The 57,671-nt window shown below is 47.2% G+C and carries 51 protein-coding genes and 1 riboswitch (2 of these 52 running past the window's edge); of the genes, 22 read left to right on the top strand and 29 right to left on the bottom strand.

The annotated features are described in order from the left end of the window. The 5 genes from BP97_RS0104955 to def form a co-directional block, all read left to right on the top strand. On the top strand, window positions 1–267 hold the final stretch of the coding sequence (locus BP97_RS0104955; protein ID WP_028548101.1) for a DeoR/GlpR family DNA-binding transcription regulator. Its footprint begins 513 nt before the window's first position; the window shows 267 of its 780 coding nt (coding positions 514–780); its start codon lies off the left edge, out of view; its stop codon occupies window positions 265–267. Then, window positions 264–1,082 carry a Cof-type HAD-IIB family hydrolase gene (locus BP97_RS35340; protein ID WP_051620369.1) on the top strand — a complete coding sequence of 273 codons (819 nt, stop codon included), beginning with the start codon at window positions 264–266 and terminating at the stop codon, window positions 1,080–1,082. Before BP97_RS0104955 ends, BP97_RS35340 begins: the two co-directional genes overlap by 4 nt. Next, window positions 1,079–2,287: an MFS transporter gene (locus tag BP97_RS35345; protein ID WP_051620370.1), complete on the top strand. Its 1,209-nt coding sequence runs from the start codon at window positions 1,079–1,081 to the stop codon at window positions 2,285–2,287. Before BP97_RS35340 ends, BP97_RS35345 begins: the two co-directional genes overlap by 4 nt. 168 nt (window positions 2,288–2,455) lie before the next feature. Then, window positions 2,456–2,704, top strand: a complete 249-nt coding sequence (locus BP97_RS0104970) for a helix-turn-helix domain-containing protein (RefSeq protein WP_028548102.1) — start codon at window positions 2,456–2,458, stop codon at window positions 2,702–2,704. 3 nt (window positions 2,705–2,707) lie between these two features. Further along, the gene (gene def, locus BP97_RS0104975) at window positions 2,708–3,226 is read left to right on the top strand and encodes a peptide deformylase (protein ID WP_028548103.1); all 519 of its coding nucleotides are present in this window, start codon (window positions 2,708–2,710) and stop codon (window positions 3,224–3,226) included. Between the two features lie 85 nt (window positions 3,227–3,311). Here def and BP97_RS0104980 read toward each other — a convergent pair whose 3' ends face one another. After that, on the bottom strand, window positions 3,312–4,607 hold the full coding sequence (locus BP97_RS0104980) for a beta propeller repeat protein (RefSeq protein ID WP_028548104.1): 1,296 nt from the start codon (window positions 4,605–4,607) through the stop codon (window positions 3,312–3,314). A gap of 462 nt (window positions 4,608–5,069) precedes the next feature. Here BP97_RS0104980 and BP97_RS0104985 point away from each other — a divergent pair, with 462 nt between their 5' ends. The 4 genes from BP97_RS0104985 (at window position 5,070) to BP97_RS35355 (ending at window position 10,459) form a co-directional block, all read left to right on the top strand. Further along, on the top strand, window positions 5,070–6,437 hold the full coding sequence (locus tag BP97_RS0104985) for a YheC/YheD family endospore coat-associated protein (RefSeq protein WP_028548105.1): 1,368 nt from the start codon (window positions 5,070–5,072) through the stop codon (window positions 6,435–6,437). Window positions 6,438–6,457: 20 nt separating this feature from the next. After that, on the top strand, window positions 6,458–7,732 hold the full coding sequence (locus BP97_RS35350; RefSeq protein ID WP_081823955.1) for a YheC/YheD family endospore coat-associated protein: 1,275 nt from the start codon (window positions 6,458–6,460) through the stop codon (window positions 7,730–7,732). A gap of 171 nt (window positions 7,733–7,903) precedes the next feature. Beyond that, window positions 7,904–9,268 carry a YheC/YheD family endospore coat-associated protein gene (locus BP97_RS0104995; RefSeq protein ID WP_028548106.1) on the top strand — a complete coding sequence of 455 codons (1,365 nt, stop codon included), beginning with the start codon at window positions 7,904–7,906 and terminating at the stop codon, window positions 9,266–9,268. Between the two features lie 6 nt (window positions 9,269–9,274). After that, entirely contained in the window at window positions 9,275–10,459 is a 1,185-nt protein-coding gene (locus tag BP97_RS35355; protein WP_064745666.1) for a YheC/YheD family endospore coat-associated protein, read from the top strand. A 186-nt stretch (window positions 10,460–10,645) separates the two neighbouring features. Here the strand turns inward: BP97_RS35355 and BP97_RS0105005 are convergent, their stop codons facing one another. The 8 genes from BP97_RS0105005 to BP97_RS0105040 all read right to left on the bottom strand — a co-directional run bounded on the left by BP97_RS0105005 (window position 10,646) and on the right by BP97_RS0105040 (window position 25,905). Continuing rightward, window positions 10,646–12,016: a YheC/YheD family endospore coat-associated protein gene (locus BP97_RS0105005; RefSeq protein WP_028548107.1), complete on the bottom strand. Its 1,371-nt coding sequence runs from the start codon at window positions 12,014–12,016 to the stop codon at window positions 10,646–10,648. 229 nt (window positions 12,017–12,245) lie between these two features. Then, on the bottom strand, window positions 12,246–14,435 hold the full coding sequence (locus tag BP97_RS0105010) for a glycoside hydrolase family 88/105 protein (RefSeq protein WP_028548108.1): 2,190 nt from the start codon (window positions 14,433–14,435) through the stop codon (window positions 12,246–12,248). A 117-nt stretch (window positions 14,436–14,552) separates the two neighbouring features. Next, window positions 14,553–16,109: an extracellular solute-binding protein gene (locus BP97_RS0105015; RefSeq protein ID WP_028548109.1), complete on the bottom strand. Its 1,557-nt coding sequence runs from the start codon at window positions 16,107–16,109 to the stop codon at window positions 14,553–14,555. Between the two features lie 172 nt (window positions 16,110–16,281). Continuing rightward, the gene (locus BP97_RS0105020; RefSeq protein WP_051620372.1) at window positions 16,282–18,642 is read right to left on the bottom strand and encodes a helix-turn-helix domain-containing protein; all 2,361 of its coding nucleotides are present in this window, start codon (window positions 18,640–18,642) and stop codon (window positions 16,282–16,284) included. Between the two features lie 73 nt (window positions 18,643–18,715). Beyond that, window positions 18,716–19,582 carry a carbohydrate ABC transporter permease gene (locus BP97_RS0105025; RefSeq protein WP_028548111.1) on the bottom strand — a complete coding sequence of 289 codons (867 nt, stop codon included), beginning with the start codon at window positions 19,580–19,582 and terminating at the stop codon, window positions 18,716–18,718. Window positions 19,583–19,676: 94 nt separating this feature from the next. Then, window positions 19,677–20,654, bottom strand: a complete 978-nt coding sequence (locus BP97_RS0105030) for an ABC transporter permease (protein WP_028548112.1) — start codon at window positions 20,652–20,654, stop codon at window positions 19,677–19,679. A gap of 401 nt (window positions 20,655–21,055) precedes the next feature. Next, window positions 21,056–22,588, bottom strand: coding sequence for a sulfatase family protein (locus BP97_RS0105035; protein ID WP_028548113.1), 1,533 nt, complete (start codon window positions 22,586–22,588; stop codon window positions 21,056–21,058). A gap of 23 nt (window positions 22,589–22,611) precedes the next feature. After that, on the bottom strand, window positions 22,612–25,905 hold the full coding sequence (locus BP97_RS0105040) for a glycosyl hydrolase (RefSeq protein WP_028548114.1): 3,294 nt from the start codon (window positions 25,903–25,905) through the stop codon (window positions 22,612–22,614). Between the two features lie 320 nt (window positions 25,906–26,225). Between BP97_RS0105040 and BP97_RS0105045 the strand changes: the two genes are divergently transcribed. Beyond that, window positions 26,226–27,275, top strand: coding sequence for a YheC/YheD family endospore coat-associated protein (locus BP97_RS0105045; protein WP_028548115.1), 1,050 nt, complete (start codon window positions 26,226–26,228; stop codon window positions 27,273–27,275). 388 nt (window positions 27,276–27,663) lie between these two features. Next, window positions 27,664–28,668, top strand: coding sequence for a C40 family peptidase (locus tag BP97_RS35360; RefSeq protein WP_064745660.1), 1,005 nt, complete (start codon window positions 27,664–27,666; stop codon window positions 28,666–28,668). Between the two features lie 87 nt (window positions 28,669–28,755). Here the strand turns inward: BP97_RS35360 and BP97_RS0105055 are convergent, their stop codons facing one another. Next, window positions 28,756–29,445, bottom strand: a complete 690-nt coding sequence (locus tag BP97_RS0105055) for a M14 family metallopeptidase (RefSeq protein WP_028548116.1) — start codon at window positions 29,443–29,445, stop codon at window positions 28,756–28,758. Between the two features lie 198 nt (window positions 29,446–29,643). Beyond that, a complete protein-coding gene (locus BP97_RS0105060; protein WP_028548117.1) occupies window positions 29,644–30,429 on the bottom strand; it encodes a YheC/YheD family protein in 786 nt (261 codons plus the stop codon). A 260-nt stretch (window positions 30,430–30,689) separates the two neighbouring features. Here BP97_RS0105060 and BP97_RS35365 point away from each other — a divergent pair, with 260 nt between their 5' ends. Continuing rightward, window positions 30,690–31,775 carry a CapA family protein gene (locus tag BP97_RS35365; protein WP_064745661.1) on the top strand — a complete coding sequence of 362 codons (1,086 nt, stop codon included), beginning with the start codon at window positions 30,690–30,692 and terminating at the stop codon, window positions 31,773–31,775. Between the two features lie 123 nt (window positions 31,776–31,898). Here the strand turns inward: BP97_RS35365 and BP97_RS35370 are convergent, their stop codons facing one another. Then, a complete protein-coding gene (locus BP97_RS35370; RefSeq protein WP_051620373.1) occupies window positions 31,899–32,447 on the bottom strand; it encodes a C40 family peptidase in 549 nt (182 codons plus the stop codon). Between the two features lie 5 nt (window positions 32,448–32,452). After that, window positions 32,453–32,586, bottom strand: a riboswitch (cyclic di-AMP (ydaO/yuaA leader). 282 nt (window positions 32,587–32,868) lie between these two features. After that, window positions 32,869–33,546, bottom strand: coding sequence for an HAD family hydrolase (locus BP97_RS0105075; protein ID WP_028548118.1), 678 nt, complete (start codon window positions 33,544–33,546; stop codon window positions 32,869–32,871). A 428-nt stretch (window positions 33,547–33,974) separates the two neighbouring features. Between BP97_RS0105075 and BP97_RS40590 the strand changes: the two genes are divergently transcribed. Next, a complete protein-coding gene (locus tag BP97_RS40590; protein WP_197035412.1) occupies window positions 33,975–34,142 on the top strand; it encodes a hypothetical protein in 168 nt (55 codons plus the stop codon). A gap of 132 nt (window positions 34,143–34,274) precedes the next feature. Here the strand turns inward: BP97_RS40590 and BP97_RS0105085 are convergent, their stop codons facing one another. Genes BP97_RS0105085 through BP97_RS39545 form a run of 3 tightly spaced genes read right to left on the bottom strand, consistent with a single transcriptional unit; the run spans window position 34,275 to window position 35,375 of the window. After that, window positions 34,275–34,844 carry a manganese catalase family protein gene (locus tag BP97_RS0105085; protein WP_028548119.1) on the bottom strand — a complete coding sequence of 190 codons (570 nt, stop codon included), beginning with the start codon at window positions 34,842–34,844 and terminating at the stop codon, window positions 34,275–34,277. Between the two features lie 39 nt (window positions 34,845–34,883). Further along, window positions 34,884–35,150: a spore coat protein CotJB gene (locus BP97_RS0105090; protein ID WP_028548120.1), complete on the bottom strand. Its 267-nt coding sequence runs from the start codon at window positions 35,148–35,150 to the stop codon at window positions 34,884–34,886. A gap of 21 nt (window positions 35,151–35,171) precedes the next feature. Then, entirely contained in the window at window positions 35,172–35,375 is a 204-nt protein-coding gene (locus BP97_RS39545) for a spore coat associated protein CotJA (RefSeq protein WP_081823945.1), read from the bottom strand. 131 nt (window positions 35,376–35,506) lie between these two features. Between BP97_RS39545 and BP97_RS0105095 the strand changes: the two genes are divergently transcribed. Further along, a complete protein-coding gene (locus tag BP97_RS0105095; RefSeq protein ID WP_028548121.1) occupies window positions 35,507–36,199 on the top strand; it encodes a C40 family peptidase in 693 nt (230 codons plus the stop codon). A gap of 112 nt (window positions 36,200–36,311) precedes the next feature. Here BP97_RS0105095 and ytvI read toward each other — a convergent pair whose 3' ends face one another. From ytvI to BP97_RS0105115, 4 genes are all read right to left on the bottom strand, one after another. After that, entirely contained in the window at window positions 36,312–37,358 is a 1,047-nt protein-coding gene (gene ytvI / locus BP97_RS0105100; protein ID WP_028548122.1) for a sporulation integral membrane protein YtvI, read from the bottom strand. Between the two features lie 30 nt (window positions 37,359–37,388). After that, window positions 37,389–38,726 carry a hemolysin family protein gene (locus BP97_RS0105105; protein ID WP_028548123.1) on the bottom strand — a complete coding sequence of 446 codons (1,338 nt, stop codon included), beginning with the start codon at window positions 38,724–38,726 and terminating at the stop codon, window positions 37,389–37,391. Window positions 38,727–38,797: 71 nt separating this feature from the next. After that, window positions 38,798–39,925 (bottom strand): radical SAM/CxCxxxxC motif protein YfkAB, encoded by a 1,128-nt coding sequence (yfkAB, locus tag BP97_RS0105110; protein WP_036745488.1) that lies wholly within the window; start codon window positions 39,923–39,925, stop codon window positions 38,798–38,800. Between the two features lie 188 nt (window positions 39,926–40,113). Then, complete coding sequence (locus BP97_RS0105115; RefSeq protein ID WP_028548125.1) at window positions 40,114–41,208, bottom strand: HD-GYP domain-containing protein; 1,095 nt, start codon at window positions 41,206–41,208, stop codon at window positions 40,114–40,116. Window positions 41,209–41,443: 235 nt separating this feature from the next. Here BP97_RS0105115 and BP97_RS0105120 point away from each other — a divergent pair, with 235 nt between their 5' ends. Further along, window positions 41,444–42,259, top strand: a complete 816-nt coding sequence (locus tag BP97_RS0105120) for an undecaprenyl-diphosphate phosphatase (protein ID WP_028548126.1) — start codon at window positions 41,444–41,446, stop codon at window positions 42,257–42,259. Window positions 42,260–42,325: 66 nt separating this feature from the next. Here BP97_RS0105120 and BP97_RS0105125 read toward each other — a convergent pair whose 3' ends face one another. Then, window positions 42,326–43,762: a bifunctional metallophosphatase/5'-nucleotidase gene (locus tag BP97_RS0105125; RefSeq protein WP_028548127.1), complete on the bottom strand. Its 1,437-nt coding sequence runs from the start codon at window positions 43,760–43,762 to the stop codon at window positions 42,326–42,328. Between the two features lie 34 nt (window positions 43,763–43,796). Next, the gene (locus tag BP97_RS0105130) at window positions 43,797–44,252 is read right to left on the bottom strand and encodes a molybdopterin-binding protein (protein WP_028548128.1); all 456 of its coding nucleotides are present in this window, start codon (window positions 44,250–44,252) and stop codon (window positions 43,797–43,799) included. 117 nt (window positions 44,253–44,369) lie between these two features. On the opposite strand from BP97_RS0105130, the gene BP97_RS41385 reads away from it, so the two are divergent. The 3 genes from BP97_RS41385 to BP97_RS0105145 all read left to right on the top strand — a co-directional run bounded on the left by BP97_RS41385 (window position 44,370) and on the right by BP97_RS0105145 (window position 47,341). Then, a complete protein-coding gene (locus BP97_RS41385; RefSeq protein WP_028548129.1) occupies window positions 44,370–45,059 on the top strand; it encodes a molybdenum cofactor biosynthesis protein MoaE in 690 nt (229 codons plus the stop codon). Between the two features lie 17 nt (window positions 45,060–45,076). Next, entirely contained in the window at window positions 45,077–46,147 is a 1,071-nt protein-coding gene (locus tag BP97_RS0105140) for a ThiF family adenylyltransferase (protein WP_051620374.1), read from the top strand. A 135-nt stretch (window positions 46,148–46,282) separates the two neighbouring features. Further along, window positions 46,283–47,341: an HD-GYP domain-containing protein gene (locus tag BP97_RS0105145; RefSeq protein WP_028548131.1), complete on the top strand. Its 1,059-nt coding sequence runs from the start codon at window positions 46,283–46,285 to the stop codon at window positions 47,339–47,341. A 57-nt stretch (window positions 47,342–47,398) separates the two neighbouring features. Here BP97_RS0105145 and sufB read toward each other — a convergent pair whose 3' ends face one another. From sufB to BP97_RS0105175, 6 genes are all read right to left on the bottom strand, one after another. Next, window positions 47,399–48,796: a Fe-S cluster assembly protein SufB gene (gene sufB / locus BP97_RS0105150; RefSeq protein WP_028548132.1), complete on the bottom strand. Its 1,398-nt coding sequence runs from the start codon at window positions 48,794–48,796 to the stop codon at window positions 47,399–47,401. A 42-nt stretch (window positions 48,797–48,838) separates the two neighbouring features. Continuing rightward, window positions 48,839–49,267 (bottom strand): Fe-S cluster assembly sulfur transfer protein SufU, encoded by a 429-nt coding sequence (gene sufU / locus BP97_RS0105155; protein ID WP_028548133.1) that lies wholly within the window; start codon window positions 49,265–49,267, stop codon window positions 48,839–48,841. Further along, window positions 49,254–50,480, bottom strand: coding sequence for a cysteine desulfurase (locus tag BP97_RS0105160; RefSeq protein ID WP_028548134.1), 1,227 nt, complete (start codon window positions 50,478–50,480; stop codon window positions 49,254–49,256). The genes sufU and BP97_RS0105160 overlap by 14 nt, the downstream gene beginning before the upstream one ends. Next, window positions 50,477–51,781, bottom strand: coding sequence for a Fe-S cluster assembly protein SufD (gene sufD / locus BP97_RS0105165; RefSeq protein WP_028548135.1), 1,305 nt, complete (start codon window positions 51,779–51,781; stop codon window positions 50,477–50,479). Before sufD ends, BP97_RS0105160 begins: the two co-directional genes overlap by 4 nt. A gap of 27 nt (window positions 51,782–51,808) precedes the next feature. Further along, window positions 51,809–52,639, bottom strand: coding sequence for a Fe-S cluster assembly ATPase SufC (gene sufC, locus BP97_RS0105170; RefSeq protein ID WP_028548136.1), 831 nt, complete (start codon window positions 52,637–52,639; stop codon window positions 51,809–51,811). Window positions 52,640–52,822: 183 nt separating this feature from the next. Next, entirely contained in the window at window positions 52,823–53,395 is a 573-nt protein-coding gene (locus BP97_RS0105175) for a DUF1802 family protein (RefSeq protein WP_028548137.1), read from the bottom strand. A gap of 190 nt (window positions 53,396–53,585) precedes the next feature. Here BP97_RS0105175 and BP97_RS0105180 point away from each other — a divergent pair, with 190 nt between their 5' ends. Next, window positions 53,586–53,756 (top strand): hypothetical protein, encoded by a 171-nt coding sequence (locus tag BP97_RS0105180; protein ID WP_028548138.1) that lies wholly within the window; start codon window positions 53,586–53,588, stop codon window positions 53,754–53,756. Between the two features lie 346 nt (window positions 53,757–54,102). Here the strand turns inward: BP97_RS0105180 and BP97_RS40110 are convergent, their stop codons facing one another. Next, the gene (locus BP97_RS40110; protein WP_156043144.1) at window positions 54,103–54,276 is read right to left on the bottom strand and encodes a hypothetical protein; all 174 of its coding nucleotides are present in this window, start codon (window positions 54,274–54,276) and stop codon (window positions 54,103–54,105) included. Window positions 54,277–54,520: 244 nt separating this feature from the next. Here BP97_RS40110 and mtnK point away from each other — a divergent pair, with 244 nt between their 5' ends. The 3 genes from mtnK to BP97_RS0105205 all read left to right on the top strand — a co-directional run. After that, window positions 54,521–55,726, top strand: coding sequence for an S-methyl-5-thioribose kinase (gene mtnK, locus BP97_RS0105195; protein ID WP_028548139.1), 1,206 nt, complete (start codon window positions 54,521–54,523; stop codon window positions 55,724–55,726). Window positions 55,727–55,768: 42 nt separating this feature from the next. Then, window positions 55,769–56,854, top strand: a complete 1,086-nt coding sequence (gene mtnA / locus BP97_RS0105200; protein WP_028548140.1) for an S-methyl-5-thioribose-1-phosphate isomerase — start codon at window positions 55,769–55,771, stop codon at window positions 56,852–56,854. A 206-nt stretch (window positions 56,855–57,060) separates the two neighbouring features. Continuing rightward, window positions 57,061–57,671 carry the 5' end (the start) of an efflux RND transporter periplasmic adaptor subunit gene (locus tag BP97_RS0105205; protein ID WP_028548141.1) on the top strand. Its footprint extends 1,057 nt past the window's final position, so the window shows 611 of its 1,668 coding nt (coding positions 1–611); the start codon lies at window positions 57,061–57,063; its stop codon lies beyond the right edge, outside the window.

Here is a 57,671-nt window from a genome sequence, read left to right on the forward strand (position 1 = left end):
CTAGGTACTTGTGCCATTACGCCGGACGGTTTGACCAATCCCTATGAGGAAGAGGGCTTTCTCGTAAGAGAAATGATGCGCCGGGCAGATCAAGTTATACTGCTTGCAGATCATACCAAGTTCGGCAAGCGGCAGTTTAACCGCATATCCGGACTCGACCCCATCGATATCATTATTACCGACGAAGAACCGACTGCGGAGATGAAAGAGGCTCTGCAGCAGCATGAGATCGATATTATAGTAGCAAAAGGAGACAACGAGCGATGATCAAACTCATTGTCAGCGATTTGGATGGAACGCTGCTTCAAAAAGGCCATCATATTCACGATAGAGATCGTCAAGCGATATACAATGCGCTTGAAAACGGAATCTCGGTATGCTTCGCCTCTGGAAGGATGTACCCAGAGATACGTCATGTAATGAACGAGCTCGAGCTTGAAGTTCCCGCCGTATCCCAGAATGGAGCCTACGTTCATACGGCAGAGCGCAAGCTTATCCGTCAAGACACGTTCGAAACCTCCTTGATCAAGGAATTGGCAGTCGTAGCTTTGGATATGCCTTTCGTAACCGTCATGTGTGCTCCCGATCATTATGTGCTTACAGAACTAAATGAACGCAACGCCCATATTCAAGCTAACCTGTTAGCTCCGGTTCATGTGATGCCTCATGCGGTTGAGGCACTGGGTAAAGAGTTAATCTGCGGCAAAATTACTTTTTTAGGGGATATTGAAAAGCTGCTTATTTTGCAAAAGCAGCTGCTATCGGCTTACGGCGGTCACATCGACGCCTATGTTGCCGATGTGGACTGCCTAGATGTGATGCCGCGCCATATATCCAAGGGTAACGGATTGAGAGCTCTACAGGAGCATCTCGGCATTTTGCCGGAAGAGACGCTCTGCATCGGAGATTCCTTCAATGACGTGTCCATGTTTGCCACTACTCCGCACAGCTTTGCCATGGCTAACAGCCATCCAGACTTAAGAGCAAAAGCTCGTTACACAGCAAACGGCGTAGCCGATGCGATCGAATGGGCGCTGAAGTCCGTCAGCGATAAGGTCATTGGGAAAGAAGGACGCTCATGAGTAAGCTGGTCTGGATCGGCTGCTGCTTTTATTTACTGATCGGATTTACTTCCGTCGTTGCCGCCGCCCTTTTACCCGAGCTTATGGCACACTATGGACGCGATTATGCAGATGGGGGCAACTTGATCTTCACCCAATTTTTCGGATTTTTGCTTGGCGTCGTTACTCAGCCGTGGTGGTCCAGGTGGTTAGGACGGATCCGCATGCTCTCTTTTACGTTATATTTCATCTGTATTGGTTATTTGATCATCGGCCTTCTCCCCCCTTGGCCTGTCGTATTACTCTGTTTGCCGTTGGTTGGCTTTGGCTCGGGAATGATTGAATCGACCGTCGGCGCATTGATTATCGACGCCATAGAAGACAAGAAAGCTGTCGCGATGAGCCGGCTCGAAGTGTTTTTTGGTTCAGGGGCACTGCTAATGCCAGTTGCCATCAGCTTGCTTATAGCTAACGGCCGCTGGGAGTTCACCTTCTTCGGAACCTCCCTCTTTGCGCTCCTGCTGGCCTTCATCTGGTGGCGCTATAGTGCGGCGAACGGCAGTTTCATTAACATAACCGACGGTGCTGAAACTGAAACTCCAGCAGCTGTACCCAGGTCTACCAGCTTAAAGTACGGCAGCAAGCTCTCCTCTACAATGCTCGTTTGCTGTATTATCGTGTTCTTCATTTATGTGGGACTGGAGATGAGCATTGTGAACTTCCTGCCATCCATCCTGCTGGAATCGATGGATGTTAACGCAGCAGTCGCCTCGCTCAGCGTGAGCTTCTTTTGGGGGACTATGGTGCTCGGCAGACTCGTCTGCGGCCTTCTCGCCGAGAAATATGGATATGTCCGTTATTTGCTTTGGTGTTCTACAGCTACAGTTCTCGTATTGATTGGTCTTGCATTAATGAAGCAGCTGGTTGGAGCCTTCATCATGATTTTATTAATCGGCTTGTTTATGTCCGGCTTGTTTTCTATTGCACTTATATTTAGCAATTCCTTGTTCCCTGGACGAACCGAGCAAACGACCAGCAAACTCATTGCCGCCAGCGGAATCGGCGGGGCCGCTTTTTCCTGGCTAACCGGACGATTCATGGAGCATGCGTCGGTATCTTTTACCCTGTGGTTTCTCGTTGTTCTCGGAATCTTGTTGGTAGCTATGCTGGCTGTAATCTCAAGAATGAAACCAACTCCCTCCGCAGAGTACACCTCTTGCGGATGAGTCTTAACTTCCTTCAAACGCTATGCTCCTATAATCGTATAGGCATAGCGTTTTTTAGCTTTACATTTTACCTGGCAACTAATAATATTAGGTAATACCTAATATTATTTAAAATGACAACTAATAATCTACTTATAACTTCAACAATAGACATTGGAGGTCATAGTTATGCTGGTTTGGATGTTAAGGCAGGTTATGGCTAGCAGAGGCATATGGAGCGGAGCGGCGTTAGCCCGTCTACTGAAGGAGAAAGCCGACTATTCCTTGTCCCCTCCTTCCATTAGTGCTCTGCTCGCAGGACAGCCGCGTCAGATGAAGGCCGAAACAATGGACGCACTATGCACGGCGTTGGAATGTACACCTAACGATTTATGGGTGTATACGCCAGCAAAACAAATTGCTCAAGGAGGTCAGTAAACGTTGGCTGAGAAAATAATCGTCCCTTTCGGCGACCCCATTTTGCGCAAGACGGCGAAACCTGTCACTGAGTTCAATGCAAAGCTGTACAAGCTGCTCGACGATATGACGGACACATTATATGCAGAGGATGGAAGAGCCGGACTGGCCGCCCCCCAGGTAGGCATCTTAAAAAGAGTCATTGTTATGGATTGCGGCGACGGTCTGATCGAGCTGATTAATCCTGAAATCATACGAATGAGCGGAGAGCAGAGTGGTCCGGAGGCATGTCTTTCTTTCCCCGAGCATACAGGCATCGTTAAGAGAGCCCAGTATGTTCAATTAACGACCATGAACCGGGCTGGTGAGACGATAACGCTTGAAGGCGATGGCTATCTCGCCCGCTGCATTCAACATGAAATTGACCATCTGAACGGCGTGCTCTTTATCGATCATATCAAGGGCAGCGAGCTGTACCACGACCGCACCAATAAAAAGGTTCCTCTATTGGATGTCCTCCGATTATCGAGACAAAGTATATAGGCATTGCAGAAAAAATCACTGTGCTCATGCAGCAGGAGGCAATCTCTCTCTGCATGAACACAGTGATTGTCATTTACAACTGGATTTAAGAACTTGGCTTGCCGAACGTCTGCACCTGAGTCCACTTCTTCCCGCTGTCAACGGTCTGGTAGAGCTTCGAGGGTTGATTATAAGAACCGACCATTATCCAACCATTCTTACCATCCAGGAACGATGCATTCGCATTCAATCCAGGGAGCTGCTGGCTTCCGTTCACCCACGAAATGCCGCCATCCTGCGTCGAACCCACCGTTACGGCTCCGTTATCCCCACACGGTGCGCACTCCCCTATCAAAAATGCCACATCAGAGCTTACTGCGTTTAACTGCCCAGGCTTGGTTCCCGGTCCTTTGGGTCCGGGCTGCTCGCCTATTTTATAGCCTGGAGCCGGGCCGCCTCCTGCGGTAGAATTGGCAACAACGGTCTTCCAATTCTTCCCTTCATCTTTGCTATGCAGCAGTGTGTAGGAGGTCTGATTCATGCCCGTTTCCCCGATCAGCAAAACCCACGCATCGCTCGTTTCCGTTGAACGGATAACGGCATTCGTCACTTGGCTTACCGTCGAATGCGTCCATACAGGCTTCCATGTTTTACCGCCGTCTTTTGTCAGCTGCACCTGATAATTCGGTTCTTTCATCGTCACGGCCCAGCCCTGACTTTTGGATATAAAGAACGGCTCTCCCTTTATATTTGCAGGAACCGAAAGTGCAGTCCAGGTTTTGCCGCCGTCCGATGTATATTGATTGCCGCTAAAGCCTTCTTGATCCGATATAAAACGGATGCTTTTGCTTATTGGAGCGGACTGTGAAACAACCGACCAAAGCGCTCCGCCATTGGTTGTCTGCAGCAGTCGCCCTTGCACTTTACTATTTGTACTGCCAGAATCCCCTGATGCGCCTCCCGTTCGGACAAAGGCCCATCCCTTACTGTTGTCTATGAAGGAAAACGCCTCAATCTGACCCGGTCCCTGATATTGCTTCTCCCATTGTACCCCTCCATCCTTTGTATGCAGTACGACGCCGTCTCCTCCTGCCCAGCCTTCTGTCGGACTAATAAATTTAATAGAGGTTACAGCTGTCTCTGTTGCATTGGATTCCGATGCCGAAGCAGCCTTGGAAGGCTCTGGTGTCGTGCTTGCCGGAGGGTTTGGCGTTGCGTCATTACTATTCGAAGCGGCCTCGGACCCCTGATCTCCCTCATTAACGGAAGGATCGGCAGTCGGTGCCGCAGCCGGTTTACCCGATGTACCCGCAGATGCCTGCTGATGCTCGCAGCCTACCGTTAGGGCTAACAGAATAACAGCCAGTATAGTCAACAACCATGAAATTTTTGTTCGGTTCATACTGTTCTCTCCTCTGCTTGAAAATGTACGAACAACGAAATCGTTCGTATAAGAAAATGCCTCTCCTCACTAGTATGGACGGAAAAAGCAAAAAAATGGTTACAGCTTCTATGATTTTTGTGTTCAATTTTGAAATAGCAGCGCTTACAAATCAATTCTTTTCAAAAAAACAGCCCCTACTTTCTGGGTTTCCAATTTGTTTACAATATCCATAAGTCTTAAGGCCTATTTTATTTATTTCTACATTATTCCCTTTGTTCCTCCTTTTTGTGCCATTTTTTTCACAAGAAATGTTGTCAGCCTCATGTATTCCTTTGTCCCTCTCCTGTTTCAAGAAAACAAGTTCTTATCGTTCCTTCGCCTAACGGTGCAGTTTCTTTTCACCAAGGGCAAAACGCCCTCATATGATGAAGTAGTTCACTTGAGATTACTGCAAGCTGGCGAAGGGAAGGAGCTGCCGGAGTGAGGAGAACGAAGGTCACTATTAAGATTTCTAATGCCAGCAGTTCTTTGGACGATAACACCCTCATATTGAGCGACATCGTACGGAAAAAATGGAAGATACCTGTGCAAACCCCGCTCACGCTGTGCTTCGGCTCGGCAAAACATGAGGTCAAAGTCGTTACAACTACACTGGCAGATGTCCTTCGCATTCACGCTTCCATTGCTGCACTATGGGGGCTGTCACACGGCGACTCGCTGTGCCTGCAATACAAAGCAAACGACCAGACCCTTCACATCGGGCCGTTAATCGGTGTATTGATCAGCCGTATCAATTCCGTGAACGTTGAAAAGCCTTTCGGTTCCACAACAGCCTTTTATCGGGAGTTAAACGATACCTGCAGGCTGTTCGGTGCCTCCATATGCTTTATTACCCCGGATGAGCTGAACGATCAAAGCCAAACGGTCAATGGGTGGCGTTATACGGGCAAATGGGAGCAAAGGACGTTCCCGATGCCTCATGTGATTTATAACCGTCTGACTTCCCGAAAGCTGGAAAACCGCGACAATGTCCAGCAGTTTTTTCGTCATGCCAAAACACAGCATCAAGCAATTCTGTTTAATGAAAAATATTTGAACAAGACAGAGGTGTTCGATGCGCTGAACAACGCAACCGAGCTCCACAAATATTTGCCGGAGTCTCATCTGCTGCGTAATTTTGAAATATTAAAATCGATGTGCGCCAAGTATCCCGTTATTTTCCTTAAGCCTGTTACAGGGAGTCTGGGAAAAGGGATTATTCGCGTCACAAGGCAAGCGGACCTTTCCTATGTAGGTCATTTCACCAATCTGAATGGCGCTCGCAAACAATCGTTTCCGTCGTTAAGCCGATTTTTCTCCGCTATATCCGGCAAAATCAAACAGCAGCGCTATCAAATTCAGCAGGGACTTGATCTGATATGTATTGAAGGGCAACCTCTGGATTTTCGCGCTTTGGTCCAGCGCAATGAGCTTGGCGAATGGGAGGTCACTTCCATTGTGGCCAGAATTGCCGGGAATCAACAATTCGTTTCCAATTTGGCTCGCGGAGGCCGTTTGTCAACCGTGAAGGACGCACTGGAACATTCCCATTCCACTGCTGCAGCAGGCTGCGCGCCTAAGCTAAGGCGTGCTGCTCTATTGATCGCCAATGGAATCGAAAAGCACATCAGCGCTCATTTCGCCGAGCTGGGCATCGATTTAGCGGTCGATACGCAGGGCAGAATATGGCTTCTTGAGGTCAATTCCAAGCCTTCTAAGGAAGACAATACCCCTTTATGGTCAGAGGGCAAGGTTCGTCCCTCCGTAAAGAGGATCGTACAGTACTCCCGATACGCAGCTAAATTTTGACGGATGTTGAGGTGATTACCATGATGACCCCGTCGCCCATACGCCTGTTCGGCATCATGACTACGCAATCAGAAGGGTACCCCCCTTTTTTGAGCCGTGATTTTTACCGTAAGCTTTGCTTGATCGGCAGCCGAGCCGGACTGACCGTGTTCGTGTTTACCCCTCAAGGCATCCGATGGTCCGAAGGCACTATCACCGGCTATGCTTTTGATGCAGCAGCCCGCAGGTGGAACTGCCAGGATTATGAGATGCCTCATGTCGTGTATGACCGTTGTTTCTTTACGAATCGCAAACAGTATGCGGTGTACCGCGAAGCCATTCAAGAACTAAGAAACCGTCAAACCCCGCTGTTTCTCGGGTATGGCCTGAAAGGAAAATGGGAGGTCCAGCAAATGCTGGAGCAGGACGGACGCTTTAGCAGCCACTTACCGAAAACGGAAGTAATGAAAAGCGTGCGCACGGCGGCAGAATGGCTTAGAGCCCGCTCCGAGGTGCTATTAAAGCCTCAGGCCGGCTCGCAGGGCTGCGGTGTGCTGCTTGTGCGGCGAGCTCCGGGCCGCACAGGCACGCAGGCGCGCAGGCACGCTGCCGGCTCCGCTGCGCAGGAGACCACGGCAAACGCTGCGGCGTTTACCGTGATCGGGCGCGACGCGCGCAATGGCAAGGTAGCGCGCAGCTTCGCCGACGCAGCGACGCTCATGCGCTGGCTGCGTCGCATCACGGAGCAGCGCAACTATTTGCTGCAGCAGTATTTGCCGCTCCAAGGACGCTCCGGCGAAGCGTACGATGTACGCTCGCTTGTGCAAAAGGATGGCTCCGGTCAATGGCAGGTGACCGGGATGGCCGTGCGCAAAGGTCAACAAGGCAGCCTGACCTCTAACCTGCATGGTGGAGGAACCGTGGAGCCCGCAAAAGCTTATCTCAACGCCCAGTTCGGATCGGTTCGATCCGAGGGCATTCTGAACGAGTTGAAGAGACTCTCCAAGGAGATTCCGGTAGCACTCGAGCAGTCTCACGGTCGACTTGCCGAGCTTGGCATCGATTTTGGAGTCGATATAACCGGTCACATCTGGCTTTTGGAAGTTAATTCCAAGCCAGGCCGGTCCATTTTTTCTTTCTTACAAGATAAGAAAGCTCGCTACAATGCATTGGCCAATCCGATTCGATATGCCCGCTATTTGCTGCGTCACCCTCGAACGGGAGAACCTGCGGCTGGAGCCCAGCACGCTGTAAAGTCAGCTCAATCCTCCCGCAGACGTTCGGACGACGCTTCGTCGCTTCCCGACCAAGCTTAAGGCCATTGCTTACGAAGATAGCTTTGTTTACGCATTGCTCAGCCACTGCTTACGAAGATAGCTTTGCTACGCAAAGCTCAGCCACTGCTTACGAAGATAGCTTTGCTACGCAAAGCTCAGCCACTGCTTACGAAGATAGCTTTGCTACGCAAAGCTCTTAGGAGGAAAACCATGAGTTTGACAACTTGCACGATTCATGTGACACAGAGACAGGAAAGAGTCATCTACTTGACTAGTGAATTGGCGAGAACCCTCAAGCTGGCGAAAACAAAATCCGTGTCCCTGCAACTAGGAAGTAAAAGCGCCTCCGCAGGTTTCAAGCTTTTGAAAAAAACGGGCAGCCATTTGTATGTGCCTATGTCCATCGTGTCTCAGCTGCGTATTCCTCAACTAGGCACCACTTTGGTTGAGTGCAGCAACGGCAAGGATATTCGCTTAGGCCCTTTAATAGGGATCTTGACTAGTGTCTCGCCAACCGGCGCGCCATTTGGGCAGCGTACGGAATTTATACGCCAATTCATGCGGGTCGGCTCGGACCGGTCGTATTATTTCGGCTTCTCCCCCCAGGACGTGAACTGGTCTCAGGAAACGGTCACCGGTACTTTCCCCCGCAAAGAAGGCGGCTGGTATCGTAAAACCGTCCCTCTACCGGACGTGGTCTACAATCGGCTTCCAAGCCGCAAGTCCGAGAAGCAGCCATCGATGAACGCGTTTAAGCAGCGTTTTGTTAAACGCGGCATTCCGTTGTTCAACTGGGCATTTTTTGAGAAATGGGACATTTACAATCTGCTTGAAGGAACCGATGCGTTCAAATACGTTCCTGAATCGCATATCAATCCATCTGCAAACCAGATCAAGGAAATGCTGGATAAGCACAAATTCATCTATTTGAAGCCTACTGCAGGCAGTCTCGGTATCGGTATTTACCGGCTCACCTACAATCCCAAGCGAGGATATTACGCCCGCTTCCGACGCGGTGACAAAAACGTTCTGCTGCGCTTCAGCAAGTTCGAATCGCTGATGTCGCTGTTGAACCGCAACAACGGCCGCCTGAATAATTACGTAGCACAGCAGGGTATACGGTTGATTGAGATCGACAGCTGTCCTATCGATTTTCGTTTCCACCTTACCAAAAACATTAACAACCAATGGGTAGTCCCAGGCATCGGAGCCAAAAAGGCGGGAAAAGGAAGCGTAACGACACATGTGCGGAACGGAGGTCAGTTATTTACTCCGGAACAGGTTCTGAAGCAGATTTTCGGCAGCCGTGCCGATCAAGTGTTAACCAGCGCTAAAGAAACGGCGATTAACCTCGCTGAAGCGATAGAGCAAAAAAGTCGACATACACTAGGCGAACTCGGTTTTGATATCGGTATAGACCAAAATGAACGAATCTGGATGTTCGAGGCCAATTCCAAGCCAGGCCGTTCTATCTTCAAGCATCCCGCCCTAAAAGGAGAAGGTAAGGCATCTCTGCAGTATATCTACGATTACTGCCTATACCTTAGCCGATTTCGACCAAGGAGGGATACCTGAGTGGATATCGAACTTCACGAGACCCCGCAAAAGCCGACGCTGGCCATTCTCACTTACGCCGATGAAAACCGGGTTTTTCGGGGAAATCAGGAAAATTTTATCGATTTGATCCGATCCGGCGAGGAAAAAGGCGTATTGGTATATGTCATGACCACCAACGACTTCAAGCTGGTCGGCAAAAAAGCGCTCGGCTACTCTTACAACTTTCAAACGAAAAAGTGGAAAAAACAGCTGCTCCCGCTTCCTCACGTTATCTATAACCGGATTCCGTACCGTAAATTCGAGCTGCTCCCTGAGGTACAGCAGGTGCTTCAAGTATGTATGAGACACGGTAAAATCCACTTTTTCAATCCAACCTTTTTCAATAAATGGACCTTATTCGAGTGGCTGAATAAATCGAAAAACACTCAAACCTTAATCCCCGCAACCCAAAAGCTGACGACAAGCGAGGACTTGGAGCATTTGCTGGAGAAGCATCAAAACCTATATCTGAAACCGATACGGGGCAAGGCAGGAAAAGGCATCATGAAGGTGAGCCAGATTCCAGAGAAATCAGCTAAAACCCGGAAGTATCAATTAAGTATTCAAAATAAGACGAAGAGCCATATTTCCCGCTACTCGAACGTCCCCCAGCTGTGGACTCAAATCCGCGAAGCGATAGGCAACAAAGATTACATCATACAGCAAGGCATCACTCTCGCTAACTATAAACAGCGTCCGTACGATCTTAGGGTGCTCGTTCAGAAAAACAATAAAGGCCTATGGAGCATTGCCGGTATCGGCGCCAGGCTAGCGGGCAAGCTGAGTATTACAACTCATGTTCCGAGGGGCGGTTCCATTGATGACCCCGCCAAACTGCTCGATGCGGGCTTCGGCCCTACGGTCAGCAAAAAAATATTAAGGCGGGCCAAAAAATCCGCGCTAGTCATAGCTAAGCAAATCGAGAAAGCAAGCCAAACGATGCTGGGTGAAATGTCGATGGACCTTGGAGTCGACACGACGGGACAAATCTGGTTTTTTGAAGCCAATTCCAAGCCAATGAAGTTCGATGAGCCCCATATTCGTCAAAAATCGTTGGATAACCTGATTTTATACAGCGTTCATCTATCCAAAACGCCAGCAAAGCCATCCCGGTTTGCTGCAGGAGCAGCGAAGCGCAAAACGGCAAACCATTCAGCGAAGGCCAGATAAACATTCGCTACGATCCACAGTCATGAAAAGTCATACCAAAAAGACCTCGTCGGTTCAAGACGGGGTCTTCGTTTGTTCCGAGGCAAGAAGCCAGGAATACAAATAAAAGACCGCTTCTGCCTGCAACCCAGGCGTAAGCGATCCTGTTTATTAGGGATTACAACTATCGTCGGCAACCATGCTTCACTAAAATTTCGTTGAAAATCTGGCATACTGAACAATTTTCCTGACGGATGGGCGTGCTTTACCTTCGTCAGAGAGCGGAGCATTGTCGTCTTTCGAAGGCTTCGAGTTGACCTCGATAAGCCATACCCTGCCTTGAGAGTCCAGAGCCAAATCGATACCCAGCTCGGCAAAATGCCCTTGTACTTGTGTTTCTATCCCTTTCGCAATCTTCAAGGCTACCCGCCTCAGCTTTGCGTTCCCTCCTGACGCAGCAGCGTTGCCAGAGCGTGCTATTGCGTCTTTAACCGTGCTCAGCGAGCCGCCCCTGGCAAGATTGGAGACATAGTGATGGTCTCCGGCGATTCTTGCCACAATCGATGTGACGCCCCAATTCCCGGTTTCTCCGCGCTGCACTACCGCTCTGAAGTCAACTGGGCGTCCGTTTACCGTGAGCAGATTAATGCCCTGCTGAATTTGATAGCGCGTTGACTTCACTTTCTCCGTAACCGAGTCGTAAAGCTCGTTCAAGCCGTCAAATGTTTTTTTGCGCACTCCATTCTTGCTCGTGTAATGACAAGTGTAAGAATCTCCCGTATTCCGAGTGATGCGAATAATCCCTTTGCCCAAGCTCCCTCCGACCGGCTTGAGAAACACAATAGGATACTTGGCGCACATCGTTTTCAGTACCGAGGAATTGCGCAGCGAATACGATTCCGGCAAATACGCGTTCAGCCCCGGCTCCTTTTTCAACGCATCGAATACTTCCATCTTGTTCAAATACTTGTCATTGAAAAATACGAGGTCCTTACGACCTTTCACTTGCTTGATGAAATGCTGAACATTCGGTTTGTTTTCCGTCTTTCGCGAGGTTAATCGGTTGTAAAGGACATTCGGAATCGGAAAGCTTGACTTTACCCATTTGTTCGCCGTGAAATGCCAGCCTCTTATGATATCGCTTTGACCCTGCATATCTTTGGGCGTGCAAAAAAAGACGGCTGCCCCGTACTTCTGGCATGTTTCGGTTAGCTCACGGCAAAATGCAGTATTGACTCCAAAAGGCTTATCAGGCATGTTGGCAAAAACACTGCTGACCATTACTCCAATAAGCGGACCAATATGAATGGTACGTGTTCCCGCTTTGTAACGAAGACACAGGTTGTCGTTCTGAGACAAATTCCATTTAGAAGCAAGCGAAGCGCTAATTTGCAGGAGACCGGCTTGTGATGAGGGTACGACCGTCACCTCCTGCCGCCCGATTCCGAAGCATAGTTTCAGTGGAGTTTGAAATGGAATCTTCCATTTTTTTGCTATAGCTTCGCTGAGCTTGATAGTCGCACCGTCCCCAGAAACACCGGAGCTTTGAACTTGCAACTTTACTTTTGTTCTTATCATGAGAAACCCCTTCCCAGCATCGTCTTGCCATTAAGACAGCTATATGCTTGGAACAATAACAAACGAACTACTTCATCATATGTGGGCCTTTACCCCTTGGTGAAAAAAAACTGCGGCGGAATACCCATCATACTATGTTCGTTTCAAAGTCCTTGAAGGTATCTAGAGAATGAGGCTCCCCATGATCTTGCAAGCTTTGCCTCTCAAATGGGAACAGGTCTGAGAGCCATTAACCCACGGCCACAGAAGCCTTCCCTTGAGCTAAATGACGCTCCAACTGGAGTACCTCAATGCCCGCTAGTAAAACAATCCCTATGCCATGAGTATCGTTTAGCAGCCAAGACAGATCATCCTTGTAGTAGCCGACGCTGTACGAATAGCCTGAGCCGCGGCATACGCCGTAGACGTTGCCGAATTTATCGATCGAGATACGGGCCATCCCGTTCCAGCCTTTATGAATCGCAGCGATATACTTCTCCGTATCAGCAAGCCAGCCGTATCTTACCCCGCGCGCAAATGCGTACAGGAACATGGATGTGCAGGATGTTTCTTCATACGATGAAGGTTCTGTCAAAACTTGATGCCAGAGTCCGTTCTCTCCTTGCAGTCGCAGGTAGCCTTCGCTCAGCTCATTGAAAAATTGCAGCAGCTCGTTACGCACTACGTGGTTATCCGGAAGTACTGCCAACAGCTCGGACAAGGAGAAGAGCACCCAGCCGTTGCCGCGGCCCCAAGCAATCTTTGTCGGCTTGTCGATGCCGAAGTCATACACATGAGACATGATTTGCAGTTCTGGAATATATAGCCGTTTTTTGAATTGGATGAACTGGTTTGCCGCATCCTCAAGATAACTGATTTCGCCTGTCCGTTGATAACAGCGGCACAAGTAGGGTACGCTCATGTACAAATCGTCGCACCATAGAGTTGCATTAGGGAAATCAACATGTCTTGGCTTGCGGTATAATGATCCTTCAGGTAACCGCTCCTGCTTATTGCTGATATAATCTGCAATCACATCTGCTATTCGCTCAGCCCCTTGAAGCGATTGGCTTTGCAAAGCAAGCAGCATTGTCGCGCCGAACGAGCCGCAATCGTCGAGACTATCTAGGGTAGCCAGTGTATTCAATACACCAGAAGCACCATACTGCTCCTTATCCCACTTCGCGTAGCTGTATAGACGGGTACACGTTTCGATATGGCTATATACATATTGCAGCAAATCCTCGCGTCCCAGCAGCTTCCCGGTCTGGAGCATGCCATACAACGTCACGCCAAGCGGATAATTCCACTTGCCGAACAAAGCGTTCTCCGTGAACGGACGTACCCAAGTGTTCGGCTGATCCAACCGCCAGAACGTACCGCCTTCCTGCGTTTCGACTAGAGAATGCAAGGAATCGGCAACATCAGGTATGGCTTCTTCCACAGCAAAAGGGCCCAAGTACAGCCATTCATCCTTGGCACCGTGAACCGGATACGGCTCTACGAGATGAACGCCCGCCGGCAGCGAATCCAGACGGAAGCCAACGCTCCCGTTAGTGCCTAAGCTTTGAATGACGAGATCATGCTCCCCATAAGCTAATTTCAGTGCAACTTGGAAGGAACCTGCCTTGTCGATCGTGGATTGCAGCTCACCATTCACATATAGCGCTATTTTACCTTCGGCCGAGCCGGTCAACTCCACGTTCCGAATTTCCTGCGAGAAGGAACGAAGCTTGGTCCAAGCCAGCGCATATTGGCCTTCCAGCCCACCGAAAATGCGTGCTATCGGGTTCTTAGCCTGCTCGGCACCGCTCCACTCAACCTTCGGGTACCATGTTATGCCATGGTCCGCCTCTGTGCTGTCCTCTCTCGGCAGCTCGCTCCACACTTGATCCTGTGGTGCGGAATAAATCCAACCCTCATGTCCGAAGCGTTCCGGCGAAGGGGCTAGGAAGTGAACCGGATTGCTCTTGAAGGAGCCCGGTCCAAGGGAGCCTCCGCAGCCAGCTTCCGTCTTGGTGAACTGGAATACCAGATGGTTCCAGCCTTTATGCATCGGAATGGTAACAACCGTTCTGCGCTTAGGATTTAATTCATCCGCAATATTCGCCTTATAAATTTGCTCCCCGTTAGCATACAAAATTAATGGACCATAGCAGTACAAAATGAAATTGAGCGGCATATCCGAATCGTTCCAATATTTGCACCAGGCATAAACGATCTGACCGTTTTGCAGCTCCGGATACCGTTCGGTAAAATTAAAATCATAGCTGTAATCATGCTTTTTCAAAATCCCATCCGCACAAAAAGCCCGGTAGGCCATCGGATGCGGCGGATTGTTCCCTACATACCTGTCGGCTACCGTTGCTAAAATTTCGCTTACGCGGTCTCCGCATTTTGCGAAGATGCTTTCGTTGATGTCGATGTAACGCTCAGTCATGGTTTCTTCCTCCCCAATTGGTAAAGGGGCGGAGTCTCCCCGCCCCTTTCTTTTTTCTTTATACTCTTTTCCCCGTATCCAAAAGAATAGCTCAGCAACTATTTTTATCTCTTCATCTTACTTCGCTGCAGAACCGTTACGTTTTTGATACGCATCCGTCATTTCTTGGCTCATCTTTGTCAAATCCGCATCGGTTTTCGCTTTTGCTACGAAATCGTCCCAAGCAGTAATCGGCTCGCGACCCAAGATGATTTTCGTTTTCAAATCTTGTACTTTTTTCTCGAACTCAGGCAGCAGCTTTTGTGCAGTCGGCGAATACAGACCGATACTAATGTCCGCTACGCTTGTTTTGGCACGCTCGTCTTGAATTTTCATGTACAGATCATTCGCTTCTTTCGGGAAGTAAACCTTCGTCGAGCTTGCGTATGGATCTGCTACGTAAACGATTTGGTTAAAGTCCGGACCATTATCTTTTGCCAGCTGCTCTGTATTGATAACTTTTTGGCCGTCTTTTACCGTGTAATCGACACCTTCGATACCGTACTGTTGAATAGCAAACACTTCGTCGCTCATCCAGGTATCAACCATCTTCAAGATCCGTTTCATTTTCACTTCAGGTACAGATTTAGGAATAGAAATCATACCGGAGAAGCCAGGACCTTTCGGGTTATATCCATTCATATTTGTCAGCGGATAGAAATCCTCAGGCTTCATGTTTGGATCGATTTTTTTCATCTTCTCGTAATGATCGTTCATGGTACCTGCCTTGTCCATGATAATTCCGGCTTTGCCGCCATTGAACAGATCAGACACCTGTGACAGCTTCAAAGATGCGAAGTCTTCCGGAATCAGTTTTTCCTTGTACATTTTGGTCAAATACTCGATGGACTTACGGGTTTCCGGCAGCAGCGCCGTGTTGACGATTTTACCGTCCACAAGCTTCCATTTATCATTTTTCACGTTGGCGCCAGTGAAGCTGTTCTCGATCATTGCCAGCGTCCCCATATCTGCAGGAGGGGTCATATAGGCAGCTAACGGAATGGTGTCGTTCTTGCCGTTTTTATCCGGATCCTTTTCCGCAAAGGCTTTCATGACATCGTACAGCTCGTCAGTCGTCGTAGGTACCTTCAAACCCAGGTTGTCGAGCCAATCTTTACGTATAATGAAAAACTGATCGGCCTCAGCCGGGCGCGGACGTGGGATACCGTAGTTTTTGCCGTCCTGCATTTTGGTCAGTTCCCAAGCCGTATTGGAAATCTTAGAATTCAAATTCGGATAATCTTTAATGTATGGAGTCAAGTCCCAGAAAGCGCCTTGGGTTACCGCATTGCGGAATACCGAGGTAAACGGATCGTTGATCGTAATCAAATCCGGGATATCGCCGGATGCAAGCGTAACATTCAACTTGTCCGTATAGTTGTTACCGGACACCCACTGAATTTTCATCTTGGAGTTTGTTGCTTTCTCAATGGCTTGCTTAATCTTATTATCATCTGCGGCTGGAGAAGGGGTGAGCAAAATCGTCATAATACTGACTTCCAGCGGCCCTTCATTTCCCCCTGCGGCATTGCCTCCCGCATTATTTTTATTACCACACGCAGCAACGACACTAGAAAGCGCCAACATAAGCACCATTGAACCCATGACAGCTTTTTTGCTTCTTCTTAATTTCATTAGTGATCCTCCCTTGTTATGAATCTCTTTGTTTCGAAACACTCCTAGCTGAGCACAAGGTAGACATTAGTACATTCCGCTTTGATCGACAATCGTACTTTTTTGTAGTGCCATTAGGCCCGTTTTGGACTATATTGCAGCCTTGCACTTCGATGCACAAGGCCGCAATCCCTTATTCCTTGCGGTTTAACTCGCGAAACTGACTCGGCGTAATCCCCTCGTACTTTTTGAACAGCCGGTTAAAATAACTATGCTGATAGCCAACAGCATCGGCCACTTCGCTGATTTTCATATCCGTTTCCATCAGCATGGTCTTGGCGTTACTGATCCGGATGTTTGTCAAGAAATCGATGAAGTTAACCCCTGTAATTTGCTTGAACGCCCGGCTTAGCGTATAAGGACTTGTACCGAATAAATCCGCACATGACTCTAGTGATAGAGGTGTCATATACTGCTCACGTAAATAGACGATGACCTGCTCAATGATCTGCTTGAAGTGGTAATCCTGACGACTGATCATTTCCTGTACAAAGACAGATATCACTTTGCGCTGGAACCAGTTGAGCATTTGCTCAGGCTCTTTGATCTGTCCAAGCTGCTCAAACAAATTTACGCTGCCGAACAGCTGAACCGGATTCATCCCTGACTGCAATGAAGAATAGCGGATACTGCCTAAAAGCTGGAGCATCCCTTGCTGAAGCATAAATTCCGTTGATCCGTTAGCGGACAATTCTTCCATGAATTGACTGATCAATTCGACCGCTTCCGTTTCCTGACCGTTTCGGATCGCACTAATAATTTCTTTATCCAATGTGAACGGATAGCTGCTTTCCTTCAGCACATTTAATTTGGATAGCTGCTCCGCCCTAATAATCTGGTTTTCATCCAACAGATCTCGATATACCAACGCTTGCCTCACTTCCTCGAACAAATGTGGAATTTGCTTCACGTTGTGAATCCCTTTGCTGACCGATATCGTAACCTGCATCTTCAAAATACGGTTGATTGCCCTAATGACCTCTTGGCAAACCTCCTCCAAATCATTCTCCAGCCATGAAAGCGGATGGGATGAAGGGAAGGATAGCAGCACACCAATCGAAAAGTTATGGAAATTAATGATTTCTGCTTGTTCATATTGTTCCTTGATGACCTCATCTATGATGTTGGATGCAGCAAAAGTGACAAGGCTTTCATCTCCCGGAGAAAATCTCCCCTCCAAGTTGGCAAAGCCGGTTAATTGAAACATAAGTGCAATAAACTGACGATTCTCTGTCTCCCAGCCATATCTCTTCATCCGTTCCTTCATATCGTTCTCATGCAAAGAGATAAGATAGCCCTGCGCCAGCTGCAGAAAAAAACCTTCCCGAAGGATCGGCACCTGCTCCTCCAGCTTGTTTCGCATCGATTCGGTTTCCTTGGACAAATGCTGCCAGTGCTTCTCGATCAAGGCAAACTCGTCCTTCACCTCTTCGTTCCTTTCTCCGGCAAGAAGGGACAGTAGACGCTGCACCGGATGATAAATCCGCCGGGAAACAAACCACGACAGCAGCAAAGCAAAGATCAGACCAGTGATGCTGATGACCAGTATCCATTTGGAGATGGAAACAACGGGAGCCGTAATGGATGACAATGGCGCGGCGGATATATACACCCACGTTTGGCCTAACCGGTTAAAATGTCCGTACGATACGGAATACGATACCTTATTAAAATCAAATAAAAACGATTCCGGCTTCGCATCGTTTACGGTTGTATCCTTCAGCTCCGCTTGGTGCGTCACGTATGCCTGCTTGAGCGCCTGATCGAGTTCCGATCCCGCAGCCCCGCTGCTTGATAAATTCCACTCATTCTTATCATTGAACAGCATCGTCACGCCCTCATTATAAGGGGTGAGTGTCTTTAGCACCTTCAGCAAATTGTCCTGATTGAGCGTAGCGATAATGGCACCGAAGGGCTCGCTGCTGCCTCCCGGAATTTTACTCACTATTGAAAGCCCCTGATTGCTTGCTCCTTGCGGTTTCGGAATGGTCCAAAACATCGACTTGTCATGCTTGAGCAGCGTCTCGTAGCTTTCGATGTCTGACGAATTGTTCAGGAAGGTGTAACGTTCCGTTGAAAATACGAGCGCACGCGGTTTCTCCAGAAACAGCTCCACCTTTTGCAAAAAGGGATGCGCACTCTCAAGCGAAAGAATTGTCCGGTACATGTCCTGTACCGTATCGTAATTATAAGCAAAATCAAGCGTCTTAAGCTTCTCGTCAAATTTGGAGTCGAACGCCCAATGGGATACGGTCATCTCCAAGAAAGCAAGCTGGTCGTCAATATTCGCCGCCCGGTTTTTGATCTGATTCTGGTGAAGCCGCTGCAGCTCCTCCTCCACATTGTTCGTGGCGATCCAGTAGATGCTGAGACCAATTATAAGTCCCGGGACGCTCGCCATAATTAGAATCATGGCAAGGCTTTTACGGAAAAACCGCTTGTTATATTTATATTTCTGAATGTTGCCAATGAAAGCTCTGTAGATTCCAGCCAAGATGCTCACCTTCCAAAAACTGATTTTCCTCACGATTCGACATCTTTGGCTGAAATCCTCTTCTAAAGGAAGCTTATCCCTTAACAGAGCCTACCATGGCACCTTTGGCAAAATGCTTTTGCAAGAAAGGATAAACCAGCAATATCGGAACCGTTGCTACAATAACCGCAGCCATTTTTAAAGTTTCAGACGGAGGCGGAACGGCGGATACATCCATCCGTAGGTCCGCGTTATTCGCGTTTAATAATATGTTCTGCAGCATGACTTGAAGCGGCCATTTACTTGCATCATTAATATAAATAAGTGCGTTAAAAAACTGATTCCAGTAAGCGACAGCGTAAAACAGTCCGAAGGCGGCCAACGAAGGAAGCGACAACGGCAAAATAATGCGGAAAAACGTCGACATATCGTTACAGCCGTCTATCGAAGCAGATTCCTCCAGCTCTGCAGGAATGCTATCAAAAAAGCCTTTCATCAAAATGACGTTCCATCCGCTTGCGAGGGCCGGTAAAATTAGCGACCATAAGCTGTCAATCAGCTTCATCTCACGAACAAGCATGTAGTTTGGAATCATTCCGGGATTAAACAAAATCGTGATCAGAATCGCAAGCAGAGCCACTTGTCTACCGCGGAGTCTTTTCCTGGATAAGGCGTAAGCCAACGAGGCGGTGACCACCAAGCTAAGCGCCGTACCGACGAGCGTTACATAGACACTCACTCCGATCGATTTAGGGAAAGCACCCGTTGCCATTAGAAATTTATATGATTCGAGCGACCAGGTTTTTGGAAAAAGCACGAAGCTTTCTTTCAAGTATTCTGTCGGATCAGTAAATGAAACAACAAACACGTAGTACAACGGGAAAAAGGTGACGATGGCGACCAGACCCAGCAATGCAATATTGAATATGTTAAATAGCCGGTTTCCCAGTCCTAGTTTCATATGATTCCCTCCTAAGGGCTTTTCTAAAATAAAGCCTTACATCTAAGCTGTACATTGCTGCAGCAATCCTGTATTGTCTTGGGGATTGGCGATCTTAATAAACGCCTTCTTCACCCATCTTTTTAGAAATCCAGTTTGCTATTACGACAAGCACCAAGCCTACAATCGATTTAAACAAGCCGGCAGCGGTACTATAGCTGAACTCTCCTTGTTGGATACCGACCCGGTACACATAAGTATCGAATACTTCAGCCACTTGGGAAACAGCGCCATTATACATCAGGAATACTTGCTCAAATCCGACGTCCAGCATATGTCCCAATCGTAAAATGAGCAATGTGATGATCACGTTACGAATAGCAGGAAGCGTAATGCTCCACATTTGGCGAAGTCGGCCGGCACCGTCGATCTTGGCAGCTTCATATACTCCCGGATCTATACTTGCCATCGCAGCCAAGAATAGAATCGTTCCCCAACCACATTCCTTCCAGATCGATTGCACAGTTAGCATCATCCAGAATGAGTCTGGATTCGTTAAAAAGTCGATTTTGGCAAGTCCGAAGCCTTCCAGCATTTTGTTAAACAAGCCTTCGCCCTTCGCAAACAACAGGAACGTCAAGCCTGATATAATAACCCAGGACAAAAAGTGCGGCATATACACGATGGATTGAACGACCCGCTGATACACGACGCTGCGCAACTCATTAAGGAGCAGTGAAAGCAAGATCGGCAGCGGAAAAAAGAGCACGAGGCTCAGCATATTGATCGCCATCGTATTACGGAATAACAACATAAAGTCCGGATTGGAGAAAAAACGCTCGAAGTGTTCGAGCCCCACCCATTCACTGCCGGTAATGCCGGCGAACGGTGAATAATTTTGAAATGAGATAACTACGCCCCACATCGGAACAAATTTGAAAATGAGAAAAAACAATACTCCTGGTAAAGCCAGCAGATATAAATATTTATCACGCCTTAGATCCCTTAAAATTCCTCCCTTACGCTGTGCTCGGGATTTCGTAGAATTGCCGGAAGCCATAGGTTCTGATTGTACTAATGCCATCCTCTCCATTCCCCTTCCTAATTTTTCTTTCGTTGGTTTCTTGATTCTTCACTGCTGAACGCTATAGACACAAAAGTGCTTAAGGACTTAAACACTGGCTGATTAACAACTTAAATTAAAATCATACCGTTGACAATCAGACATTATTGTTGGGGATATAGGCAAATTTGTCGCAGCCCGGAGATGGATTGAGACTATCTTGCTGATTGAGACAATATTGTGGAAGGAGGAAAAATGGCGGCGCACCGCGGGAAAAGAGCTGAACTCCGTCCCCCATGCTTACTCTCTTTCACCTTCGATGTCCCGGCAGGTCCATAAGTATAAAAGCCTCTTACCATAAAAATAAGGGCCCAAGCACATTCGTCTTGGACCCTTCATAACTCCCTATAAATATCACAGCAGCATCTTGCTTATTCCAAAGCCGCAAGCCCATGCCTATCGTAAAAGAACGGGCCTCGAGACCAAACGCAGGCCAAGTGCATCAAAAGCTCTCCGGTCATGCGCTCCCGTATCGCCGAGTACTTCTCATCGGCATATAAATTATGCCATTCATTAGGATCCGCCTCCAGATCGTACAGCTCACCTTGAAACTGATCGATCCTGCCTATCGCTTCTCCAAGCGTTCCAGGCATATACACGATAAGCTTCCAGTCCTTTTTTCTCCACATCAAAGCAGGAGCCGAATGATGCGGCTCTGCGCCTTTGCCGTGAAATTCGCAGAACGTCCCGAGACGCTCAATATCTCCTAGCAAATCCAGTCCCGGCAGCTGTGGATTTCGCGGTAGACCTGCCACTTTCGATAATGTCGGCACAAGATCAACCAGCTCAGCCTGCCGTTCGTCAACTGTACCCTGTGTTGCTGCAGGCAAATAGCTCCCGGCCAAGATCATCGGCACCCTAACACTGCTATCATACAGACAATACTTGCTGAACCGGTGCTGCCGCTCCCCAAGCATCTCACCGTGATCGGAAACGAAGACAATGAGTGCGTTGTCGAGTCTCCCTTGCTGTTCCAGCTTTTCCAGTGCCAGACCTAAGTAATGGTCGAGCCAGGAGCAATTCGCCCAGTAGCGAAGTGTTGTTCGCTTCCGCTCCTCTGGTGTCATTGCTTCCCAGACATGCCGCTTCTCCCAATAATTGTGCTGGCTGCTCTCGTTCACAGCATCTGTTGCCTCCAGATGTGTCCCCTGCTCGAGCTCCCAAGGTGGTTGAACCATATCTGGAATGTTATTTATATCATATAAATCCTCAAATTCCTTCGGAACATTGAAGCCGGCATGGGGCTTTAAGAAGGAAAGGTACAAAAACAACGGGCGTGATTCATCCAGCCCTTCATCTATGAAATTCAGGCATTGCTCTGCCACCCAGCCGTCACGGTGCAAATGCATGGGCACTTTACTCGTGCAGCCGATATACCCTTTAGAATTTTCCTCTCCTCCGCCGTAGTCCTTGGTTTCTTCGTAGTAAGCTGCCAGCCCTTCCGGCTCTACATCTCCCATCATTACGGCTCCATCCTCATAATGCCCGCTATCGTGAGCCAGACCGACTGATCGCACTTCGAAGCCGCGTGTTGACGGCGACGGATTTTTCAATCCATGATTCCAATGCGTCTTGCCGAAGCCTGCTGTCTGATAGCCGGCTTTCCTCATCAATTCAGGAAGCGGATCGCTCGGCAGACGGTCCTCATCGTACAAGCCGCCATGATTTGTTCGTACACCCAGCTGTGAAGGGTAATATCCAAACATCATTGAGCTGCGGCTTGGCACGCACATCGGTGCCTGACATACCGCTTGACTGTAAGTGATGCCTTGGGCCGATAGCTTATCGATGTTAGGTGTATGAATATATGGGTTGTATTTACCGATGCAGTCCCAGCGCTGCTGATCCGTCATGAAAAATATAATGTTTGGTTTGGTCAGTGCCCTTTCCGATTTGCTTTGCATGAACGTTTCACTTTCCTTCCCATCTATGATATTACTTTAGGCATTTGCACCGTACTAACAGGCTTCAACTCATGTCTCGCATAATCAAAATATTTGCCTTCGAGTAGGCCAATCAAAGTATTGGTTACCCGAACTTCGACATGGTTCGTGCCTACAACAAGCTCCGAGGTTTGACCACGGAAGCGATAAGGCATCCAAGCGCGGGCGCCCAGCGACTGGCCATTCACCCATACTTCAGCCACCTCATGGAACTGAGGGTCCAAGCCTTCGAATGTAAGCTCGAAGCTATCCGAAGCTGGCAGATCATCGAGCTGAAGCTCACGGCTGAACGACATCGTTCCGGCAAAGTACGGATAGCCCGCATAAGGACCTGCCGTAAGCGGTTGTTTCTGAGCGACCGGACGCTTCAACACGGGACGCTGCTCAGCGTCAAAGCCGGTTTGGAAGGCGCCCGTAATGTACAGCGCGTCGATTAGGCCATTCCAATCCTGCTCAATTGCCACATCTACGGCAATTTCATTAGTACCTTGCTGAATATAGGGTGTAATATCACAGCCAACATTCATATAGTCGTACAAGAAGAACCGCTCGAATTCCTGCTTCTGCAAACGATGACCGTTAATGACAATCGAACCTTCACCAGATAACGCGCCTTGGTCCATCACCAAATGCACCCTATCGAGCATCTCATCCACGACAATGGTTGTCGTATAGCGAGCTTGCAGCGGATAAGCCAAGCGAATCTGCATCGGCGTACCGAACAGTTGGCTCATTTGCACCGGCAGCTTCGTCGAGGCAGCCAAATCGGCGCATTGATCAATGAACGTCTTGACCTGTACCAGATCCCCTGCACCATCAGCCTCTGACTGTGAGCCATTGACTCCTTGGAGTGAAAGCTTGAACGCGTCCAAACGTATCGCGTTATCCCCTTCTGTCTGCATCGACCACAAAGCCGCTTCCGAAGCGTCAACAACCCAATTCCATGCCTTGCTCTCAGCAGCAACTGCCGCGCTTTGGCTGCGTGTCAAGCGGAACAGTCTGGACTCATAAGAGCCCAGGTAAAGCGGCAGGGTCCAACGGTCGTTGGCCTGTAAGGCCTCTACGGCAGTTTCGTCGCCGCGATCTAGTGACAGCTCCGTGAATTGCACGGCTAGCGCATCCGAAGCACCCCACAATGCAGCCGAAACCTGTAAAGACAAGTCACGCACTGATTCCTCCTGGTTGCTGACAAACACAAGGAAGCTATCCTCGTCAATACGGCGCGTCTGCATCAGTATGCTGTTGCCTCCATAGTCCGGCTCCAGCTTCACTGTCAACGGTTGCAGCTCCTCAAGCAACGTGGACATGCTGCTGAGCACGGAAGAAGCCTCAGCCGATGCGGAGAATGGCAAATGATAGGCACTTGCTTCACCTTTGAACCATTGCAGCGCAGCCTCGCTGCCCTCGCTCCAGAAAAGCTCGGCCGGCGCTTGCGGCAAGCCGAATATATCCGCTGCCGTGGATGCATTCCAGCCGGAGGATTGAATCGATTGATAGGGCAGCTGCCCCATGCTAATGACGACACCTCCCTGCGCGAGGAAAGCTTCCAGCTTCCCCCAAGCGCCGCTCTCCAGATTCGTCATCGGAGGCACAATAATGATGGAATAGCTCGCGTTGCTTAGAGTAGCAAGGCCGTTTTCCACAGTTGCTTCCCCAAGCAGCTCGGCATCGAGGTGATCGTAGTCTCTTCCGCTGTACGTCAGCTCGTTACAAATGCGCGTCCACCACGCTTTCAAATCGCCGAGCTTACGCTTCTCGTCGGGTTGCTTGCCACCATAATCAAAATGGTGGAACGGATTGCCCATATGTGCCCACAGCGAAGTTGTAGGCTGGAGCACCGCTACTTTGATATCCGCTTGTCCACAGCTCATCACATAGCTAATCCGCCCAACGTAATCTCCCAGCTGTTTGAAATGGGCCCAATACGGATTTTGCAAAAACTGTGACGGAGGCGCGTCATGCTTCATCAACGCATCGAGCGTATAGAAAAAGGCATGGAAGTTAAAGAAGTTCGTTCCTTGTGCCGCCATCCGGTCTATCATCCACTTCGCATCCTGCAAAGTCATCGACCAGCCGACACTATGGAAGCATTCAATTAAATTGCGCTCCCGGCCAAATTGACGCGCTATCGAGCTAACCATCTTAGCGCTGCTGCGGAAGCTTTCCGCTTGGTTGTTCAATATCCAATCCAGCGAGCGCCCAAGCTTCTCATGCGCAGTATCCCCGCCGGGCACATGGCTGTACCTCTGCGTCGTATGACGCACGGACGGCACCTCCGTCACATATTCCAGCCCGTGCTGCTCGCACCAGTCATGCACTTGCTTATGATAAGCACCGAGTAGCAGCTCATGAATTGCCTGATAATAGTCGTAACGAATGCGAGCCGCCTGATCGGCTTCCTCATACAGCAGTGCATGCAGGTGATCCCTCAGGTCATAACCGTTTCGTTCCAAGAAAAATTGCGGCAGCTTCGGAGACCAAGGAATACTGCCCAGAAGCCCGATCTCGTCGGTAAATATCCCTTTGATCGTACCCCCGAAATATTCCCCCAAATGCTGAGCGTACTTGTCATGTGTCAGCCGGATAAACGTTGCCATAGCTTCATGATTGCACGGGTCGACGAACGTCCCATAATATTTGAAGTCCTCTATTTCCTTCTCCTGAACGATCAGCACTTCCCAATCGCCTGCCGGAGCGGTCCATTCGATCTTTTGCACAGTGCGATAAGTAAAGAACCGCTTCTGGTTGTAAGCTGTTAAGCCCGCTTTTTGGAAAATCGGCTCCGCCTGGAAGTTCCCGATGGCTGAACGGACATCCACAGCTTCGTTCCACAGCTTGTCTCCCTCCGGCGTTACAGGAATCGCCTTCGCATATACAATGCGTGCCCATGGCAGCTCCATAGACAAATGTCCTCCGCCCTGTACCCGCTCAGCCTGATGCTCCAGGGTGTAATGTTTCGCCTCCGGATGCTCAAGCGTAACTTCACCGCCTGCAATACCGCTAGGATACGGATACTCATCGTAGAGCCATACATTCAGGTTACGGCGTTCGGCAGCTTCCACCGCAACACGTACTTTTTTAAACCAAGCATCGGATAAATAAGGTACCTGCAGTCCCTGTCTTGCGCATATGAAAAATCCACCTAGGCCTTTGTCCTTCATCTCATCGATCTGATAACGTATTTGCTCGTCGTCCATCTCTCCATTCCAAAACCAAAACGGATGAATGCGGTAAGCAGCTTCAGGCTGCGCAAAAGACTGCATATTGAATTGCGCCATTTAAGCTCATCTCCTCGTCATATGAATAAATCCTTCTATACTATTAAGAACTATATAAGAAGCAGCTTTTGCCCTACAATCGTATTATTTTGCGAAGGCTGATTTTGTCTTCGACTATCTTGTCTGTTTTGCACATCCTTGCAAAATTGCCGGAGAAAGCAGTGGAAAGACTAGAACCTCTAACCAGACGTAATCCCGTAGAAGGTTGGTATGAATATTTAGAAAAAAAACTCCAGTTTGGGCGAATATCTAAAGCGAGACGAACGCCCTGCTCATATCCTATTATGCGGTTCTATAATTTCAGAAAGACGGGGACTTTTATGAACAATATTCTCGGCATCATGACGCACCGGATCCATCATCCAAATAGCTTCCGGCGGCATGCCAGGGCCGCTTTGGCTGAAAATTTTAGTGGAGTAATTGTGTATACGCCGCAGGGTGTGAATCTAAAGACCGGGCAGATCCACGGCCATGTATTTCGAGATGGGACTTGGTCTCGACAGCGCGCCTCCTATCCCAAGATCAATCTGGATATCGGCTTCTACCCTGAATCATCGCTTAGAAAAGCAAGCCTTGTGAAAAAAAGCAAGCAGCTTCGCTTTACTGCATATGGATTAGGCAACAAATGCAAGATTCAGAGTCATCTTGTTCGTTCCTCGTTTCTTCAGCCTTATCTTCTGCCGACCGAGCAAGTAAAAACGGCTCAGGAATTCATCCAATTTTTAAAAGCTCATCGAAGCATTATGTTGAAGCCGATCAATGGCTGGGGCGGAAAAGGAATCATAAGAGTCACTCTGGACAAAAGCCACTTTATCGTTCAGCAAAACGGAATGCCCGCGTTGACCTTACCTCTCAGCTCTCAAGGGCCCTATATTAGAAAAGTATTAAGGAACGGACGACATCTCATGCAAAAATGGATCGACATTCGGAACCGCAGCGGACGCGTCTTCGACATTCGTGCGCTGGTACAAAAAAACGGCGAAGGCAATTGGCAAACAACGGGAACTGCCGTCCGTGAAGGTAAGCAAGGCAAAATAACGTCGAATATCAAAAGCGGTGGCAGCGCGCATCAAGTGAGCGATTACCTGAAAAAGGAATTCGATAACGAGAGAGGAGAGGCGCTTACGAATTCCGTCGCCGAGATAGCGCAATATATCCCTCCTTTTATGGAAAAGTCCTATCATACCCGCTTATCGGAATTAGGGATCGATCTTGCCATAGATACGAACGGCCGTCTTTGGCTTCTTGAGGTTAATATCAAGCCAGGGAGAATGGTCATGCTGCAGGTATACGGTAAAAAGGCGTGGGAACGAAGCTTCAGGGTTCCTTTTCAAAACGCTCGCCGCATATTGGATAAAAATTCAAAATAATGATAATTACTTCTATTAGAGATAGTGCCATTACCCTTACAAAACCTTCCAAGGAGAACATCTTCTATTCGGTGTTATTTCCTGCTTAAGAGGGTCGTGGAGGGTCATTTTTTTTGTTAATTTGTGACAGCGCTTACCTTCCATTATTTCTCGTAGTCGGATACGTTTAGTAACGCTCAAGGTGCGCTAGAATAGGAAAACAAGCCCTATATTGAGAAAGAAAGCACACGTTTCCAGCTCCATTACCGGTCATAAATATTCCAAATAAAAGAAGTTATAGAGAGCTTGGCTATATCTACCAGTGAAAACCGCCATTGAACCTTGTTATTATGGTTAAGTAACCCATATCAGGTGAGGTTATGTAACTCAGATAAGGAGATGGTAATAATTGAAGAAAAGAATTATTTGTTTAACGCTAGCAATGTCCTTGGGAATTACAGGAATAGCTTCCGCTAATGCAAGTTACACCACTTCCGAAGCCATTGCCAAATACAAAAAGTATATTAACGCTGATAGCTATGTAAAAGATGAATTGTACAATGTTGCGGATTTCCGTAGTAAGTATGCCAATGTATCAGGATCGCTTGCATACAAAATAGTTGATAGAGCTATCTGGTACATGGAGAACGGTTACTTTGTTTACGGTCACGGGAATGATGCATATGGTAAATATGGATATGAAGATTGCTCCGGCTTCACCCGCCTCGTATTCGGTGACTTCGGCTTCAATATCACGGGTACATCAGCAAATTACGACTCCGTTGGAACCAAAGTCGCAGGCGTCGGCAAGAAAAAAGTCAACGGAAAATGGCAGCTCACTGGAGTTGAAAACCTGAAGATCGGCGATATTCTGACCTGGCAGCAGGATGATCATATTTCCCACGTAGCCATTTACATGGGTACTAATCGCGACGGCGAACCGGTAGTGCTTGGAACCAGAGATGACGGTAATCCGACCGGACTTGGCACCATTGATAGCTGGTCCTACTGGTGGGGCGAGAAATTCCATTCTGCAAGACGCGTAGTGCCTGCTGCTGGTTTCACTGGAATGGCTGGCAAGACGGTTAGTGCTCCTGTCATCCCAAGCTCATACGTGCTTCCGCCACAGAAAGCTATTCCTGCTTGGAACGGACAGACGACTCCACCGAGTACTCCAAAGCCGCCTGCTGAAACACCTAACACCCAAAAGAAACAATACGTTGTGACTAATAACGGATGGGTATCTTTTAAAGCATCAGCAAGCTCAAGCTCCGCTACAGTAGGACGTCTCGAATTGGGGCAAAAAGCGGAATTGATCAAAGAAGCCAATCAATATTGGTATCAAGTGAAATGGAATGGCAAGACAGTCTACATAACGACAAACAGCAAGTATACAAAAGTTGTCAAAGAATAACGACCTCTATAGGTCATCGCATTCATAAAATTTCATAAGCCATTTCGAAAGCGCCGCTTGCTATTAAGCGGCGCTTTATACTTTACCTCAGGACTTATTTGACGTTAGCCTTGCTGCTTTCAGCAGGGTACGCAATATGTTCATTTGATAACTGACACGGTCTTTGATGGGTAATCCGATCCCCGTTTCGACAGTAATGGCCTTTGCCTTTAATAAGTGATATGCCGCCGAACGGCCTGACCCGTCTAATTCTCGTACGAGTATGGAAAAGTGTCTCCCTCTCCGTCGGATGGACCCATTCATTCGCTTGATAACTTGCTTCGCTGGAGGGATAGCTTGACTGCCGGGATTGGTAATCAGCGTTTGTCCAAGAGCCCTCGGATTTAAACTCGATAAACCGTTCGCTTCATGCAGATCAATGTACCATGCAGCCTTCTGCCGCTTGGCTAATTGAAATACCGCTCTTGAAAGCGGGTGACGAGCGGCCTTGGATTGTTTGGTCGGAAATGTTCTATTTAAATCGGGTTTTCCCCTTTTACGCCGCTTGAATGCAACCTGATTCACTATAGGAACGATAATCAGCTTACCGCTATGAATATGGACAATATCTCTCTGAATGTATCCCAACAACTTTTTAGCAGCAAGAATACCTGCTCTTTCCGACCCGTGAACTCCCGCCGTAACCATGATAGTGTTTCCTTTTGTATCTCCATTGACAATATAATACGGCGTCTCGTACTTAGTGTTCTTCGCCAATAGGTGCTTCGTAATTCGCAACCTGCTCACCTCCCGGATAATCTAAAATACGTTGCGGCTGAGGCTATTGCTATGGACATATGAATCATAAACTACATATTCAATGAAAAAAGCATAAGAATAGCTCCCCAGGTCGGTTCTCGACGAAGAGAGCTTTTCTTGTTTTGTGAACAAATCATACAAATGTCAAATGCCGCTTCATTTGTCCGTCGCTGTCGCTCAGCGTGTCGTTCTAGCCGTAAGCGCTGAGGCTCTGAGCACGCGGACGGAATAAGCGATTTTGTCATAAAGCTTCGGATCGGCATGGTGTCTGAATAATTGGTACTGGGGCTTGGTATTGGCTTCGATCAGCCAAATCTTTTCTTCCGTATCGATAGCGATGTCCAGACCTAGCTCTGTTATGTTCGGGTAGTGGATCTTCATCGCTTTGGCAATTTTGCCGGACAAAGTCTTGATCCGTCCGTCCCATTTGGAAGAGTCCTCTTTAGGGATGCCAAACGTACATGATAGAGCTTGATGCAGCCTAATGGCTTTTCCTCCCCGGCTGTGGTTTGTCACGAATCGATTTTTTGCCGCGACCTTACCCATGATGCCAAAAAATCTCCATTTCTTGTTTGGTCTGATGTGAAGAAGGACTCGAAAATCAACCGGTTTTCCTTTAATCCGAATCAAATCGATCCCCTGCTGTACAATATACCTCTTGTTCCCAATAAGCTGCTTCAGCCTTTTGGAGGCTAAATTAGAATCACGATGTCGGTATGTCTTAGTGGCCGTTTGGATAATACAGGCGCTGTCTTCTTCCCGCGAAACCTTTACAATCCCTTGTCCCCTCATACCGAGATCCGGTTTGAGAAAAAGGACCGCATGCCGTTCAATCATGTCTAAGAACGAGTCCGGCGAAAATAGCTCCGTTTCCGGTAACAATGAGCGGAGTTCCTCTTCACTCCAAAGCGCCTCATGCTTCAACCATTTTCTCCCGGGATACTTATGCAAATTTCCTTTCACTGTAGGATCTCCTCCGTGTGATTTGCAGCGGTTTGTACGCCCTTAAATAAACTGCGAACTGACGTTACTTATACTATTCCGCTGTCAATGAAAGAGTACCTAGCCTATTAACCATCCTTAAGCCTTCTAGGCTGAAGCGCTACTGAAATTTGGGCGCATGTTGGTAAGACGAGACAAGAACACAGGTCATATGATATTATGCGGTTCCACACTTCGGAGGGCCCAGCAGACGATTATTTTAACAGAAACGGAGATGGGTCATGAGTACGGATATTACGATCGCCGCGGTCGGTGATTTTTTAATGAAATACAGAATTATCGGCACTGCCAGGGTAACTGGGGAGAAGCGTTATTCCTTTGATGAGATATTCGAGCCAGTTGCTTCCTATTTGCGTGACGCCGACCTGACTATTGGCAATCTGGAAACTACGTTTTCCGGTACCGAGATCGGTTACACGGTATCCAGAAGGAGCGCAAAAACCGGCTGGCCGCTGTTTAACTGCCCCGATTCTTTCGCAGGTACACTCAAAAGGCTCGGCTTTGATGTACTGACAACAGCAAACAACCATTGTATGGATTGTGGAATTAATGGACTTAAGCGTACCTTGAGGATATTGGATTCCAAAGGCTTGGCGCATACGGGGACATATCGGACGCATAACGAGTCGCAGCAATTATTGATTAAAAATGTCAAAGGAATCAAAATCGGCGTCTTGTCCTATACTAAAACGACAAATAGGATTCCTGTGCCTTCAGATCAAGCTTGGGCAGTCAACCTGATTCGCCCTGGTAAAATCATTGCCGACCTTAAAAGATTGAAGGCGAAAGGCGTAGATCTTGCTATCGTATGTATGCACTTCGGGAGGGAATACAGTAAATATCCAAACGAGGAGCAAAAAAAATACTACAGATTACTGTTCAAGCATGGAGCGGACATTATTCTGGGCGCCCACTCTCACGTCATCCAGCCGGCGCTTTTCTATGAATCCAGAGATATTCACGGCGTTAAGAGGAAGAGGTACGCGACCTATTCCTTAGGCAATTTTATTTCTACCCGCTTATATAGAAACGATCATACGTTAACCGGCCTTATTAACAAGATTCATATTCGAAAAAATGATGACGGTACGGTTCAAATCCTGAATGCGGAATTCATCCCAACGTGGGTCCGCAGCATCAAGGTTGGAGGCCGCTCTGCCTTCCGCATCCTCCCCTTAGTGAAAACGATCGAAAAATACGGAACCCGCCCAGGAACCGAATCGGAACGAATGTCGAACATGTATCAGCATCTCAGGCGGCATATTCCTAAGTATCACCACAACGCCTCGGATTTTAAAATTCTTTAAAAGCTGACTGACTGCCATAATATAAAAATACCTTCCAAGCCGGACCGTCAACAACGGTTCTCCAAAGCTTGGAAGGTATTAATTATCATCATTTCTTCATAATAGATTAAGGTAAGTGTCGTATTATTTAATTACTCTTCTAGCAACGATAAATCTGCTCTTATAATAGCTGGAGTTAATGTCGCTAATTTTCACATCATTCTTGCTGTTGAGGTTGTGGATCATTTTTCCATTGCCGATATAAATCCCGACATGACCAACATCCTTCAAGCTCTTCGAGCTGCCCAGGTTACCGAAGAAAATCAAGTCGCCCTTTTGCAAATTCTTATAGGAAGTGATCTTCGTGCCAACTTTGGCTTGATGATCATCGTCTCTATCCACTAGAGTTACTCCAACATTTGCAAGTTTGTAAACTAAAGCTGTGAATCCAGAGCAGTCCGTTTTGTACGGAGCATGGGATTCTTGACGCTGAGTCCAAGGTACATATTGGACTTTGTTTTGCAAGGACAATGCGGTTTTAACAACCTTGTCCCTTTTGGCAGCTACAGATAAAGTGGATGCTTTTGTAGCTGAGACCTCATTTGTTACAGGAGCCGCCGAAACTCCAGTCACACCGATTACAGGACTAAGAGCCAGAGCACCTGTCAAAACAACCTTCATCAATCTATTCAATCTAAACCTCTCCTTTTCGCGGCCTACGAGGTTAGCTGACGGATTCGGGTCAAAGGTCAATCACCCTGCCGCTTGCGCGGCTTCACCCCAAGGATTTGGGTCCCCCGTGCTTTCTATTAAGCTTTGGCCTTTATTATGATTTGGCTCAACACCGGGCAGCAGTGAAATCTGCGTTGGTGTTTTTGAGCCACTTCAGTGTAGCATGGGCACATAGGGATTTCATGGTGCAAAATATTCCATCGGCATACCTGCTTATCCAAAAAAAGTTGATGTATGTAAAATATTTCAACTTGTATAGGGCCTAAAAACGCGTCAGAAAAGCTTTTTTAAGTAAAAAAATAGGGAGGCTGATAACTCAGCCTCCCCAACTATTACCAGCAAAAAAAGTAGAACAAAGTGCAACTTTTTTAAATTTTGCTGCTTATTTAGATTGCATCAATTCCAGTAATTCACAGAAGCTACTGATACGAACATCCGCATCTTCCAGCTCTCCTTCTTTACGAAAGCCCGCATAATCGCATCCAATGACCGTTAATCCGTTCTCGCGTCCTGCTTCCACATCCGAAGAACGATCTCCAACCATCCAAGCAGACTTAATTCCGTAAGTTTCCATCAGCATGCGTACCAGATCTACTTTGGAGCGTGTCTGAAATTCTCCAGCGCTGTATAATCCTTCAAATAATGGTCCCAGCTCTTTATGTTGGACAACACCCTTTACATAAGGCTCCAGCCCGTTGCTCGCTACAAACAAACGAACACCATGATCCCGTAATGCCGTTAAAGTTTCAGCTACACCTTCATATAGGTGTCCCTCGCCACGCAGCAAGCCTTGAATTTGATAATCCAGCAGCAGATCGTCAGCTCTGCGGTGTACTTGAACATCAACATCCGGCATAACCCTCTGCCAAATATGCTCGAGCAGCATGCCTAAGCTGCCTAATATTTCGCTCTCCGGCGGGGTAGCTCCAGTATAGGCTCCTTCAGCCCGAAGCTGATCGAATGTAGCGTGATAAGCTGGCAGCAGCAGTGTTTCCGTTTGGAACAAGGTACCGTCCAAATCAAAAATCATCGCTTCCGGCTTTGATAAAGTCGGTTTCATGGTTAACTCCTCCGAATTGCTTTTTTCTTTTATACAACCATGATTTATGATCAATGTCAAACAAAACGTTGGTGTATCAAGGTTGTGCGCACGAACATTTCTGGTGAGAGTAGTTTTCCTCGTAAATTTAATGCCTTGATCTCAAAAGTGTTGGAAATGGAACGAATCTCTAGCGGGGGATTAATAAATCTGATATCCCATCGGGAGTATCGGAAACTCATAGCCGCTCTGTCAATGATGACAATAAGCAATAATTATTGATCTAGACGTAATTAGATTGCAGTAGCCTAAATCATTCTCTTTTAGATATGGATGGAACCCCAGATGTACCATACATATGTAATGAAGCGCCTAATCATTTTCAACAAAATCCCATCAGATTGCGGGTGGTGCAAATGGTGAAATTTTGTTCAAAGTGTAATGAAAAGATGAGTGAAGGAGACATTGTCTGCAAGTATTGCGGTACATTCTTGAGCTCGAATGAGCAGCCTGCGTCCCCTCCTGACCAAAAAACCGGCTCCAAAGCCGGTACTATCACCTGGATCATCATCATCCTTCTCATCGTCGCCGCTATCGTATTTTATTTTTCAAAATAAATATTTGAATTGGAGCGGCTATAGGCTGCTCCTTCTTTTTTTTTGTTAAACCTAAATTAAAAAAAGCATCCCGGGCTCACTAAAGGCTTTGTCGGGATGCTTCGTTATTTATTCATACCAATCGCTCCTACATTAAAACACTTTCTTCGCACACCGCTCGGCTTTTAGTATTTCTACGGCTTCACGGAACCTTAGGGAGTGGACAATCTCTCTTTCCCGTAAATATTTCAGCCCGTCCTGAAGATCCACATCATCCGTCATATCAATGAGCCATTGATACGTCGCCCTTGCCTTCTCCTCCGCTGCAATATCTTCATATAAATCGGCAATCGGATCTCCCTTAGCTTGAATGTAAGCAGCCGTCCAAGGGACCCCCGATGCATTCTCATAAAATAATGCCCTGTCATGACTTACATAATGCGGGTCCAAGCCCGCAGCTTTTATTTGTTCTATGCTGGCGTCTTTTGTCAGCTTATACACCATGGTTGCAATCATCTCGAGATGAGCAAATTCTTCAGTCGAAATATCCGTAAGCAACCCTATGATTTTATCAGGTATGGAATAACGCTGATTCATATAGCGCAGCGCCGCCGCAAGCTCACCGTCCGCCCCACCATATTGCTCCAACAGCAGCTTTGCCATATGAGGATCACACTTACTTACCCTGACCGGATACTGCAGCTTTTTCTCATATATCCACATTTCACTGCTCCTCTCCCTTCGGTTATCGGTCCGAGACGATCAAACCTGCCAAGGCCAAGGTGTATCGATCCATTGCCAAGGATAGCCTGAAAAGCTTTGCCCATAGCTCTTCAACGGACCGAACTCTCGCTCAAACTGATGAGCCATATGCATCCGCTGCTGGGCGCATTCATTGTATTGATTGAGGGCATTGCCGTCAAGAGGATGGGTATCAAGATAGAGTGTGAGCTCTACCAGAACGAAATCAATGGCCTGGAGCTCCTCCAGCATTACGTAGTAATGGTCTGGCATTCGTCTTTCTTCCATAGAAGAGTCCTCCCTTCCTTCCTAACATCTCGGTTCATAAGGACTGTATAGCGCGGGCCACAACGTTCCCATCCTTAAAGCCTCTCTGGGAGACCATTGAGGAAGATTAGGCGGCTGGAACGAAATATACAATTGAGGGGGGGTCGAATAAACCTTTTCTCGGATGGGTGGACAAGGGTCACAGGGGCCAACATACGGGCACCATACTTTCTCCTGCGTAAACATGGATGACTGCCTCCTTTAGTGAGAAAATCTACTACCAATATTTATACATTGCCGTCTTGTCCATTATGATTATAAAATGGGAACAAATTCATCAAACCCCGATTTTAGGGAGAGAGGGAGTTGACTCATCTTTGAAGAAAACGCTTGCAATAGGTTTGACAGCAGCACTTATCGGCATATCCTCCATAATACCGCTTACTGGCGGCGAACATGTCTACGCAGAAGCATCCGCTGTAGGAACAGCATCAACCGTTCTTTCTCAAGGTATGTCCGGCAGCAGTGTCGGCAGCCTGCAGAGCAATCTCAAGATATTAGGTTACTTTACATACCCAAATAATACGGCTTACTTCGGGTCGATTACGGCGCAAGCTGTTCGTGACTTCCAACAAGCCTATAGCCTGCCTGTAACCGGGTCGGTCGATACCGCAACCCAAACCTCCATATCCCATGCTCTTGTCAAAAAACAAATCGTAGCGGATGCCTCGAACTATATGCGTGTTCCTTATGTTTGGGGAGGTGCGACTCCCGACGGCTTCGACTGCTCCGGCTTTATTTCCTTTATGTTCAATAAATTCGGCGTCACATTCAATCGTACTTCTTCATCGGACATGGCTGTGATGGGGACAAGCGTTGCACGTGCGGGCTTGCAGCCAGGGGATTGGGTTTTCTTTGCTCTTAACGATCCCGGTGTCATATCCCATGTAGGGATTTATATCGGCAACGGCGAATTCATCTCTGCGACGCGCTCGATGGGCATCTATATTCAAAAGCTGGATAACAGCTATTGGGGGCCTAAATATATGGGGGCTCGACGGTTTTATTAAAGCTTTGGAAGACTGTTGAAAATAAAAAAAGGGAGCGTCCATTATTAGGACCTTCCCTTTTTTATGTGCCATTCCCATGAAGACTTAGCCGCGATAACCGTCTTAGCCGCAGTTAATCCAGTTTAATGTTGATTTTCAACAGCCCGACTCTCCGCAGCGCTTGGAATACAATGATAAGGACGGGACCGAAAATAAGTCCGATGACACCGATTAATTTGAAGCCTAAATACATGCTCATTAGAGCGGCCAGAGCGTTAATTCCTACGGCATCGCCAATAATTTTGGGCTCGATCAGCTTGCGGAAGATCATGATAAACACAAGCAGAACCAACAACCCTATGCCCAGATGCACATTTCCAGCCAGGAAGCTGTACAATGCCCAGGGTACCAATACTGCGCTCGTTCCAAGTATAGGAAGTATATCAACAATAACAATTAAAAGAGCAATCGCGAGGGGGTAATCCACCCGTAAGAACAACAGCCCAATCAGAGTAACTATGTAAGTAAGAAAACTGATAAGTACCTGTGCAAACAAAAATCCAAGAACCGCACGGCGCAAATCCTTAAGTACGGCAATCACCTTCGATTGCGATAGCTTATCAAACAAATTCAAAAAAGATCGGTATACTCCAGGCAAGCCTATCGATATCAAATACAATCCGATCACGAATACGACAAAGAAAATAAATAAATTCGGAATTGTTTTGGCGACATTCAAGAAATATGCCGAAACCGCCGTCACGATCCCCTTAATATTATCCGTAACGGTATTGATCCCTGATTCGATCCAGCCCTGGAGCTGCTCTGCCATTCCAGAAGGAAGCGAGTTGTAGAACAATCGCGTCTTCTCTGTTGTATCCTCGATAAACAGCTTTGCATCGTTTAAATAATCCGGGGCGAACTTCCAGAACTGAATCAGCTCTGACACCATTTTAAACCCTACCAAGTAAAAAAATCCAAGCATCACGCCCGTAAACAAGGTGCAAGCAATTGAAGCGGCAAACACCCTGTTCATTTTTCCGAGCTTCATCAGCCATTGCACGACAGGCTCCAAAAAAATGGCTATCAGCATGGCCAGCAAAAAAGGAAATCCAATCGTGAATAATCCATAGAGCAGTATGACTCCCATGGCGCAAAACAAAATCGTCCTCAGAGACATAAATGGGCAATTCCCCTTTACCCTTTATTCTTATTCTTGAGTACCTTTTAGTTGACTTGCTTGCTCCTTGCGGGTGATGCACACCCTCATAATTCGAAGTCTGCGTATCTCTGTGATTTCAAATTCAAAATTTCCGTACATGAGCTTTTTCCCTTTGGCTACCGCCCCTTCAAGCTGAGTGAACAACCAGCCGCCGATGGAATCCACCTCATCGTCTTCAATGCCTAACGAGAGTAAATCATCCAGGTCTTCCAGCAGCACACGGCCGTCTACTGAATACTGATCGCCCTTCTTCTCAATGCTTGGGCGCTCATTTTCATCGAACTCATCATGAATCTCCCCAACGATCTCTTCTAGAATATCCTCTGTTGTAAGCAACCCTGCAGTACCTCCATACTCATCCACGACAATGACGAGCTGAGAATGCTTTCTCTGCATGAGCTTCAATACGTGACTGACCTCCATCGATTCAGGAACCATCAGCACGGGGCGAACGAACGATTTAAGATCATGGTCTTCATCCGGATCTGCTGTTAACAGATCGGTAATGTGGACGAATCCGACGATGGTATCTTTATCGTGATTTGCCACAGGATAGCGCGTATGCTTCGTACGGTAGACTGTTTTTAAGTTCTCGGCAAAGGACAGGTTGGCAAATAAGCATTCCATATCAGTCCGCGGGAGCATAATCTCTCTGGCTACACGATCGGAGAACTCGAATATGTTGTCGAACAACACCATTTCGTCCTTGTCGATATGCCCGCTCTTGGCGCTCTGATTCATTAAAATTCTGATTTCTTCCTCTGTATGCACAGCATCATGCTCATTGGCAGGTTGTACACCGATCAGACGAAGCATTCGGTTAGCAGCTCCGTTCAGCAGCCAAATGGCGGGAAAAAACACTTTGTGAAACACGAGTAAAGGCCCTGACAGCCAAAGAGACGTTCCTTCCGATTTTTGAATGGCTAGCGATTTAGGCGCCAGCTCTCCTAACACAATGTGTAAGAAGGTGATCGTTGCAAATCCAATAAATACGGATAGCGCCGAGCTGTACCAGGCTTCATTCCAATGGAGCATAGCAAACAAGGGATCGACAATCAAATGGGAAATGGCCGGCTCACCAAGCCAACCTAGCCCCAAGGAAGCTAACGTGATTCCAAGCTGAGTAGCGGATAGGTAGGCATCCAACTTCTTCGTTACGGCGAGCGCGTATTTTGCTTTTCCCACACCTTCATTATGCAACTGCTGCAGCCGCGTTGTGCGCACCTTGACGAGGGCAAATTCGGCCGCGACGAAAAAACCGTTTAATAGAACCAACAGAAGTACCAAAATGATATTTAGCGCGATCAAACCCCAATCAAATCCCAAGGAACCTCAAACTCCTTTTTGTGTGATGATCAAACTGTTTATCCTGTGGTAATCCAGTTAAGGCTCTGATATTAAACAACCGCTTTGCGTTTCATAAAATCTATTTCCTTATAGTACGTATCAACAACCAAAAGGTTGGGTCCGCAGCATTGGGCTGCAGGACAATGGCAATTAACGGATCCGTTCAATGGATGGTCCGCCCATCTTTCGAATACTTGCTCTAAGGTATCGTTATGGATATTACCTAATGCAGGTACATCGGAGAAGTCGGTTACATATACGTCTCCTGTGAACAAATTCACGTTCAATCGGTTACGACCATCCGGATCATTACGTACCGTCACATTCGGCTCTTCCCGAAGTCTACGGATCATGCGCTGATCTTCTTCCTGCGTACTGCATGCATAGTAGGGAAGCGTCCCAAACAGCATCCACAGATTACGGTCACGGCTGTCCAGCAGCCTATGAATCGCATTGCGGAAATGATCCAGCGATAACACCGGCAAGTTCGATGCGAACGAGCTGGGGTACATCGGATGGACTTCATGGCGTTGGCATCCCATCTCTACGATTAGTTTATGAATCTCAGACAGCTTCTCATGCGTTCGATAATTGATCATCGATTCAGCCGATACGAACATTCCGCCGCGGCTCAGCTCCATCGTATTTTCAATCATCCGTTCATACAGCTTAGCCGCCGTATCCCGCTTAACCGTTCGGTCTGTACGGACAAAGCCCACTTGATGGAAGTCATCCGCATTTAAATAGTTGAAGGAAATATGCATGACATCGAGATATGGAGCAAGCATCTCGTAACGCGACAAGCTCAGTGTAAGGTTAGAATTGATTTGCGATCTTACGCCCCGTTCCCGCGCATATTTCAAGATCGGAACGATATAATCCCTAACGGTTGCTTCATGGTAGCTTGGCTCTCCGCCGGTAATGCTTATGGTCTCCAGATGCTCCACCTGATCCAGACGCTGCAGCACCTTAGCTACCGGAATTCGTGGGCCTTCCGTCATTGTTAACGTCTCTCCCACCGCGCAATGCTCACACCTCATATTGCACAAATTGGTTACCGTTAGTTCTACGCTTGTGAGCATATGTTTTCCATGCTTCTGCAAAGAACGAATCGGATCCCAAGGATCGTACGCGGGTGTTATTGCCGGTAGAACGGGGTTCAGTTTATCTATCATCATGTTGAGTTCACACCTGACTGTATAAAGTATTTTTACCACCTATTGTATCGTATGACGCACCAAAATGAAACTAATCGGAGCAATTCCCTCCTTTACAGACAATTGCCTGAAAGAAAGCGGCTGTGCAGCGAAGTAGTTCAAGCAAAAAAACCCGGATTCCCGGGTTCATCTCACTGTATGTATGATGGCTATGCCAGATCCTCATTAACCCCGGTAACCAAAATCGATAATTTTTCGGACAAATCCACATCAAATGGAGCATTGAGCTGCTGCCCCTCTTCGTCCGTCAATATCCGTACAATCGGCCGGTGGGGAACCATATGATTTAGACCGACAACCGTTCCCGTTTCCCCAGTGCTCAAAGTAACAGTGATCCCAATTGGATAAATCGCGATATGGTCCCGAAACAATTCGATTTTTTTCTTTTCATACAACGTGTCCGTTCCTGCATACAATATTTCCATGGCTTGATGCGGAAGCAGTGCTTTTCGGTATACTCGGTGAGTCGTCATTGCGTCATAGGAATCAACCAAGCCGATCCAACGGGCATAATCATGAATATCACTGCCCTCAATCCCCCGAGGATACCCGCTTCCATCTAAACGTTCATGATGCTGAAACGCACAGTGTGCCGTAATGAGAGGAATGTTAGGCTCATCTTTTAGCAGCTGATAGCCGTATTCTGCATGCTTTTTAACCTGAGTGAATTCGTTATCGGTAAGCTTGCCGTTTTTGCGGAGCAGTTCCAGTGGAATTTGGGTTTTGCCAATGTCATGCAGGAGAGCGCCAAGTCCAAGCGTTGTCAGATCCTCCCGGTTGTAGCCGTGAGCCATTCCAAGCAGCGTTGTATAAATGCACACATTCAATGAATGCTGAAACAAATAATCATCCATTACATTAATGTTCGTCAACATGATCATCGCGCCCTCATGGCTGCTCAGATCGTCTATAATCATTTTCATTACGTTGCCGAACGTTTTTCCAAGCTGCTTATTGTTTGCCGTTTTCCGTTTGACAGAGGTTTCCATCATACTGCGAAAAGAAGTTCGAATTTCTGAAGTCGCTTTAAATCTCGTCTCTTCACTAATCATGTCAGGAATGGTGATGTCATTCGTTCTGGGGTCATCTATATATACAAACTCAATACCATGCTCGCTCAACCGCTGGATCAGTTTTTGCGATAATTCGACACGTTCTCCGAGAAGGATAAGTCCCTCTTCATTGTAAATCCTTCTCCCGAGCTTCATGCCGGGGCGAACCATACTCAGCGGAAGCAAACGCATGATTAAACCACGTCTTCTTTCTTTAAAAGTAAAGATTTGATTCTCTATGCCTAGAGTAAAGGATTACTCGCAAAAGAGCAACATATTTCGACAATTTTTCATTCATTTTTCATTCTTTCTCTTCTGTTTATTAAGGAATTGTAAAGATTGTCCGCACTTCTTAAGCAGGTATTGTAGGACATACCTTTACAAGCTAAAATAGAGTAGGTTCGCACAAACTAAGTAGGAGGCAATTATGTTAAGTTATTGGGTTTCAATTATTATGGGAATTGTTGAAGGGCTTACTGAGTTTTTACCTGTGTCCTCTACAGGGCACCTGATTTTAACACAAGCCTTACTAGGTATACCTGAAGACGTTGCTATAATAAAAACGTTCGAGGTCGTTATTCAGCTCGGAGCCATTTTGGCTGTAGTTGTCATTTACTGGAACCGAATTTTACTTCTTTTTGGACTGAAAAAGGATCGAGCCCGTATCGGTAAAAAGAAATTGAATTTACTCCATATCCTGATCGGTATTTTACCTGCAGGTATTGTAGGCTTGCTGGTTAACGACTGGATCGATGCACATCTCTTCTCTCCAAAGACCGTTATTTTGAGCCTCGTCGTCGGCGGTGTGCTGTTTATCATAGCTGAAAAATCAACTAATCCTAAACCCGCGCAGGAACTGGATGACATCACATACAAACAAGCGCTTTACATCGGCTTGTATCAAATATTAGCCGTCGTTTGGCCGGGCTTCTCTCGGTCCGGTGCAACCATTGCCGGGGGGATGCTATCAGGTGTCAGCCGTGGAGCGTCTGCCGATTTCACTTTTATTCTCGCAATTCCGCTTATGTTCGCTGCTTCCGGATTGTCCTTGGTAAAGGCCTACAAATTGCTTACACCGGACCTTATCGGATTTTTCGCAGTAGGTTTCGTTGTATCATTCATCGTCGCCTTGCTTGCCGTCGTTACATTTATTAAGCTTGTTTCGAGAATTAAGCTCACTTATTTCGCTTACTACCGTTTTGTACTGGCAGCAGTGTTTGCCTTGTATCTCTACTTATCTTAAGCAAGTGATGGCATATAAAAGACTGTTGAAGCCACTAATGGCCCAACAGTCTTTTTTAGTGAGGCATTAGCAGGCGAACCAGCGTTTGCTGCTGCCTGCCGAGATAGCCTCCTTATTATGAAGCTCTTTCTGTATAACATCCCGCAAAAACTCCGGCAAGAAATATTGAACATCCGTTCCTTTGGACAAAGACAAATAACCAATCCCGAAAGTAAACATATCTACCGTACCGACAACATAAGTTCGGTCAAGGTCCAACAGCTCGTCACCGATCCATACGCGACGTATTTTGGATAGCGCGGGACCTGCGGCATCATATTCAACCCTAATCCCGTCTATATTCAGCATTCCCAGTACTTTACAACGAAATCCGAAGCCGTAAATTTGCTTTTGCGTAAACTCGGGAAGGAGAGATTCCTCCAGCGCTTGCAAGATTTGTTCGCCTGACAGCGATATCCTGCAAGGATTAATAGGTGATGGGCATATTTCAAGCAGCCGGCCTGCTGTCACCGTTCCTTGCTCCAAGCCTTCTAGAAATTGCCCAGCGTTCACAATACCAACGTCAGCTCCCGCCCAGTGCCTAAGTGCTGCCGCCAGCATGTTGCCAAGTGGTGCCTCCACGTACCACTCCGCGAGCAGAGGCTGTTCCAAATAAGCTACCTCTCGGCTAAGCGTATCCTTCGACTCGCTTCCGAATTTCTGTATAGCGGCAGCAACCCGTGTATCACTTGGCTCTGCTTCCATTTTACGGACATAACCTTCCATCTGTGTCAGCTTGCGAGTGAATGCATCCAGCTGTAGATCGACTACCCCAACGTACTGACCGAATTTGCCCGCCCCGCATACAAGTGTACTGCCTATGCGCAAGGGCTGTTCAAGCAAGTGATGGCTGTGACCGCCTAATATAACGTCGATTCCAGGAATGTCCTGAGCGATCCTTTCATCCGTCTTCAGCCCGAGATGGGACATAAGGATTAGAACATCCACCTCGGGACGCAGCTTCTCAACCCACCGCTGCACTATACCGACAGGCTCCTCAATATTCCATCCGAGCAGCTTATAAAATTGTTCATAATATGCTGTCACCCCTATCAATCCAACCTTGATGCCGCCTTTTATGAAGATATGATAGGGATGAGCCCAATCAGGTATCTCCCCGGTTGCAGCATCGAATAAATTGCTGCACAGCACTTTGATTTCCGGGTGTTTAGTATATAAGTCAGCCAATGCCTCTTTCGTAAACGTCAAGCCTTCATTATTGCCAATTGTGATCGCATCATAACCTGTAGCTGCCATTATATCTAGGTTATAGCTTCCGAAGCTCGCTTCCGTCTCTGGGCGCATGCGGTCTAAGTGATCCCCTATATCTAGCGTCAACGTGTGCTCTTCACCTGCCGAAGCACGAAGCTCATGAAACGCGGCAGCGATCTGGGGCATCTGCTCGTAATGGCTATGAATATCATTAGAATGAATAATTCTGAGCCGCAAAAGCGGTGAATTCATGGTCGCCAGCCCCTCCTAGTACACCTTAGGTTTCCTATTTGTTCATCTTCAGTTCATCTATGCTAATCCTATTCTTAAAGCCGTAGGATGCTTCGTTAACGGTTTGATCATATTCGAACCATATGGTGACTACACTTTTCACATTCAAGCATTCGCTGCTTCCATCTGGTACATAAAGTCGTATTGGAAATCCTTTTTGCAGTGGCTTCCCATCCTGCTCATACAAAAACACGGCTTGATTCAATTGATTCCAAGGTATCGTTGCTTGAAACTCGTCGACTGCCTCAACCTTCATCAAAACAGGCTCACGATCCGTGTTAACCTGGCGCTTGTTCATCCAAGCATGATACCAAGATTTCAGTTCAAAAGCTTGACCTTCTACTCCAGGAACGCGCTCTTTGAGCGGAAAATGGTTAGGGGCCAAAGAGCTCATTTCCGCAACGGTACATTGCTCCGATCCACCTAAATCATCATATACGGTAATATTCATTCAATACCCCTCCAGCTTCCCTAAAGTATAAGCTTTATATGTATACGAAACCCTTCTATTATATCACTATCTCGTTATATTATGGTATGCTGTTAGTAAAACCATGGGAGTGATGAGATGAAGCTGCAACTATTCGTTTTTGCAGGCTTGGCGGAGCAGCTAGGCAGCTCCCTTATTTCGATAGATTGGGAACCTGATTCCGCACTGACACCTGCTCTTTTAAAACAATGGCTAATGGACAAGCATCCTGAAGCCGCCCGTTCATTAGCTCAAGCTTTCGTAGCCGTTAATCACAGCTATGCACCTGATGATCAATTGATTAATGAACAAGATGAGATTGCTATCATTCCTCCTGTTTCGGGAGGACAACCGCAGCTTGTCGAAATAACCTACGATCCGATCTCTATCGAGACGGTCACCTCTAAAGTGCTGCACCCGAATCACGGGGCTGCCCTGACCTTTACAGGAACAACAAGAGAATGGACCCATGGCAAAAAAACTTGCCTGCTCGAATATACCGCTTACGAACCGATGGCTCTCAAAACGATGCAGCAAATCATTGCTGAAATCCACGAACGATGGAACGGTACCATGTGTGCTATAACCCATCGGCTCGGGAGGGTAGATATCGGAGAAATCAGCGTCGTGATAGCTGTTTCTTCACCCCATCGAGAAGCGGCTTATGAAGCCAGCTGTTATGCCATCGAACGTCTCAAGCAGATTGTACCTATCTGGAAAAAGGAAATATGGGAAGACGGTTCCGAATGGAAAGGACATCAATTGGGGCCATGGAACCCCTTAGTATAAAGGAGAGAAACGCATCAATGAATACTAACGATCAGAACAACGAATCTCTAACATCTGCTGCTGCACAGCGTTATTCACGCCAGTTGCTGTTTGCACCAATTGGGGAACAGGGCCAGACGAAGCTGATGCAATCCCGCGTAGCGATTGTCGGCATGGGCGCTCTTGGAACGGTGCTCGCGAATCATATGGTGCGTGCAGGGGTCGGCTTCGTACGTCTCATCGACCGGGATTTCGTTGAGGCTAGCAACCTGCAGCGCCAAATGCTCTATGATGAGGCCGATGCGGCATCTTCGGAGCCTAAGGCGATGGCCGCAGCCAAGAGGCTCCAGCAGGCCAATTCACTGGTTACCATGGAACCTATCGTTGCGGACCTCCATCCTGCCAATGCCGAAGCTCTGCTATCTGACGTCGATTTGATTCTGGATGGGACGGATAACTTCGCAGTACGCTTTCTTATCAATGACGTAAGCTTAAAGCATCGTATCCCCTGGATTTACGGCGGTGCGGTCAGCTCCCGCGGCGTGTCCATGACGATCGTCCCTGAAGAGACGCCTTGTCTCCGCTGCATGTTTGGACAAGCTCCTGCTCAAGGAACGACAGAAACATGCGATACAGCAGGGGTCATCGGTCCTATAATTCATACCGTCGCCTCACATCAAGCTGCTGAAGCCTTCAAGCTTCTCGTCGGCGCTCAAGCACAACTGAATCGCAAAATGGTTCACTGGGACTTATGGTATAACCAGCACGCTGCCGTGGACGTGAGCAAAGCTCGCAAATCGGACTGCCCTGCCTGTGGTCAAGGACATTATGAGTATTTGCAGCAGGAAGCTGAGGAAGATACGATCCAGTCTTTATGCGGACGAAATTCTGTTCAGATTCAGCCGGTGACTCCGTCATCCTTCGTCCTGTCTGATTGGGCGGATAAGTGGAAGCCCCTCGGACGTGTGGAGCTTAATCCGTTTTTACTAAAATTTTATCCTAACGATACTTTGACCCTGATTTTATTTTCCGATGGCCGTCTAATCGTTCAAGGTACGGATGACCCAGTCATGGCTAAAAGCTTATACAGTCGTTACATAGGTATGTAGTGCTGACTTTTTTCGCCGTTTCTCCCTTTTATGTGACAAAATGCTTATAATTAGGTTGCCAATATAATACATTCTTGGTACCATAACTTTATATTAATTAGCTTATAACGTACACTGTGATTGGGAGAGACGGATATGAGAATTTCTGTCATGGATTTACAAGTTGGGGATCGGACTGGCTCGGACGTTTTTAATTGGAATGGGCTCCTTGTCGTGTCTGCTCACACCGTCTTAAATGCCGATGATATTGACAAGCTTCAGCTGCACAACATCGATTATGTCGACATCATGATGCGACAACAAGAGCAAACCGCGGAAATAAAGCCAGCGGTAGCACAGGCCGAACAGCCTCAAGCATTTTCTCAAACAGCGGCCTATGAGGAAGCCGTAAGTGGTATCAAAGATTTGTTTAATCAAGTAACCGCGCAAGGCAAGATCGATAAAAAACAAGTGGAGCAGAGCTTTGCCCCCCTTGCCAATCATTTTGTACAACAGAAAGATGTCGTCTCTTTATTACTGACACTTAACAATAAAGACGATTACACGTACCAGCACAGTGTTCAAGTAGGTATGATCTCCTATTATATCGCCAAGTGGCTAGGACAACCGGAGAACGAAGCTCTCTTTGCAGGTAAAGCCGGTTATTTGCATGACCTTGGTAAAAGCCGCATTAACGATGCCATTCTCCAAAAACCGGGATTGCTGACGGACGAAGAATTTGATCAAGTCAAAAGACATGCCGAATACGGATATGAAATGATTCTCACATCCGATCTGCCGGAGGCTATTGCTTTAGCCGCGCTTCAGCATCACGAACGTCTGGACGGAACAGGCTATCCCTCCAAGCTTCATGCCAAAGATATTCACCCTCTTGCCAAAATCGTGGCGGTTGCCGATGTATACAGTGCCATGATCTCGCACAGAGTTTATCAGGAAAAGCAGGATTTACTGCATGTATTAAAAGAGCTGCATCAGCTCAGCTTCGGCAAACTGGATCCTAAAATAACGCAAGTATTCATCCGAAATATGATCCCTAACTTCATCGGTAAACGAATTTTGCTTAACAATGGTGAAAACGGTATCATTGTTATGACACATCCGACGGACTTTTTCAGGCCCTTAATTAAAATCGGAGAGCAGTTTATTAATTTATCAGACTACCCCGAATTGGAAATTCAGGAAGTATACATGTAATACAATAAAAAAATGAGCCGTTCCTCTTGGAACGAGCTCATTTTTTTATAGATTATATTAACCGATGGAACCTTCCATCTCGAATTTGATCAGACGATTCATTTCAACCGCATACTCCATCGGCAGTTCCTTCGTGAACGGCTCGATAAAGCCCATAACGATCATTTGAGTAGCTTCTGCTTCCGTTAAGCCACGGCTCATCAGATAGAACAATTGATCTTCTGATACCTTGGATACAGTAGCTTCATGCTCCAATGTAATGTTGTCGTTCATGATTTCGTTGTATGGAATAGTATCCGAAGTGGATTCCTTATCCATGATTAACGTATCGCACTTGATGTTAGCCTTGGAACCAGCGGAGTTACGTCCGAAGGAAGCCAAGCCACGGTAAGTTACTTTACCGCCATGCTTACTGATCGACTTGGATACGATGGTAGAAGTCGTTTCAGGTGCCAGGTGAGTCATTTTCGCACCGGCATCTTGATGCTGACCGCGGCCAGCAACAGCGATGGAAAGCACCATACCTTTAGCGCCACGGCCTTTCAATACAACCGCTGGATATTTCATCGTCAGCTTGGAACCAATGTTACCGTCAACCCATTCCATGGTTGCATTTTCTTCAGCCACGGCACGTTTGGTAACCAGGTTATAAATGTTAGGCGCCCAGTTCTGGATCGTTGTATAACGGGCACGGGAGTTTTTCTTACAAATGATCTCAACAACCGCACTATGCAGGGAATTCGTGCTGTAGATAGGAGCAGTACAACCTTCTACGTAGTGCACGAAGCTGTCTTCGTCGGTGATGATCAAAGTTCGCTCGAATTGTCCCATGTTCTCGGAGTTGATACGGAAATAAGCTTGCAGCGGAATGTCTACTTTAACGCCTTTTGGAACATAGATGAAGCTTCCTCCAGACCAAACCGCGCTGTTCAAAGCTGCGAATTTGTTATCGCTAGGTGGAACTACTGTACCGAAATACTCTCTGAACAATTCCGGATATTCTCTCAAAGCCGTATCGGTATCCGTGAAGATAACGCCTTGATCTTCGAGTTCTTTTTGCATACTGTGGTAAACAACCTCAGACTCGTATTGAGCGGATACGCCGGCCAAAAACTTTTGCTCCGCTTCAGGAATACCGAGCTTGTCGAACGTTTCTTTAATTTCCGTAGGAACCTCTTCCCACGTTTTCCCTTGCTTCTCGGACGGCTTTACATAGTACTGGATATCATTGAAATCCAGATCATCCAAATTGCCGCCCCAACGAGGCATAGCCATTTTCTCGAATTGCTCGAACGATTTCAGACGAAAATCGAGCATCCATTCTGGCTCGCCTTTCATTCTGGAAATCTCGGTAACGATCTCGCGAGTCAAGCCTTTTCCCGTTTGGAAAACCGCTTTATGCTCATCGCGAAACCCATATTTATAATCTTCCATTTCCGGCATTTTCTTTGCCATGTTCGCCAACCTCCTTAAGTTCGGATCATTCCAAACGACTGTCTATTGCTTATTATGAGCCTGTTCGATTCCTTTGCGAAGCGCATTCCAGGCAAGCGTAGCACATTTGATTCGAGCGGGAAATTTATTCACACCGGATAGAGCTTCGATATCTTCATACTCGAACTCCACGGATTCGCCCTTCATGAGACCAGAAAATTTCTCAGCCATTGCTAAGGCTTCCTCAAGCGTTTTGCCTTTAACAGCATCCGTCATCATAGAAGCAGAAGAAAGACTAATCGAGCACCCTTCTCCTACGAACTTAGCGGCTTTGACGATACCGTCTTCCACCTGCATTTGCAGTTGAATTTTATCACCGCACGTAGGATTGTTCAAGTCGATGGTTACGGCTTCATCATCCAGCGTGCCGCGATTGCGCGGATTTTTATAATGATCCATAATGACTCTGCGGTATAAATCATCCAATTGCATGACCGAAGTACTCCTTTGTTTTGATTAGTGAAGCCACCAACCGGTCAATGTCATCTTCTGTGTTATAAAGATAGAAGCTGGCGCGAGCCGTAGCCGAAACATTCAGCCACCGCATGAGCGGCTGGCAGCAATGATGTCCTGCACGAACGGCGATGCCGTCGGCATCCAATACTGTCGCAACGTCATGAGGATGAACATCCCCAAGGTTAAAAGTAACTGTACCGGCGCGATGACTTCTCGGTCCGTATATCGTCAAGTCCTCGATCTCAGACATACGTTCGATAGCATAGGCCGTCAGCTGCTGCTCGTGTCGGAAAACTTCATCCATCCCGATGCTTTCCAGAAAATCAATAGCTGCCCCAAGACCAACAGCGCCCGCAATAATAGGCGTACCGCCTTCGAACTTCCAAGGGAGCTCCTTCCAAGTGGAGTCGTACAAATCCACATGGTCAATCATTTCGCCGCCGAACTCGATTGGCTCCATGTTCTGGAGTAATGCCTTCTTGCCATATAATACGCCAATTCCTGTAGGAGCGCACATTTTATGGCCAGATAAAGCGTAAAAATCACAATCTAGATCCTGCACATCCACTTTCATATGAGGAGTGCTTTGTGCTCCGTCAACTACCATTACGGCACCATGACGGTGTGCAATTGCTGCCATTTCCTTCACCGGGTTGACAACTCCGAGTACGTTGGAAACGTAGGTAATGGCTACCACTTTTGCACGGTCTGTAATGGTCGACTCCACATCCTCTAAACGAATGGAGCCATCCGGTTGAAGCGGAATATATTTTAAGACAGCGCCAGTAGTTTTGGCTACCTGCTGCCAAGGAATGAGATTGCTGTGATGCTCCATGGGTGTAAGAACGATCTCATCGCCTTCACCGCATACGGAGCGAGCATAGCTGGAAGCAGCTAAATTCAAAGCCGTTGTCGTACCACGGGTGAAAATAATTTCTTCCGTCGATTGGGCATTGATGAACTTGGCGACTTTCTCTCTTGCTCCTTCATACGCATCCGTTGCACGAGAGCCCAATGTATGGACTCCACGGTGCACGTTAGCGTTATCCCACTCGTAATAATGTTTGACGGCTTCGATTACGGATACTGGCTTCTGCGAAGTGGCTGCGGAATCCAAATACACTAGGGGATGTCCGTTCACTTCCTGCTGTAGGATGGGGAATAGTTTCCGAATCTCCGACGTCTTCATTGTCCGAGCTTCCTTTCTACAAGGCTTTGCAGCTGGGATTGCACTTTTTCCATTGGAATTTCAGAAACAACAGGAGCCAAGAATCCGTAAATAACCAGGCGCTGTGCTTCTTCACGAGTAATACCACGGGACATCAAATAGTGAATTTGATCCGGATTCACTTGTCCTACGCTCGCTGCGTGACCTGCTTTAACATCATCCTCGTCGATAAGCAGGATCGGGTTCGCGTCGCCGCGTGCTTTCGGGCTAAGCATAAGGACTTTCTCCGTTTGCTGACCGTTAGCGCCTGTAGCTGCTTTTTCGATTTTGGTAATACCGTTGATGATAGCAGTGGATTCGTCACGCATAACAGCGCGAGTAATCATATCACTGCTGGAGTTTTTGCCGAAGTGAACCGCTTTTGTCGTTACGTTCAGCTTCTGATCGTTTGTTCCTACGCAGATGATCTTCGCATCTGAGTTGGAGCCGTTGCCTTTCAGAATAGATGTCGTATCAGACATAGCATTGCCATAGTTCATTTCTCCAATGACCCAGTTGATCGTAGCATCATTTTCCACTACAGCACGACGGTAAGTGAGATCAGTGATCGAATCATTCAGGTTATGCACCGAGGCAAAGTTAACTGTAGCGCCCGGTTTCACGATAACTTCTACTACGCCATTTTGAACAAGGTTGTTCAAATTGCCTTCGGAAACAAAGTTATCTACATACGTAACAGTTGCATGCTGCTCTGCAACGATCAGTACATGCGGGGAGAAGCTAGTATCCGCGTCGTCCGTCAAGAACAAGGCTTGAACCGGAACATCTACCTGTACGTTTTTCGGAACGTACAGGAATACTCCACCGCTCCAGATAGCTGTATGAAGTGCTGCAAGCTGGTTTTCATCTTTGGCAACTACGCTTCCAAAGTAGCTTTTCACCAGATCGGAATGATTCTTCAATGCTTCTTCCAGGCTAGTAAAGATAACGCCTTGCTTAGCCAATTCTTCAGAAGCTTTATGGTATACGATGCTTGCATTTTTTTGTACAAGCAGGTTTTCGGGATTTTCATTTTGCAGTAAAGCTTTTGCCGATTCAGGCAGCTGCTCCAATGTCGTCAAAGCCGCTTCCGCTTTATAGCTTCCGTAGGAACGAAGATTCCAACGGTCGATTCTCGTTTTTTCCAATTTCGGTAATTCCAACGATCCGGCCAGCTCCAGCGCCTCAGCGCGAAGGTTGGTCATCCATTCAGGCTCTTGTCTCGATTGGGACAGCTCCACGATGGTTTGCCGATCGATTGGAAGAATGGTTTGTGTACTCATGATTTATTCCTCCGTCGTGGACTTATTTTAGTATTTAGGAGCTGTCGTGTTCATAGGAACTTTGAATTCTTCTTCTTCTTGACCTACAGTTTCGTCAACAATGCCAAGTTCTTCTTTAATCCAGTCATAGCCCTCGTTCTCCAATCGCTCAGCCAATTCAGGGCCGCCGGATTTCACGATACGTCCTTGCATCATAACGTGTACGAAATCAGGTTTGATATAGTTCAGCAAACGTTGGTAGTGAGTAATGATCAAGAAGCCGCGCTCTTCGGAACGCATAGCATTTACACCCGTAGCAACGATACGCAATGCATCGATGTCAAGACCGGAGTCAATCTCGTCCAAGATAACAAGACTTGGTTCAAGCATCATCATTTGCAAAATTTCATTCCGTTTTTTCTCACCGCCGGAGAAGCCTTCGTTCAAATAACGGTGCATGAACTCAGGGTTCATCTCAAGCTCTTTCATTTTCGCTTCCATCAAACGGATGAACTTGATCAAGGAGATTTCGTTACTTTCCCCACGGCGTGCATTGATGGCACTGCGCAAGAAGTCAGCATTCGTTACGCCTGCGATTTCGCTTGGATATTGCATAGCCAGGAATAAGCCCGCTCTTGCTCTCTCATCAACAGCCATTTCCAATACGTCGTCACCGTTCAAAGAAATAGAGCCTTCAGTCACTTCATATTTCGGATGTCCCATAATGGTGGAAGCAAGCGTACTTTTACCGGTTCCGTTAGGACCCATAACCGCATGAACTTCTCCGCCCTTAATCTTCAAGCTTAAACCCTTCAAGATTTCTTTGCCTTCGACAGTTGCCTTCAAACCGTCTATAATAAATTCCGGTGCATTTGCCATTGTTATTCTTCCTCCAATTTGAAATAAATCGTTAGATGTTGTGATTCTTAGTTAATAATCATTCTAAATTGATTATCAATGATTCTCAATGTTACTATATTATATCGTACCATGGCAAATCAATAAAGACCCATTTAGCTCATTTTTATACCACTATGTATCAAAAGGCAGCCACAGCAAGTCTCAGCCTAAGGCAGATTTAATTTTGCTCGTTGCATCTTGGAAATCTTCGTCATTTAGTACCGCCTTGCGCTCCATAGGGTCCAGCACAGTGCTGTCCAGCTGAATCCAGGATTTGCAGCCATTATACTCGGCTAATATAGGAAGACGGACTGGTTCGGCAAGCTCATAAACGCGCAGCAGCATAACGTGCAGAGGTTGAGTTCTTTTCCACTTTAATCTTTCCTCTGCAAAAGAATCTGTCCATAGATGAAATGCAGACAATTTGTCGAGCCGCTCCTGACTATCTACTAATATGTCTTCGGCAAGCTCTGCGTAACAACGAATCGTCACCTCCGTATCTTGAACACTCCAATTTTCCAAGGTCTTGTCCAACTCTGGTTGATCATCGTTCTTAATCCAATGCTTTTTTTGATGCTCATATGTAGGGAACAGATAGAAGCTGTCGCTTTCCACTTGAAAGTTTTTCGTTTCCTCTCGAATGCCGCCTTTACGCATAATGAGAATTTGCCGTCCGCTTCTTAATGCTTCTACCGCTACAGCCCATTCTTTTAAAGCTATAGGTTGGGTACTCACTATGTTCCATCCTTTCCTTATATGGCCTCGTTTAATCTCATTTCCATATGAAAACAAGATTTTAAAAGACTTCTAAAGCATCTATTATAAGATTACATCTTCATTCAAGCAACTGTTGCCAGGCATAAAACAAGCGAAAAAGCAGGAACCTATACTTGCGTACACAAACTCACTTCAAGGAGGATGAACAATGAGAGAAGGAATCATTCCTGCTGTATTGGGTACGGCCGTAACGGCTTCAGGTGTAGCGCTGCGGGGTAAATATCCGATGGCTGCAGCGGCAGTCGCCGGATTTGGACTCGCACATGTCGTGTTAGGTGCGATTGACTTGGTCGAGCACCGCCGCGGCAGAATGGGTTAAAAGGCTCTTAGAGCAAAAAAACCTAGCGGTTATCGTTAGGTTTTTTTGCTGTATTTTATTATTGTAAAGATTTCATTCCATGCTCTTTCATATTGCGAATAAGCTGCAAAGCTTCCGCCCGAGTCAAACCTTTCTGCGCAGCGAAGCCAAACCGGCGAAAGTCATCACAAAGCTCATGCCAAGCAGAAAACCGGTGACTCGACTTTTCTTCAATCCACCCCATTAACTACTCATTTTATGGTTAATTTCCCATAATTTTATAAGATTATTTTTCTCTGCGTTTGGACATGCAAAAAAAGCACTCCGCAAGCTCACGGACTGCTTCTAAAACCACGATAAGATGGCTTTATTTACTGGAATCTACATAAAGCTTGGTCGACTCCTGTATTCTATCGAACTGATGCTGATTCGCTTTCATTGGATTGGACGCAACCGGCTGCTCTTCATCAGCTAACATCCCTAGAACCAAGACGATACTTAAGGCAGCGGCGCTGCAAAGTAACCGCAATAAGATTTTCATTTTGGAAGAATCCCTCCTATTCATATCGCCGTTTATAGTCACATGGAAATTGTATAAAACCAGCATTTTGGGGATATTATCGGAGCATGAATTTTTTGTAAAAAAGGAAGTTACAATTAATACTAATTATTCCGATTAATATATAAGGAATTATTACCGTAAGCTCTATTCCAACCTCACACAATTTGCTATACTATGGGATGATAGTTTTACGGAAATAACTCATAAGGAGGAGTATACATCCATGTCTTCATATCATGCATTAACTGAAGCCGAAGCAGTGGAATACGCAAGAGGGATTCCCAACTTGTTCACTGCAGGGAGCGAGCTGACCAGCAAGGAAATCGGCGACGGCAACTTAAATCTCGTATTTCACATTACTGAGCCGTCCACCGGCAAAAGTATTATATTAAAACAAGCGCTCCCTTACGCGAAAGTCGTCGGAAAATCATGGCCTCTCTCTTTGGACCGTGCACGGATTGAAAGCGAAGCATTAATGACCCAGGAGTCGCTATGTCCGGACCTTGTCCCTCATGTATTTGTCTATGATAAGGATCTGGCGTTGACCGTTATGGAGGATTTGAGCGATCATGTCATTATGCGCAGAGGATTGATCGAAGGCAACCGCTATCCGCTGTTCGCAGGTCACCTCGGACGCTTTTTGGCTCACACATTGTTTTACACATCGGATCTTGGCATGAATCAACAGGATAAAAAATTACGGGTTAAGCAGTTTATCAACCCAGACTTGTGCAAAATTACTGAAGATCTTATCTTCGACGATCCGTACCGGAATGCCGACACAAACGATGTTCCTCCTGCTATTCAAGACGCTGTCGAAGCGATCTGGAACGATTCGGAGCTTCACTTGGAAGTGGCGATTTTGCGGAATGGATTTTTGACTAAAGCCCAAGCGCTGCTGCATGGGGATTTGCATACAGGAAGTATCTTCATTAAGTCGGATTCTACGAAAGTCATCGATCCCGAATTTGCGTACTACGGACCTATGGGCTTCGACATCGGAGCGGTATTTGCCAACCTGCTTCTGAATTTTGCCGCTCAAGAGGGCTGGAGCAAGGATGAAGCATCGCGTAACGACTACCGCACTTATTTAACGGACACGATTCGTGATACATGGAACGTGTTTGAACAAGAGTTCCGTAAGCTGTGGAATGAACACGGTGTGGATCGTGTATCCAAAACCGCTGGTTACCAGGACTGGTACATACAGCAGCTGCTGCAAGATACGTTTGGATATACCGGAAGCAAAACGGTTCGCCGGGTACACGGGCTTGCTCAAGTCGCAGACATCAATAAACTGGAGGATGCCGCTGCCAAAGAACGCGCGCAGCGTATTGCTCTGCAAATCGGTACGACATTGATCAAACGTCACCGTCAAGCCAGCTCCATCGAGGAATTGATCGATATCGCATGGAAAGCCGTTCAATAATCGACATATGTCGATTGAAGCTATTCAAAGGAGATAAACTACATGAGTACAACAGAAAATCAAACGTCTGCGGACTGGCTGCAATCGGTCCGCTGGAATTCCGCGGAGAACCGTCTTGACCTTCTGGATCAGCGGCTGCTTCCCGATGAGATCGTCTACCTGGAATTGACTACCTCCGAGCAGGTTTGGGATGCCATTAAGCAGCTTGCGGTACGCGGAGCTCCTGCTATCGGCATCTCAGCTGCTTACGGTGTATACTTGGGTGTCCGCGATGTGAGCGGTAGCCAAGAAGAGCTGCTTGACGCTGCGGTCAAGCAGTGCGAATACCTCGCGACGTCGCGCCCGACGGCGGTGAACTTGTTCTGGGCGCTGGATCGCATGAAGCAGCGCGCCCAAGAACTCGCTTCCGCCGGCACTGAGCCGGAAGCGCTGAAGCAAGCGCTGCTGGATGAAGCAAAGCTCATCCAGAGCGAAGACGAGGAAACGTGCCGCCTCATCGGCGAGCACGCGCTGTCTTTGTTCGAGGACGGCATGGGCGTCCTCACGCACTGCAACGCGGGCGGGCTCGCTACAGCCCGCTACGGCACGGCTCTGGCGCCGATGTACCTGGCGCAGGAGCGCGGCATCCACCTGAAGGTGTTTGCCGACGAGACGCGCCCGGTGCTGCAAGGTGCCCGACTGACGGCGTTCGAGCTTCAGCAGGCTGGAGTCGATGTCACGCTGATTTGTGACAACATGGCTGGCGCTGTCATGAGCAAGGGCTGGGTGCAGGCTGTCATCGTCGGCACGGACCGCGTGTCCGCCAACGGCGATGTGGCTAACAAAATCGGAACCTATAGCGTTGCCGTTTTGGCCAAAGCACACGGCATTCCGTTCTACGTCGCCTGCCCTATGTCGACGATCGATTTGAACACGCCTACCGGCGCGGACATTCCGATTGAAGAACGGCATGAAGACGAGATCACTCAAGGCTTCGGTAAGCGTACGGCACCGCAAGGTATTAAAGTATACAACCCTGCTTTTGACGTAACACCTAACGAGTATGTAACTGCGATTATTACGGAAAAAGGCATCGTGCGCGCGCCTTTCCAACAAAATTTAAAGAAGCTTTTTGAGGAGCAATCCTAAGCGAAGCTTCATATTCAGGCCGGTATCCTTCGACAGGATTTCGGCTTTTTTCTTGCGTTTTCCCCACTATACTCCTTGGTACGACATTCTTTTTTCCGTTTCTTAATCTGCCATTAAGTTTAAATTCACATTTTTTTCACAAACCGTTGCTAAAGTTAATTAACAGCAAGGTAGAATAGCTGAAATGTTAGAAAGGAGAAGCAAGAATGGGATTATCTCGCAGTAAAAAATGGATAGCCGTTGTTATTGGGCTTGCTCTTATCGGTGGTGGAACGTATTATTATTTGTCCAAAAACGCAACGAAGCCGGCTGCCAGCACAACAGAAAAGGTATCGGAGATTAAAAAAGGTTCGATCACTTCCACCGTATCGGGAACTTCTCAGTTCGAAGCGCGGGATGTCCAAAATATTATCGCTCCTGTTGACGGAACTATCAAAACCATGAATTTGACAAGGAACCAGCAGGTGAAAAAAGGGGATGTCTTGTTTGAAATCTCCGATCTTAGCTTGCAATCCAATTTACAGGAAGCGCAAGTCACTCTAACACAGCAACAAAAGGATTTATCTGATCTCAACGATCAACTCAACAGCCTGAGCGTATACGCACCGATTAGCGGAACGTTAACGTTAACAAGCAATTTAGATACAGGCTCTAATATTAGTAAAAACGGTCGGATAGGCACAATATCCGATATTTCAACGTTAACGACGAAGCTGCCTTTCCTTTTGGAGGATGCAGTTCAATTAAAAAAAGGTGACACCATCGATTTAATCGTAGACGGCTTCAACCTCACCAAAACGGCTACTGTAGAATCCGT

The organism is Paenibacillus sp. UNC451MF (assembly GCF_000686845.1).
Classification (GTDB): domain Bacteria; phylum Bacillota; class Bacilli; order Paenibacillales; family NBRC-103111; genus Paenibacillus_S.

Bases quoted from the DNA above. Each gene is read 5' to 3' on its own strand.
- BP97_RS35340 (WP_051620369.1), top strand. From the start codon at position 264: ATGATCAAACTCATTGTCAGCGATTTGGATGGAACGCTGCTTCAAAAA.
- BP97_RS35345 (WP_051620370.1), top strand. From the start codon at position 1,079: ATGAGTAAGCTGGTCTGGATCGGCTGCTGCTTTTATTTACTGATCGGA.
- BP97_RS0104970 (WP_028548102.1), top strand. From the start codon at position 2,456: ATGCTGGTTTGGATGTTAAGGCAGGTTATGGCTAGCAGAGGCATATGG.
- BP97_RS0104980 (WP_028548104.1), bottom strand. From the start codon at position 4,607: ATGAACCGAACAAAAATTTCATGGTTGTTGACTATACTGGCTGTTATT.
- BP97_RS35350 (WP_081823955.1), top strand. From the start codon at position 6,458: ATGATGACCCCGTCGCCCATACGCCTGTTCGGCATCATGACTACGCAA.
- BP97_RS0104995 (WP_028548106.1), top strand. From the start codon at position 7,904: ATGAGTTTGACAACTTGCACGATTCATGTGACACAGAGACAGGAAAGA.
- BP97_RS0105005 (WP_028548107.1), bottom strand. From the start codon at position 12,016: ATGATAAGAACAAAAGTAAAGTTGCAAGTTCAAAGCTCCGGTGTTTCT.
- BP97_RS0105010 (WP_028548108.1), bottom strand. From the start codon at position 14,435: ATGACTGAGCGTTACATCGACATCAACGAAAGCATCTTCGCAAAATGC.
- BP97_RS0105015 (WP_028548109.1), bottom strand. From the start codon at position 16,109: ATGAAATTAAGAAGAAGCAAAAAAGCTGTCATGGGTTCAATGGTGCTT.
- BP97_RS0105025 (WP_028548111.1), bottom strand. From the start codon at position 19,582: ATGAAACTAGGACTGGGAAACCGGCTATTTAACATATTCAATATTGCA.
- BP97_RS0105030 (WP_028548112.1), bottom strand. From the start codon at position 20,654: ATGGAGAGGATGGCATTAGTACAATCAGAACCTATGGCTTCCGGCAAT.
- BP97_RS0105035 (WP_028548113.1), bottom strand. From the start codon at position 22,588: ATGCAAAGCAAATCGGAAAGGGCACTGACCAAACCAAACATTATATTT.
- BP97_RS0105040 (WP_028548114.1), bottom strand. From the start codon at position 25,905: ATGGCGCAATTCAATATGCAGTCTTTTGCGCAGCCTGAAGCTGCTTAC.
- BP97_RS0105045 (WP_028548115.1), top strand. From the start codon at position 26,226: ATGAACAATATTCTCGGCATCATGACGCACCGGATCCATCATCCAAAT.
- BP97_RS35365 (WP_064745661.1), top strand. From the start codon at position 30,690: ATGAGTACGGATATTACGATCGCCGCGGTCGGTGATTTTTTAATGAAA.
- BP97_RS0105075 (WP_028548118.1), bottom strand. From the start codon at position 33,546: ATGAAACCGACTTTATCAAAGCCGGAAGCGATGATTTTTGATTTGGAC.
- BP97_RS40590 (WP_197035412.1), top strand. From the start codon at position 33,975: ATGAGTGAAGGAGACATTGTCTGCAAGTATTGCGGTACATTCTTGAGC.
- BP97_RS0105085 (WP_028548119.1), bottom strand. From the start codon at position 34,844: ATGTGGATATATGAGAAAAAGCTGCAGTATCCGGTCAGGGTAAGTAAG.
- BP97_RS0105090 (WP_028548120.1), bottom strand. From the start codon at position 35,150: ATGGAAGAAAGACGAATGCCAGACCATTACTACGTAATGCTGGAGGAG.
- BP97_RS39545 (WP_081823945.1), bottom strand. From the start codon at position 35,375: ATGTTTACGCAGGAGAAAGTATGGTGCCCGTATGTTGGCCCCTGTGAC.
- ytvI (WP_028548122.1), bottom strand. From the start codon at position 37,358: ATGTCTCTGAGGACGATTTTGTTTTGCGCCATGGGAGTCATACTGCTC.
- yfkAB (WP_036745488.1), bottom strand. From the start codon at position 39,925: ATGATGATAGATAAACTGAACCCCGTTCTACCGGCAATAACACCCGCG.
- BP97_RS0105115 (WP_028548125.1), bottom strand. From the start codon at position 41,208: ATGCGTTTGCTTCCGCTGAGTATGGTTCGCCCCGGCATGAAGCTCGGG.
- BP97_RS0105120 (WP_028548126.1), top strand. From the start codon at position 41,444: ATGTTAAGTTATTGGGTTTCAATTATTATGGGAATTGTTGAAGGGCTT.
- BP97_RS0105125 (WP_028548127.1), bottom strand. From the start codon at position 43,762: ATGAATTCACCGCTTTTGCGGCTCAGAATTATTCATTCTAATGATATT.
- BP97_RS0105130 (WP_028548128.1), bottom strand. From the start codon at position 44,252: ATGAATATTACCGTATATGATGATTTAGGTGGATCGGAGCAATGTACC.
- BP97_RS41385 (WP_028548129.1), top strand. From the start codon at position 44,370: ATGAAGCTGCAACTATTCGTTTTTGCAGGCTTGGCGGAGCAGCTAGGC.
- BP97_RS0105140 (WP_051620374.1), top strand. From the start codon at position 45,077: ATGAATACTAACGATCAGAACAACGAATCTCTAACATCTGCTGCTGCA.
- BP97_RS0105145 (WP_028548131.1), top strand. From the start codon at position 46,283: ATGAGAATTTCTGTCATGGATTTACAAGTTGGGGATCGGACTGGCTCG.
- sufB (WP_028548132.1), bottom strand. From the start codon at position 48,796: ATGGCAAAGAAAATGCCGGAAATGGAAGATTATAAATATGGGTTTCGC.
- sufU (WP_028548133.1), bottom strand. From the start codon at position 49,267: ATGCAATTGGATGATTTATACCGCAGAGTCATTATGGATCATTATAAA.
- BP97_RS0105160 (WP_028548134.1), bottom strand. From the start codon at position 50,480: ATGAAGACGTCGGAGATTCGGAAACTATTCCCCATCCTACAGCAGGAA.
- sufD (WP_028548135.1), bottom strand. From the start codon at position 51,781: ATGAGTACACAAACCATTCTTCCAATCGATCGGCAAACCATCGTGGAG.
- sufC (WP_028548136.1), bottom strand. From the start codon at position 52,639: ATGGCAAATGCACCGGAATTTATTATAGACGGTTTGAAGGCAACTGTC.
- BP97_RS0105180 (WP_028548138.1), top strand. From the start codon at position 53,586: ATGAGAGAAGGAATCATTCCTGCTGTATTGGGTACGGCCGTAACGGCT.
- BP97_RS40110 (WP_156043144.1), bottom strand. From the start codon at position 54,276: ATGAAAATCTTATTGCGGTTACTTTGCAGCGCCGCTGCCTTAAGTATC.
- mtnK (WP_028548139.1), top strand. From the start codon at position 54,521: ATGTCTTCATATCATGCATTAACTGAAGCCGAAGCAGTGGAATACGCA.
- mtnA (WP_028548140.1), top strand. From the start codon at position 55,769: ATGAGTACAACAGAAAATCAAACGTCTGCGGACTGGCTGCAATCGGTC.